The 57,671-nt window shown below is 73.1% G+C and carries 49 protein-coding genes and 3 rRNA genes (2 of these 52 running past the window's edge); 44 read left to right on the top strand and 8 right to left on the bottom strand.

Going from position 1 to position 57,671, the window contains the following annotated elements; all coding sequences use genetic code 11:
• Positions 1–661, bottom strand: the 5' portion of a protein-coding gene (locus BJ968_RS02765) for a glycosyltransferase family 4 protein (RefSeq protein WP_246314071.1). 647 nt of this gene lie to the left of the window's left edge; the window shows 661 of its 1,308 coding nt (coding positions 1–661); the start codon lies at positions 659–661; its stop codon lies beyond the left edge, outside the window.
• A gap of 234 nt (positions 662–895) precedes the next feature.
• On the bottom strand, positions 896–1,846 hold the full coding sequence (locus tag BJ968_RS02760; protein ID WP_343077774.1) for a polyprenol monophosphomannose synthase: 951 nt from the start codon (positions 1,844–1,846) through the stop codon (positions 896–898).
• Between the two features lie 471 nt (positions 1,847–2,317).
• Here BJ968_RS02760 and BJ968_RS02755 point away from each other — a divergent pair, with 471 nt between their 5' ends.
• Positions 2,318–3,793: a phospholipid carrier-dependent glycosyltransferase gene (locus BJ968_RS02755; RefSeq protein ID WP_179749004.1), complete on the top strand. Its 1,476-nt coding sequence runs from the start codon at positions 2,318–2,320 to the stop codon at positions 3,791–3,793.
• Between the two features lie 203 nt (positions 3,794–3,996).
• Complete coding sequence (locus tag BJ968_RS02750) at positions 3,997–5,511, top strand: MATE family efflux transporter (protein WP_179749002.1); 1,515 nt, start codon at positions 3,997–3,999, stop codon at positions 5,509–5,511.
• 39 nt (positions 5,512–5,550) lie between these two features.
• Here BJ968_RS02750 and BJ968_RS02745 read toward each other — a convergent pair whose 3' ends face one another.
• Both BJ968_RS02745 and BJ968_RS02740 read right to left on the bottom strand, forming a co-directional pair.
• Positions 5,551–6,678, bottom strand: coding sequence for a glycosyltransferase (locus BJ968_RS02745; RefSeq protein ID WP_179749000.1), 1,128 nt, complete (start codon positions 6,676–6,678; stop codon positions 5,551–5,553).
• Positions 6,679–6,872: 194 nt separating this feature from the next.
• On the bottom strand, positions 6,873–7,130 hold the full coding sequence (locus BJ968_RS02740; RefSeq protein ID WP_179748999.1) for a hypothetical protein: 258 nt from the start codon (positions 7,128–7,130) through the stop codon (positions 6,873–6,875).
• A gap of 480 nt (positions 7,131–7,610) precedes the next feature.
• On the opposite strand from BJ968_RS02740, the gene BJ968_RS02735 reads away from it, so the two are divergent.
• Positions 7,611–8,756, top strand: a complete 1,146-nt coding sequence (locus BJ968_RS02735) for a hypothetical protein (RefSeq protein WP_179748997.1) — start codon at positions 7,611–7,613, stop codon at positions 8,754–8,756.
• Positions 8,757–8,897: 141 nt separating this feature from the next.
• Positions 8,898–10,172 (top strand): hypothetical protein, encoded by a 1,275-nt coding sequence (locus tag BJ968_RS02730; RefSeq protein ID WP_179748995.1) that lies wholly within the window; start codon positions 8,898–8,900, stop codon positions 10,170–10,172.
• A 356-nt stretch (positions 10,173–10,528) separates the two neighbouring features.
• Here the strand turns inward: BJ968_RS02730 and sthA are convergent, their stop codons facing one another.
• Positions 10,529–11,941, bottom strand: coding sequence for a Si-specific NAD(P)(+) transhydrogenase (gene sthA, locus BJ968_RS02725; RefSeq protein ID WP_425491561.1), 1,413 nt, complete (start codon positions 11,939–11,941; stop codon positions 10,529–10,531).
• A 238-nt stretch (positions 11,942–12,179) separates the two neighbouring features.
• Between sthA and BJ968_RS26270 the strand changes: the two genes are divergently transcribed.
• The 7 genes from BJ968_RS26270 (at position 12,180) to BJ968_RS02690 (ending at position 18,985) form a co-directional block, all read left to right on the top strand.
• Entirely contained in the window at positions 12,180–13,175 is a 996-nt protein-coding gene (locus BJ968_RS26270; RefSeq protein ID WP_343077773.1) for a Gfo/Idh/MocA family protein, read from the top strand.
• Entirely contained in the window at positions 13,172–14,185 is a 1,014-nt protein-coding gene (locus BJ968_RS26265) for a Gfo/Idh/MocA family oxidoreductase (RefSeq protein ID WP_179748991.1), read from the top strand. The genes BJ968_RS26270 and BJ968_RS26265 overlap by 4 nt, the downstream gene beginning before the upstream one ends.
• A gap of 917 nt (positions 14,186–15,102) precedes the next feature.
• A complete protein-coding gene (locus BJ968_RS02710) occupies positions 15,103–16,209 on the top strand; it encodes a histidinol-phosphate transaminase (RefSeq protein ID WP_179748989.1) in 1,107 nt (368 codons plus the stop codon).
• The gene (hisB, locus tag BJ968_RS02705; RefSeq protein ID WP_179748987.1) at positions 16,206–16,805 is read left to right on the top strand and encodes an imidazoleglycerol-phosphate dehydratase HisB; all 600 of its coding nucleotides are present in this window, start codon (positions 16,206–16,208) and stop codon (positions 16,803–16,805) included. The genes BJ968_RS02710 and hisB overlap by 4 nt, the downstream gene beginning before the upstream one ends.
• Positions 16,802–17,440 (top strand): imidazole glycerol phosphate synthase subunit HisH, encoded by a 639-nt coding sequence (gene hisH / locus BJ968_RS02700; protein ID WP_179748985.1) that lies wholly within the window; start codon positions 16,802–16,804, stop codon positions 17,438–17,440. The genes hisB and hisH overlap by 4 nt, the downstream gene beginning before the upstream one ends.
• A gap of 43 nt (positions 17,441–17,483) precedes the next feature.
• Positions 17,484–18,236, top strand: a complete 753-nt coding sequence (gene priA / locus BJ968_RS02695; RefSeq protein WP_179748983.1) for a bifunctional 1-(5-phosphoribosyl)-5-((5-phosphoribosylamino)methylideneamino)imidazole-4-carboxamide isomerase/phosphoribosylanthranilate isomerase PriA — start codon at positions 17,484–17,486, stop codon at positions 18,234–18,236.
• Positions 18,233–18,985, top strand: coding sequence for an SseB family protein (locus tag BJ968_RS02690; RefSeq protein ID WP_179756102.1), 753 nt, complete (start codon positions 18,233–18,235; stop codon positions 18,983–18,985). Before priA ends, BJ968_RS02690 begins: the two co-directional genes overlap by 4 nt.
• Before the next feature lie 63 nt (positions 18,986–19,048).
• Here BJ968_RS02690 and BJ968_RS02685 read toward each other — a convergent pair whose 3' ends face one another.
• Positions 19,049–19,612, bottom strand: coding sequence for a DoxX family membrane protein (locus BJ968_RS02685; RefSeq protein WP_179748981.1), 564 nt, complete (start codon positions 19,610–19,612; stop codon positions 19,049–19,051).
• A 135-nt stretch (positions 19,613–19,747) separates the two neighbouring features.
• Between BJ968_RS02685 and BJ968_RS02680 the strand changes: the two genes are divergently transcribed.
• A complete protein-coding gene (locus tag BJ968_RS02680; RefSeq protein WP_179748979.1) occupies positions 19,748–20,977 on the top strand; it encodes an MFS transporter in 1,230 nt (409 codons plus the stop codon).
• Here BJ968_RS02680 and BJ968_RS02675 read toward each other — a convergent pair.
• The gene (locus BJ968_RS02675; protein WP_179748977.1) at positions 20,958–21,332 is read right to left on the bottom strand and encodes a DUF1844 domain-containing protein; all 375 of its coding nucleotides are present in this window, start codon (positions 21,330–21,332) and stop codon (positions 20,958–20,960) included. The two genes, BJ968_RS02680 and BJ968_RS02675, sit on opposite strands and share 20 nt — an antisense overlap.
• Positions 21,333–21,630: 298 nt before the next feature.
• On the opposite strand from BJ968_RS02675, the gene infC reads away from it, so the two are divergent.
• The 20 genes from infC to rrf all read left to right on the top strand — a co-directional run bounded on the left by infC (position 21,631) and on the right by rrf (position 45,027).
• Positions 21,631–22,263, top strand: a complete 633-nt coding sequence (gene infC, locus BJ968_RS02670) for a translation initiation factor IF-3 (RefSeq protein WP_179756100.1) — start codon at positions 21,631–21,633, stop codon at positions 22,261–22,263.
• Between the two features lie 95 nt (positions 22,264–22,358).
• On the top strand, positions 22,359–22,553 hold the full coding sequence (gene rpmI, locus BJ968_RS02665) for a 50S ribosomal protein L35 (protein WP_179748975.1): 195 nt from the start codon (positions 22,359–22,361) through the stop codon (positions 22,551–22,553).
• Between the two features lie 98 nt (positions 22,554–22,651).
• Complete coding sequence (gene rplT, locus BJ968_RS02660; protein ID WP_106208455.1) at positions 22,652–23,041, top strand: 50S ribosomal protein L20; 390 nt, start codon at positions 22,652–22,654, stop codon at positions 23,039–23,041.
• A 31-nt stretch (positions 23,042–23,072) separates the two neighbouring features.
• Complete coding sequence (locus BJ968_RS02655) at positions 23,073–23,912, top strand: TrmH family RNA methyltransferase (protein WP_179748973.1); 840 nt, start codon at positions 23,073–23,075, stop codon at positions 23,910–23,912.
• Positions 23,913–23,971: 59 nt separating this feature from the next.
• Positions 23,972–25,072 (top strand): ATP-binding protein, encoded by a 1,101-nt coding sequence (locus BJ968_RS02650; RefSeq protein ID WP_179748971.1) that lies wholly within the window; start codon positions 23,972–23,974, stop codon positions 25,070–25,072.
• Between the two features lie 71 nt (positions 25,073–25,143).
• Entirely contained in the window at positions 25,144–26,274 is a 1,131-nt protein-coding gene (pheS, locus tag BJ968_RS02645; protein WP_179748969.1) for a phenylalanine--tRNA ligase subunit alpha, read from the top strand.
• On the top strand, positions 26,274–28,847 hold the full coding sequence (gene pheT, locus BJ968_RS02640) for a phenylalanine--tRNA ligase subunit beta (RefSeq protein WP_179748967.1): 2,574 nt from the start codon (positions 26,274–26,276) through the stop codon (positions 28,845–28,847). Before pheS ends, pheT begins: the two co-directional genes overlap by 1 nt.
• A gap of 19 nt (positions 28,848–28,866) precedes the next feature.
• On the top strand, positions 28,867–29,658 hold the full coding sequence (locus BJ968_RS02635; protein ID WP_218884721.1) for an SDR family NAD(P)-dependent oxidoreductase: 792 nt from the start codon (positions 28,867–28,869) through the stop codon (positions 29,656–29,658).
• Between the two features lie 37 nt (positions 29,659–29,695).
• Positions 29,696–30,760, top strand: a complete 1,065-nt coding sequence (gene argC / locus BJ968_RS02630; protein ID WP_179748963.1) for an N-acetyl-gamma-glutamyl-phosphate reductase — start codon at positions 29,696–29,698, stop codon at positions 30,758–30,760.
• A complete protein-coding gene (argJ, locus tag BJ968_RS02625; RefSeq protein ID WP_179748961.1) occupies positions 30,757–31,908 on the top strand; it encodes a bifunctional glutamate N-acetyltransferase/amino-acid acetyltransferase ArgJ in 1,152 nt (383 codons plus the stop codon). Before argC ends, argJ begins: the two co-directional genes overlap by 4 nt.
• Positions 31,909–31,916: 8 nt before the next feature.
• Entirely contained in the window at positions 31,917–32,831 is a 915-nt protein-coding gene (gene argB, locus BJ968_RS02620) for an acetylglutamate kinase (protein WP_343077772.1), read from the top strand.
• A gap of 26 nt (positions 32,832–32,857) precedes the next feature.
• Positions 32,858–34,108 (top strand): acetylornithine transaminase, encoded by a 1,251-nt coding sequence (locus tag BJ968_RS02615; RefSeq protein WP_425491560.1) that lies wholly within the window; start codon positions 32,858–32,860, stop codon positions 34,106–34,108.
• Positions 34,105–35,025, top strand: a complete 921-nt coding sequence (gene argF, locus BJ968_RS02610; protein WP_179748957.1) for an ornithine carbamoyltransferase — start codon at positions 34,105–34,107, stop codon at positions 35,023–35,025. The genes BJ968_RS02615 and argF overlap by 4 nt, the downstream gene beginning before the upstream one ends.
• Positions 35,022–35,582, top strand: coding sequence for an arginine repressor (locus BJ968_RS02605; protein WP_179748955.1), 561 nt, complete (start codon positions 35,022–35,024; stop codon positions 35,580–35,582). Before argF ends, BJ968_RS02605 begins: the two co-directional genes overlap by 4 nt.
• Positions 35,582–37,024 (top strand): argininosuccinate lyase, encoded by a 1,443-nt coding sequence (gene argH / locus BJ968_RS02600; RefSeq protein ID WP_179748953.1) that lies wholly within the window; start codon positions 35,582–35,584, stop codon positions 37,022–37,024. Before BJ968_RS02605 ends, argH begins: the two co-directional genes overlap by 1 nt.
• Complete coding sequence (locus BJ968_RS02595) at positions 37,009–37,662, top strand: DNA-3-methyladenine glycosylase (protein ID WP_179748951.1); 654 nt, start codon at positions 37,009–37,011, stop codon at positions 37,660–37,662. The genes argH and BJ968_RS02595 overlap by 16 nt, the downstream gene beginning before the upstream one ends.
• Positions 37,659–38,927 carry a tyrosine--tRNA ligase gene (gene tyrS / locus BJ968_RS02590; RefSeq protein ID WP_179748949.1) on the top strand — a complete coding sequence of 423 codons (1,269 nt, stop codon included), beginning with the start codon at positions 37,659–37,661 and terminating at the stop codon, positions 38,925–38,927. The genes BJ968_RS02595 and tyrS overlap by 4 nt, the downstream gene beginning before the upstream one ends.
• A 477-nt stretch (positions 38,928–39,404) precedes the next feature.
• Positions 39,405–40,922 (top strand): 16S ribosomal RNA (locus tag BJ968_RS02585).
• Between the two features lie 595 nt (positions 40,923–41,517).
• A 23S ribosomal RNA gene (locus BJ968_RS02580) occupies positions 41,518–44,687 on the top strand.
• 223 nt (positions 44,688–44,910) lie between these two features.
• A 5S ribosomal RNA gene (gene rrf, locus BJ968_RS02575) occupies positions 44,911–45,027 on the top strand.
• The 16S, 23S and 5S rRNA genes sit together here, the layout of an rRNA operon.
• Before the next feature lie 121 nt (positions 45,028–45,148).
• Here the strand turns inward: rrf and BJ968_RS02570 are convergent.
• On the bottom strand, positions 45,149–46,348 hold the full coding sequence (locus BJ968_RS02570) for a DUF1015 family protein (protein WP_179748947.1): 1,200 nt from the start codon (positions 46,346–46,348) through the stop codon (positions 45,149–45,151).
• 81 nt (positions 46,349–46,429) lie between these two features.
• Between BJ968_RS02570 and BJ968_RS02565 the strand changes: the two genes are divergently transcribed.
• The 12 genes from BJ968_RS02565 to pyrG form a co-directional block, all read left to right on the top strand.
• On the top strand, positions 46,430–46,846 hold the full coding sequence (locus tag BJ968_RS02565; protein WP_179748945.1) for a tetratricopeptide repeat protein: 417 nt from the start codon (positions 46,430–46,432) through the stop codon (positions 46,844–46,846).
• Positions 46,843–47,913, top strand: coding sequence for an HAD-IIA family hydrolase (locus tag BJ968_RS02560; protein WP_218884716.1), 1,071 nt, complete (start codon positions 46,843–46,845; stop codon positions 47,911–47,913). Before BJ968_RS02565 ends, BJ968_RS02560 begins: the two co-directional genes overlap by 4 nt.
• 101 nt (positions 47,914–48,014) lie before the next feature.
• A complete protein-coding gene (locus BJ968_RS02555; RefSeq protein WP_179748943.1) occupies positions 48,015–48,212 on the top strand; it encodes a hypothetical protein in 198 nt (65 codons plus the stop codon).
• A gap of 16 nt (positions 48,213–48,228) precedes the next feature.
• The gene (locus tag BJ968_RS02550; RefSeq protein ID WP_179756094.1) at positions 48,229–49,026 is read left to right on the top strand and encodes a TlyA family RNA methyltransferase; all 798 of its coding nucleotides are present in this window, start codon (positions 48,229–48,231) and stop codon (positions 49,024–49,026) included.
• The gene (locus BJ968_RS02545; RefSeq protein ID WP_343077771.1) at positions 49,023–49,949 is read left to right on the top strand and encodes an NAD kinase; all 927 of its coding nucleotides are present in this window, start codon (positions 49,023–49,025) and stop codon (positions 49,947–49,949) included. The genes BJ968_RS02550 and BJ968_RS02545 overlap by 4 nt, the downstream gene beginning before the upstream one ends.
• A complete protein-coding gene (recN, locus tag BJ968_RS02540) occupies positions 49,946–51,775 on the top strand; it encodes a DNA repair protein RecN (RefSeq protein ID WP_179748941.1) in 1,830 nt (609 codons plus the stop codon). Before BJ968_RS02545 ends, recN begins: the two co-directional genes overlap by 4 nt.
• A gap of 13 nt (positions 51,776–51,788) precedes the next feature.
• On the top strand, positions 51,789–53,006 hold the full coding sequence (gene steA, locus BJ968_RS02535; RefSeq protein WP_179748939.1) for a putative cytokinetic ring protein SteA: 1,218 nt from the start codon (positions 51,789–51,791) through the stop codon (positions 53,004–53,006).
• A gap of 49 nt (positions 53,007–53,055) precedes the next feature.
• Positions 53,056–54,030 (top strand): copper transporter, encoded by a 975-nt coding sequence (locus BJ968_RS02530; protein ID WP_179748937.1) that lies wholly within the window; start codon positions 53,056–53,058, stop codon positions 54,028–54,030.
• Positions 54,027–54,878, top strand: a complete 852-nt coding sequence (locus BJ968_RS02525) for a hypothetical protein (protein ID WP_425491456.1) — start codon at positions 54,027–54,029, stop codon at positions 54,876–54,878. The genes BJ968_RS02530 and BJ968_RS02525 overlap by 4 nt, the downstream gene beginning before the upstream one ends.
• On the top strand, positions 54,875–56,488 hold the full coding sequence (locus BJ968_RS02520) for a lipid II flippase MurJ (protein WP_179748935.1): 1,614 nt from the start codon (positions 54,875–54,877) through the stop codon (positions 56,486–56,488). Before BJ968_RS02525 ends, BJ968_RS02520 begins: the two co-directional genes overlap by 4 nt.
• A 14-nt stretch (positions 56,489–56,502) precedes the next feature.
• On the top strand, positions 56,503–57,552 hold the full coding sequence (locus tag BJ968_RS02515) for a glycosyltransferase (RefSeq protein WP_218884714.1): 1,050 nt from the start codon (positions 56,503–56,505) through the stop codon (positions 57,550–57,552).
• A gap of 41 nt (positions 57,553–57,593) precedes the next feature.
• Positions 57,594–57,671, top strand: partial view of a CTP synthase gene (gene pyrG, locus BJ968_RS02510; RefSeq protein WP_343077770.1) — the 5' portion only. The gene runs 1,647 nt beyond the window's last position; 78 of the gene's 1,725 nt are visible here — the first part of the coding sequence; it begins with the start codon at positions 57,594–57,596; its stop codon lies off the right edge, out of view.

The raw sequence follows: 57,671 nt of genomic DNA, 5'->3' as shown, positions 1-57,671 counted from the left end.
CGTGCTTCTCCAGGTCCGGCCCTGCTCCCACCAGGGTCAGCTGCAGTTCGGCGCGTCCGATGACGGCGTCGAGGAGGACGTCCACCCCCTTGTAGGGACGCATCTGCCCGACGAAGAGGACTCTCAGCGGCTGACCGGGCTCGCGCGGAGACCGCTGCACGATGCCCGGCACGGGGTCCACTCCCCAGGGGATGACCGACACGTTGCGCGCTGACGGCGCGAAGAGGCTGTCTCGGTAGAACCGTGACGTCGTCACGGTCCGATCGGCGACGTGGCTCAACCACCGGTGCACGCCGTTGTAGACGTCGGTCGCCTTGAGCATCCCCTCGATCTCGATGGCCGAGTGGTGCGTGTACACCAGCGGAACTCTCGACGAAGGACGGGAGAACCGCGTCATGAGCAGGAAGACGTCGCTGAGCGTCGGCACCGGACCGTGCAGGTTGACCACGTCGTACCCCTGCATCTTCCGGCGGATGCCGGGCCAGTGGAGCGCGAAGGAACTGAGACGGACCTCCCCGAAGACGATCCGGGGGATCTCCGTGGAGGAGACGGTGTCCACCACGTGACCACGAGCTCGAAGGCCCTCGGCGAGGCGCCCCACCGTCCGGGAGATGCCTGAAACGGTGGGCGGGGCCTCGGATGTGACGATCAGCGCGCGCATCGGCGGTGTTTCCCCTCGAGCGAGACGAAAGTTCCATCACTGGCAACGTGCGTGACTCGTGGAACCGTGCCGCGTCGGAGCGCCACCCGAGACGGCCGCGTGGGGTCACGCCCGGTACCGCTGGCCTCGATGACCCCCGGACGTGGCTCTCTGTGAGCAAACGCTAGTGATGCTCACCCGATCGGCGCAAGCATCACTACGATCAGTAGCTTTGAGTGAACCTTAGGTAGCTACTCACACCTGTGGAGGCTTCACGCCGACACGTGCGGCCCCTCGGAGCGACTCGCCGGCACCGTCGGCAGGACCGCCCGCCCCCGCGAGTCGCGACACCTCCCCCTGCTGCTGGGGGAGGTTGACGACGAGGGACCCACCACGACGACGACGTCCTGGCTCCGGCCCCTCGATCGCCATGCGAGCCACCGCCACCATGGCCTCGCGGACGATCGTGCTGCTCATCTTCGATTCCCCGTACCGCCGTTCGGTGAAGTGGATGGGAACCTCGACGACGGTGGCCCCGTCGCGCTTCGCGGCGAGCGTGGTCTGGATCTGGAAGGCGTACCCCGCAGCGTCGAGGCGATCGACGGGGAGGGAACGCAGGAGCTCGGTGCGCCACATCTTGAACCCGCCGGTGAGGTCGCGAACGCCGAGGCGGAGCAGAGCGGAGGCGTAGAGGTTCCCGCCGCGGGACAGGACGCGTCGCTCGAGCGGCCAGTCGTCGTCGACCCCACCCCCGCGCACGTACCGTGAACCGAGGACGAGGTCGGCCCCGGACTCGATCGCGGCCAGCATGGGCGCCAGAGCGCTGACGGGGTGGGACCCGTCGGCGTCCATCTGCACCACGACGTCGTGCGGGCCGTCCACCGCACGGCGGAACCCCGCGCGGTAGGCCCCTCCCAGACCGTCCTTGACCGCTCGCGTCATCAGCTGCACGCGGCCGGGGTGCTGGGCCCCGATCTCCTCCACCAGCCGCCCCGTGCCGTCGGGGGAACTGTCGTCCACGACGAGGACGTCGGGTCGGACGCTCGCCGCCAGCACGAGACCGAGCGTGCGCTCGATGTTCTCGGCTTCCTGGTAGGTGGGCAACACCACAAGAACGCGCACCGCAGCCTCCTGTGCCGGGTTCATTGCTCCGTGATCGTTTCGCCGCGAACTCTCGCCCTCGCAGATGGCGGGGCAGACGTGCACCTGTCACCAGGGGGTGCACGGACACGCTGAAGCATCGCGACCGTAGCGCACCAGCAGGTCGCTGCCTAGGGCGCGTGACGACGGGGCCGTTCGGCGGCGCGCGACCTGGGTCCGGTTCGCCGACGGCGGCACCACCACCGTGCGCTCTCCGCGGGCGGTGCGACCGGCGACGAACGCCCCTTGCCGAGGGAGCGGCGACTGACCTACTGTCTGCCGTCCGAGGGACGAAGCCCGGCCCTCACGCCCCTGATGCCGCAGTGACGCACCTTCCACTGCGTGCCGACGCGAATCGCTGGAGTTCCCGCTTCGAAGGGTTAGCCGCGTGCACCTGTCGACCAGACCACCGAGCACGACTGCGTGATGAGCCACTCCCTCACGAGCAGCACCACGGATGCTGGTCGGCCTGCCGGACGTTCCCGTGCGACCGCGGCACCGCGCTTCTCGCGCGTCGACGCCGGCCTCCTCGCGATCGTGGTCGGCGCCACCCTCGCTGTCCGTCTCCCCGGCATCCGGACCGCCTACGACGTCTACGTCGACGAGTTCGTCTACCTCCTGCAGGGCCAGAGCGTCCGGGACGGCCACGTCCCCCCGGGGACACCGAGTCAGCCGTTCCTCATCCACCCACCGGGTTTCTTCGTCTACGAGTCCTTGTGGATGCGCCTGTTCGGGGTCGACGCCGACCGCTTCGGTGCCGTGTTCGCCATGCGCGAGGCGCAGCAGGTGCTCGTGGCGCTGACAGCAGTGGGACTCTTCCTCGTGGTGCGCGAGCTCACCGGCCGCACTCCTGCGCTGATCACAGGACTCGTCTTCGCCCTGGACCCCTTCATCGCACGCCAGAACGGTCGGATCCTCCTGGAGAGCTCGACCGTGGCGTGGGCCGTCCTGGGGCTCGCGGTCCTCGTCCCGCTGATGAACCGTCGCAACGCCGTGGTGCCGGCCCCGCGGCGGTCGGCGCGGCGAGAGGTCGCGGTGGCGGCGGCCGGTGGCCTGTTGTTCGGTTGCGCGATCGCCACCAAGGACATGGCTGCCTTCATCACGGCCTTCCCCCTGGCGCTGGGCCTGCTCACCGGGTGGTTCCTCCCCCGGAAGCTGAGCGCCGTCGCGCTGGCCGCCGCCTGCGTGCCCTACGCGGTCTTCGTCGGTTTCGTCGCCTCAGCCGGTCTGCTGCCGGAGTTGTGGCGGTCGAAGACCTGGGGGTTGTCCCGGCTCGCCGGCGCGACCATCACGACCGGCTACAACGCCGACGACGCCCCCTCCATCACCTCGGTGGCGGTGCAGCAGCTGCACGACTTCGGCACGAGCTACGCCGTGATGGCCGTCGGTGCAGCGGCTTCGCTGTGGTTGCTCGTGCGGGCGCGACGGCAGTCGGAGAAGTTCGTGGCGGTGGTGGCGGTCTCCGGTTGCGGCGTGGTCGGGTACGGCGTCCTCTTCGGCACCAGCGAGGAGCACCTGTTCTACTTCGTCGTCGTACCCGTCCTGGTACCGCTCGCCGTCGCGGCCACCGACCTGGTCCGGCGGGCACGGCGGGGGAACCCCAGGACGTCGATCGCCGTCGTCGGGGCGGTCCTCGCGGTGGCCCTGGTCTTCGACACGTTCTCGTGGGCACGGCTGCGTGCCACGCCTGACGACGGTCAGGTGCAGGCGTACGAGTGGCTGACGCACAACGCCCCGCCCGGGTCGAAGGTCGTGTGGATCGCGGGCCAGACGAAGTACGTGTTCCGCGGCACCGACTACTCGACGATCCCCCTGAGGGACCCCGCGCAGATGGCGGCACAGGCTCCCTTCTACCTCCTAATCCTGCAGAAGGAGGTCGAGCAGCGGTACTCCTACGCCTCGCCCCGGGACGTGCAGTGGTACGTCTCGCGCTCCGACCTCGTCTTCCAGCAGCGCGGCGCGACGTACGGCGACGTCTCGGTCTACCGAGTGCACGACCCCTCGACCTGGTGACGCACGAGAAGGAGGGGACGCGTCCAGCGGCGGTGGACGCCACCGCGGCGCGCCCGCCGCAGGACGGGAAGGGCCGTGAGCGCGGCGGCTGGGCGGCTCGACACCGGGCCACCGAGCTGCCGGCACCCCGCGGAGCACCCCTCCCCGGCCGAGGTCGCAGCGCGCCCGGCGTCGTGCTGGACGAGGGAGGGCCCGGTGCTCCGGTGACGGCCGCACGGGTCGACGTCGCCCCGACGACCGCAGCGGCCGCCCCCCGGGCCGGGGGGCTGTCGCTGCGCACCGGTCGACGGGCGCCGCGCAGCACCGGTGCGCACGCGTCCGGGCTGCTCACGGTCGCCAACGTGGCGATCGGCGTCCTGAACTACCTGTACTCGCTGTCGCTGACGCACCTCATGCCCGCCGCGCAGTACACCGTCTTCGCGGCGGTGCTCTCCGTCCTCATCATCCAGGGCACCATCGGCTCGGCGGGAGTCCCGTGGGTGCTCGCCCGGGATCTCGCCCTGCGCGGCGACGACCCCTCCGCCGCGCGCCGGAGCGTCACGTTCGCCTTTTGGCTGAACCTGTGGTCGGGAGCTCTGCTGGCCGGCCTCGTGGCCCTGGTCTGCGCCTCCTTCGCCTCCAGCGGCGCTGTCGTCGTCACGAGCCTCACGGCCTTCCTGCTCGCGGTGTCGTCGACCGGGGCGGGGTGGCTGCAGGGACACCGTCGAACGAACCTCATCGCCGTGCTCAAGCTGAGCGAGGTCGTCGTCAAGGTGGTGACCGGCATCCTCCTGGCTCGAGCGACGTCCGGTTCGGCCGCGATGGTCCTGCTCGCCTCCCTGCTCGGGTGCCTGGTCCTCTTCGCCTCCTTCCCGTCCTTCGCCCGCTCGATCGGCCGACCCACGTCGGTGGCGCACACCGCCGACCTGTGGGTGAGCGCAGCGCGGATCGGTGGGTTGCAGATCGGCGTCGCGGTGATCGGCGCGGCGGACAGCCTCGTGGTGACGATGGTCAGCGCGGCAGCCAGTGACACCGCCGCCTACCAGGCGGCCTCGACCCTGGGCAGGGTGCCTCTCTTCGTGAGCACCGCCGTCTCCACCGCCGTCTTCCCGCTGCTCGTGCGCGAGAACTCCGCGAAGGCCAGGAGCAGGGCCCTCATCAGCTACCTGCTGGTCTCGTGCTTCGGCTGGGTGGTCCTCGTCACCGTTCCACCGGCGGTGCTCGGAGCTCTCTTCCCGAGCGAGTTCTCGACGCTGCGGAACTGGCTGGCGTTCACGGCCCCCCTGGGTGTCCTCGCCGGCCTCCTGAACCTCGTCTCGACCTTCGAGCAGGCCCGCGTGGACAGCTGGCACCCCCACCTGGTCCTGGGTGGAGCCGCCCTCCTGTACGTCTCCGCCATCTCCCTCGCCGGCCACTTCGGGGGCCTCACCGCCTTCGCCGTGGCGACGCTCGCGGGGGCGGTCGTCGCGGTCGGAGCGGTCGTGCTCCTGCCCTCTCAACGTTCGGTGCCGGTCGAGCTGGTGGCGGCGCTGCACCCGTGGGTCTACGTCGTCGCGGCAGTCGTCGTCGGGGCTCTCGTGTTCGCGCCGGGACCGGTCTGGTGGCTCGTGGTGACGGCGCTGGCGGGGGCGACCGTCGCCTGCGTGGCCTTCCCCGAGTTCCAGGGTCTGCTCCCTCAGTGCTGGCAGGCGGTCCTCGCCCGAGTCGTCCGCGAGAAGAGGGGCCGGCACCGCCGCTGACCGAGCCGGTACGCGTTCACCCCGCCCGCTCGGTCGCCCTCAGCGGGCCGGCACCGACGGTCGACGCCGACCAGCGCGGCGAAGCTGCTGCAGGAGGTTCGACGCCGCCGTGTCCCAGCGGTACCCGGCAGCGTTGGACCGGCCGGCCGACACCAGCGAGCGGCGCAACTCGTCGTCGGCGTACGGACCGCTCAGCCGTCGGACCTGCTGCGCCCACGCCGCTGCATCACCCGGCGCGGCGAACAGCGCTGCCTCCGCGCCCACCTCGCGGAAGACGGGGATGTCGCTGGCGACGACAGGGGTGCCGGCGGCCATCGCCTCCAGCATCGGCAGACCGAAACCCTCCACCAACGACGGGTACACCAGGGCGTCGGCCGTCGCGTACAGGCCGGGCAGGTGCTCCTCGGGGACGAAGGGCACGTGGTGCACTCGTCCAGCCACACCCAGGCGGTCGATCACACCCGGTACCTCGTCCGGCAGTCGTGCGTCCACGTTGCCCACCATGACCAGGTGGACGTCAGGAGGCAGCATCGGCAGGGCGCGCACCACCGTGGCCACGTCCTTGTGGGGTCGACGCGCGCCGACGGTGAGCACGAACCGCTCGGGAAGCCCGAGGTCGGCCCGGGCGGTGGCGTCCAGGGGACGAGCCCGGGCGAACTCCTCGGCGACGCCGTTGTGGACGACGCGGTCCAGGGAGACCGGCACGCGGTAGGTCGACCGCAGGGCTTCCGCGGAGGCGCGACTGACCGTGAACACCTCGCTGGTCCTGACCACCGCGGCCGTCAGCGCCATGTAGGGCAGCCGCACACCTGCCGGCGCGAACCGGCGGTCCGCTTCGAGGATGCAGTCGTGCACCAGCACGGCGCGACGCCCGCGCCCCACGAGAGGGGCACCCACGTGGTACGGGTGGAAGACCAGGTCGACACCGGCTGCCCGGGCGGCCCGCCACCACGCCGGAGTCTGCCGCGGCGAGTCCATGCTGAGGTCGAACCGCCGGAGTTCGACGGACGGGAAGGCGGCGAAGCGCTCGACGTCGAAACGCTGCGAACGCTCACCCGAGTGGAACAGCACGAGTTCCAGGTCCGGTTCACGGACCAGTCGCTGGAGGAGCTGGTCGAGGACTCTGCCGATGCCGTGGTACTTGTCAGTCAGGACGCGAGCGTCCACGCCCACTCGCAGGAGCGAACTCGAGGCCGACGTCTGCACCACCGCATCGTAACCGGGGGGTGGAGGCGCCGGAAGAGTGAACTCTCCCGTCGAACCGGGGTGAGGTGCGCAGCCACTCACCGCCGCGACCGAGGAACAGGGAACCTCTCGCGGGTTCGACACCGCCCGAGGTGGACACCCCCGACCGCCCCCACTCACGACGCGTCGGAGTTCGCCCTGACCTCGCCCCCGACCCGGTCGGCCCGGCGTCCGCCGGTGGCGGCCGTGGTTCCTCCCGGACCCCGCGAGCGGCGACGGTCCGGGACGTCCTCCTGCAGCAGGCCGGGGAAGGGTTCCGTCGTGGCGTCGTCCGCGCAGGTCCCGGCTCGACCCGTCGGCCCGCCCCGGCGGGCGACGCCCGGCCCGCGACCCGTGGGGCCCTCCGAGACGCCCTCGGCGGCCAGATCCCGCACGAGCGGTGATCGTCTCGTCCCGAGCTGCCGGGCACGTCCGCTCGGAGCAGGTGGACCGTCGCGCGGCGGTCTGCTCCGGGATCACGCCCGCGTCGCGGGCGACACCCCGACGTCGTCCCGGTGCTCGCGGGACGTGGGTTCGAGCACGGCACCGCCCGCCCGGAGGCGAACCGGCAGGCCCTGAGCCGGCGGGGGACCGTCACGGACGAGGCTCCAGCGGACGCCCACGGAGAAGATGCCTGTCAAGGAGCTGCTCCGAGCCGCCGATGACACGGGAAGTTGACCCCCCCAACTTGGAGTCCCCCCGTGAATCATCGTCGAACTCTCGCTCAGCGTTACACCGCCTCCCTCCGTGGGACGACCCGGCACCTCAAGCGCGCACGCAGTGTGATGGCCGTCTCAGCGCTCACGGCACTCACCGTCCTCGTCGGCGTACCGTCCGCTCAGGCGGACAGCACGCCGCCGGCCTTCGGGACGATCATGACGTCGCCCGACCGGGCCGCGCAGGAGTTCGCCGGTGGGATGCGCACTGCGATGGTCGAGTTGTCCTGGAGGAGCTACGAGCCTCGTCCGGGAGAGTTCAACACCAACTACATCTCCTACAAGAAGGGTGAAGTGCGCAAGCTGCGCGAGGCGGGCCTGAAGGTCAGCCTGGGGCTGGGTACGCACTACGCCCCGGACTGGGTGAAGGCCATGCCCAACAGCGCCCTGGTCGATCAGTACGGGACCAAGTCGTCGTCCGTCAACCTCGTCTTCAACCGCAAGCTGCGCGATGCCGCGAACGTCTACATGAACCGGGTGGACGCTGACCTGGGCTTCGAGAACTTCTACGGTCTGCGGGTCACCTCGGGTGGCAAGTCCGAACTCGTGTACCCGGGCACCGGCAGCTACTACGCCTTCGACGTCAACGCGCAGGGCGGCGCCGACCTGCCGGCGACCATGGCGCGCAACCCGCTGCCCGGCTGGAAGCCCGGCACGACCGGCACCGACCCCGCCCAGGTCCTCAAGTGGAAGAACTGGTACATCGGTGGGCTCGTCGACGTCGCTCGCTGGCAGATGAACCGAGCCGCCTCCCTCGGGTTCCGGGGGCACTACCAGCTGCTCATGCCGGGTTATGGCGCGCGCCCGTCCGCTGTGACCGGGGCGGTCAGCAAGGCGCTGCCCGACGGGATCGTCGGTGTCGGTGCGGCGTGGACCGAGATCGCCGCAGCGTTCAAGGGACGTGGTGACGTGACCCTGTACGCCACCGGGGTGGCGGACAACTCCGGGGGCAACGGGATCTGCCAGTCGACCGACGCGTCCGTGGCGCTCGCCGCCCAGGAAACCGCCTACTGGTCGTCCGCGCGCTGGCTCACCCGCATCGCGCGGGAGAACGGGTTGAAGGTGTCCGGCGAGAACCCCGGGTACAACATGCCCGAGAAGCTGAACGCCCAGTACGTCAACACGTCGTCGACGGGGATGATGAGCGTGGCCGTCTCCATGGCGAAGTCGTGCGACTTCGAAACCTTCTACTGGGCGCACGACAGCCGGCTCTTCGACGGGACCGTGTCGTTCAGCACCTACTCGTCCCGGGTCAAGGCTGTCGGGGGCCAGAACGCCACCTTGGCGTGGCCGTCGGTGCCCTGACGCATCGGCGCTGCTCCGGGACGCCGCGGTGGACGACAGCGGCGTCGACGGAGTGATCGGCGGTGCCCCTGGCGGTCGCGCACCACGGCGACCGCCAGCGGGCCCGCACCTCCCGGGGAGGTGAACACCTACCCTGGGACGGTGTCGACGCAACAGCCCGCTCGTGCGGGCCTGCACGCTGTCGTGCGGCGGTTCGCCCCGGTGGCCGTGCTGGCGATGCTCGTGGGCTGCACCTCCGCGGAGGAGCCGAACCCACCGGGGGAACCCCTCGTCTTCGGGACGCTCCTGTCCATGCCCGAGCGCTTCAGCGAGGAGGCGCGCGCCGGCATCCGCGGCGCCATGCTGGAGCTCTCCTGGCGCGAGGCCGAACCGGCGGACGGTGAGTACGACGAGCAGTACCTGGACGACTTCGCCCAGACGGTCGTCGACGCCCGCGCCGCCGGCCGCACCGTGACGCTGGGCCTGGGACTGCACTACACGCCGGACTGGGTGGGCGACCTGCAGGGGGCGCGCTTCGTCAACGCCGCCGGTGAGCGCTCGGAAGGCACCAACTTCGTCTTCAGCGCGGCGGTCCGGCAGGCCGCCGAAGGGTACGTCCGGCGCGTCGCGAGCGCCGTGGAACTGTCCTCCATCGCGGCCGTGCGCCTGACGTCGGGAGGTGAGCCCGAGGTCCTCTACCCCGGCGGCGGCAGCTACTGGGCCTTCGACGGCAACGCGCTCGGCGGCAGCGGTCTCCCCGAGTCCCTGCGACCCAACCCCTTCCCGTGGTGGAGGCCCGGGACGGGCAGTCGCCTGACGTCCGAGCAGGCCCGCACCTGGGTCGACTGGTACGTCGGTGGACTCGTCGACGTGGTGCGCTGGCAGCGCCGGCTGCTCACCGAGCTGCGCTTCACCGGTGACGTCCAGATCCTGACGCCGGGGTCCGGGGTGCGTCCGAGCCGGCTCGAGGAGGCGTTCCGGTCGAACCTCGCCGACGACCTGCTCGGGACCGGGGCCGTGTGGCAACTCCTGTACGCCGGAGTCCTCGCCGACGAGCACACCGTGGCCTTCATCACGTCGGTGGCGGACTCCTCCGGGAGGAACGACGAGTGCGCGCCGGGGGACGTGGCCGTGCCGCTCACGGACGCGCGCACCGACGGTTGGTCGTCGACCCGGTGGATCACCCGTGTGGCCGCCGAGCACCACCTGCGCGTCAGCGGGGAGAACCCCGGGTACGGGCTGCCGAGGAGGCTGGAGCGTTCCTACCGCGACGGGGAGATGATGAGCGCCGCCTTCCGGCAGGTGACGTCGTGCGGTCTGGAGGGTTTGCACTGGGCCCACGACGCGCAGTTGTGGAACGGCACCGCTGACTGGGAGCAGTACGTCGCCCTGGTGCGCGAAGCTCAGCGGAAGCACCTGAGCGGCGATCGCGGCTGACGCTCCGGGGCGGCGGCCACCGCACCGTCCGCTGGGCGCGTCGGGGAGCACGTCGACGTGCAGCCCGACGTGGACCTCGCAGGTCGGGTCACGGAGTTCGGGGACGTCCCCGCGCCGGACCCGGCCGACCCCCACCCCGACGGGTCGGGGCCTCACCGCCACCCGGTGCGTGGCCTGCGCCCGTGGTCACCGGTGACCCGGTCGTGCAGCAGCAGCCGGGGCCCCGCGGGCGGCGAGCGCAGGCAGGTGCCCTCGTCCGGGGGTGACCGGGACGAGCTGGCCGGCGCCTGGCCGAGGAGGACACCTCCACCGGCCAGGCGAGGACCGTCCGTGGTCGTCAGCCGGGTGGCACCTGGTCAGACGTCGAACCGCGACGCGGCCCGGATCTTGTTCGTGACGTCGAGCGCGGCGACCTTGTAGGCCTCGCTGAGCGTCGGGTAGTTGAAGACGGTGTCGACGAGGTGGTCGACGGTGCCGCCGCACGTCATGACGGCCTGCCCGACGTGGACGAGCTCGGTCGCCGAGGTCCCCACGACGTGCACGCCGAGCAGCTTGCGGTCCTCGGTGGACACGAGCAGCTTCAGCTTGCCGTGGGAGTCGCCGACGATGGCGCCGCGGGCCAGCTCGCGGTAGCGGGCGACCCCGACCTCGTAGGGGACGGCGGCGCGGGTCAGCTCGTCCTCGGTGTGGCCGCAGTAGCTGATCTCGGGCACGGAGTAGATCCCGATGGGCTGCAGCTCGATGAGGGAGTTCACCTGCTCGCCGAAGGCGTGGTAGGCCGCCAGGCGGCCCTGCTCCATCGACGTGGAGGCCAGCGCGGGGAAGCCGATGACGTCGCCGACGGCGTAGATGTGCTCGACCTCGGTGCGGAACTGCTTGTCGACGACGAGGCGGCCGCGCTTGTCGGCCTCCAGCCCGGCCGCGGCCAGGTCGAGGGTATCGGTCGCGCCCTGGCGACCGGCGGAGTACAGCACGGTGTCGGCGGGGATGCGCTTGCCGGAGGCGAGGGTGGTCATGGTGCCCTGCTCGTCGGCCTGGACCTTGACGACGGACTCCCCGAGGCGGAACGCGACGCGCAGGTCGCGCAGCTCGGCCTTGAGCGCCTCGACGATCTCGGAGTCGCAGAAGTCGAGGAAGGCGGGCCGCGACTCCACGACGGTGACCCGGGTCCCGAGGGCGGCGAACATCGAGGCGTACTCGATGCCGATGACCCCGGCGCCCACGACGACGAGGGTCTGCGGGATCTCGGTGAGCTGCAGGACGCCGTCGGAGTCGACGACGCGGTCGCTGCCGAAGTCGACGTCGGCCGGGCGGGCGGGGCGCGTGCCGACGGCGATGACGAACTTGTCGGCGGTCAGGTGCCGCGCGGGCAGGCCGGGGGCCTCGACGACGACGCTGTGCGGGCCGGTGAAGCGGGCCATGCCGTCGTGCAGGTCGACGCGGTTGCGCGAGAGCTGGTCGCGCACGACCTCGGCCTCGCGGCGCATCACGTGGGTGGTGCGGGCCGACAGGTCGGCCATGGTGATGTCGTCCTTGACGCGGAAGTTGGCGCCGTAGACGTCGCGCACGCCCATGCCGGTCAGGTGGACGACGGCTTCGCGCAGCGTCTTGGACGGGATCGTCCCCGTGTTGACGCAGACACCGCCCATCATCGACCCGCCGTCGACGAGGGCGGCCTTCTTGCCGAGCTTGGCCGCGGCGATGGCCGCCTTCTGGCCGCCGGGACCGGAGCCGAGGACCAGGAGGTCGTAGTGGTCGCGCATACCCACCACTATCGGCACGCGGGGCCCCGAACTCCACCGATGTCACGAGAACGAAACACGGCGGGTCCCCGTCGGGCCGGTGACCGGGCCGGGGGCCGGGGTCCCTCAGCGGCCCCGCCCGACCCGCCACCCCGGCTGCGAACGTTCCCAGAAAGGTGCCCCCCGGACCTTCCCCCGGTCGCCCGCCGTGGCCTAGCGTTGCCCCCGGCAAGCGACCCGATGAAGCGTCCGGAGGAACCGCCCCGTGCCTGCTGCGACCCCACCCCTCAACGTGGCCGTGCTCGGCTGCTGGCACGTCCACGCCAAGGACTACGCCCGCTCCGCCGCGGCCCACCCCGGCACCACCCTCGTCGCCGTCTGGGACCGCGACCCCGAGCTGGGCCGCCCCCTGGCGCAGGAGTTCGGGGTCGAGCACACCGACGACCTCGACGCCCTGCTCGCCCGCGACGACGTCCACGCCGTCACCGTCACGACCGAGACCACCGCGCACACCGAGGTCATCTCCGCCGCGCTCGCGGCCGGCAAGCACGTGTTCACCGAGAAGCTCCTCGCGCCGACCGTCGAGGAGTGCGAGCGCCTGATCGCCCTGGCCGCCGACGCCGGGCTGGCGCTGGTCGTCTCGCTGCCGAGGCTCTACCACGGGTACGCGCTGGCGGTCCACGAGGTCCTCGAGTCCGGCAGCCTGGGCCCGCTGACCTACGCCCGCGTCCGGCTGTCCCACGACGGCGCCGTCCACGGCCGCGACCACGGCGAGGGCGGCTGGCTGCCCGACCGGTTCTTCGACCCCGTCCCCAGCGTCGGCGGCGCCCTCACCGACCTCGGCTGCCACCCCGTCTACCTGACCCAGTGGTTCCTCGGCGCCGACCCGCGGACGGTCCGCGCGGTCTACGCCTCGCTCACCCCCCGCGCCGTCGAGGACCACGCCGTCGTCACCGTCGGGTACGACGACGGCCGGATCGGCGTCATCGAGGCGGGTTTCGTCAGCAACGACGCCTTCACGATCGACGTCCACGGCACCGAGGGGTCGATCCACTACACCGACCAGGACGCCCGGCTGTGGCGCCGCTGGCCCGACGGGAAGGTCGAGGACCTCGAGGTGCCGGCCGACGCCCCCGACGCGTTCGGGCAGTGGGTCGGGCACGCCGTGGACGGCACCCGCGCGATCGACAACCTCGAACGCGCCGTCGAACTCACCCGCCTCGTCGTGCGGGCCAACACCGCTGCAGGAGGATCGAAGTGACCAGGACCGTCAACGGCACCGTCAGGGTCGGGCTCATCGGCGGCGGCGGGATCACCCGCGCGCACGTCCGGGGTTACCTCGCCCACGCCGAGAAGATCGCGGTGGCCGCCGTCGCGGACGTCGTGGAGGAGGCCGCGAACACCCGCGCCGCCGAGCTCGGCGCGAAACCCTTCACCGACTACCGCGAGATGCTGGCGAGCGCCGACGTCGACGCCGTCGACATCTGCCTGCCGCACCACCTGCACGCCGACGCGATCGTCGCCGCCGCCGAGGCCGGCAAGCACGTGCTGTGCGAGAAACCCCTGTGCCTGACGGCCGAGGAGGCCCGCCGCGTCGCCGAGGCGGTCCGCGCGAACGACGTGACCCTCATGTGCGCGCACAACCAGTTGTTCTTCCCCTCGGTGGCCAAGGCCAGGGAACTGCTGGACGCCGGGCTGCTCGGCACGGTCTACGAGGTCCGCACGACCGACAGCTTCCACAACGACTTCGACCCCGAGAACATGGGGTGGCGGGCCAGTGCCAAGACCAGCGGCGGCGGTGAGCTCATCGACACCGGCTACCACCCGACGTACCTGCTGCTGCACCTGGCGGACGCGCAGCCCACGGAGGCGACGGCCTTCCTGTCCACGCACCGGCTGAAGTTCATGGAGGGCGAGGACTCCGCGCAGGTCCTCGTCCGCTTCGCCAACGGCGTCGTCGGGCAGATGGTCACGAGCTGGGCGTACGACCCGGCGCCGGGCACCGAGAAGTTCTCCGTCGTCGGGGAGCTGGGCTCCCTGACGGGCACGGCGGACTCGGTGACCTACCAGCTGCGCAGCGGTGAGGAGGAGACGTTCACCTTCCCCGCCACCGACGCGTTCGTCGACGAGATCGGCGCGTTCGCGGACTGCCTGCGCGAGGGCACCCGGCCGCTGCACACCGAGGTCGAGGGCATCGCCGTCCTCGGCGTCCTGCTCGCGGCCTACGAGGGGGCGCGCACCGGCACGGTGGCGAAGGTGCTCTCGATCTGATCCCGGTCCCACCGGCCCCGTCGGGGTCGGTGGTCCCCCGTGGTGGACGAACGGTTGCCTGCGAGGGCCCACGAGATGCTCCCCGGGGCCCTGCCCGTCGTGGACGGCCGGCTGAGGCCCTCGGAGGCCCGGGGGAGGGGTGTGATGGGCCGCTCCCCGGACACGGCGCCCAGCAGCGCCCCAGGCGCGGGACCGGTCGCCGAGCAGCTGGGGCAGGACCAGGGCGCTGCCGCGCTCGGCCAGGCGGTCGGTGGAGCCGCGCGCCCGGTCGGCCGCGGCCGCCGACCCCGAGGCCGTGACGTGCGCCGGCCGGGTCCGGCCCAGGTCCAGCAGGTGGTCGGCGACCAGGCGTCCCGCGCCGGCGCCGTCGGTGGAGGACCAGGGGTCGGCGGGGTCGGCGGACAGGGCGTGGGCGTGCACGGCCGGGACCTGCAGCCCGGCGGTCAGGGGCTGCGGGGGCTGCTCGGGGCCGTCGCCGACGACGGGCAGACCCTCGGTGCGCCGCGAGCGCAGCCGGCGGGTGGTCTCCGGCAGCGCCTCGGGGTGGCCCTCGGCGTCGTGGTGCAGCACGGCGGTGCCGGCGGCCGGCTGGGTGAGGACCCCCACGGTGCGGCTGACGCCCTGCTCGGGGAGCCGGCCCGGGCGTCGGGGACGAGGTCCGGCTCCTGGGCCGCGGCGAGGACGCGGGCACGGGTGTCCGACGGGACCCGGCCACCACCCCGACTCGCCGACCAGCCCCGCCGCCCGGCCCCCGTCGCCCGGTGGCTCGTCCTCCGCGGCGACCGCGCTCGCCCGCACCCGGGGGCGGGGCGGCGCGCGGACTCCCGGCCGCGGCCCTCACCCCCGGCGCTGAGCGCCGACCCCCGGACCCGGGTGGGCGGGTCGGCGGGGCCCGTCCGGTCTGGGAGAATCCTCCCGTGACCGAGCCGACGACCCTGGCCGACCTCCCGCTGCGCGAGGACCTGCGCGACGAGCACCCCTACGGCGCGCCCCAGCTCGACGTCCCCGTCGTCCTCAACGTCAACGAGAACCCCTACCCGGTCGCCCCGCAGATCGTCGCCGACATCGCCGCGGCGGTCGCGCAGGCCGCCGCCGGGCTGAACCGGTACCCCGACCGCGAGTTCCTCGACCTGCGCGCCGACCTCGCGGCCTTCCTGCGCACCGAGTCCGGCGCCGACCTGGCCCCCGAGCAGGTCTGGGCGGCCAACGGGTCCAACGAGGTGATGCTGCACGTGCTGCAGGCCTTCGGCGGCCCGGGCCGCACCGCGCTGAGCTTCGCCCCGACGTACTCGATGTACCCCGAGTACGCACGCGACACCCTCACGACGTGGGTCACCGGCCACCGGGAGACCGACTTCACGATCGACCTCGACCACGCCCGCGAGCAGATCCGCCTGCACCGGCCGTCGGTGGTCCTGCTGACCAGCCCGAACAACCCGACGGGGACCGCGCTGCCGCTCGCGACGGTCGAAGCCGTCCTGGAGGCCGCGGGGAACGCGGTGGTGGTCGTCGACGAGGCGTACGGGGAGTTCCGCCGCACGGGCACCCCCAGCGCCCTGGAGCTGCTGCCCCGGTACGGCAACCTCGCCGTCAGCCGCACCATGAGCAAGGCGTTCTCCCTCGCCGGCGCGCGCGTGGGGTACCTCGCGGCGTCGACGGCCTTCGTCGACGCGCTGCGCATCGTGCGGCTGCCCTACCACCTCTCGGCCGTCACCCAGGCCACCGCCCGGGCTGCGCTGAAGCACTCCGCGACGCTGCTCTCGACGGTCGACGAACTGCGCACCCGCCGCGACGAGACCGTCGTGTGGCTGCGCGGCAACGGGTTCGAGGTGGCCGAGTCGGACGCGAACTTCGTCCTGTTCGGGCGCTTCGAGGACCGGCACGCCGTCTGGCAGGGTCTGCTGGACCGCGGGGTCCTCATCCGCGAGACCGGCCCGGCCGGCTGGTTGCGGGTCACGGTCGGCACGGCCGACGAGATGCAGCAGTTCCGTACCGCACTCCAGGAAGTGGTGGGTCAGCAGTGAGCCGTACCGCGCGGATCGAGCGCAGCACCAGCGAGTCCAGCGTCCTCGTCGAACTCGACCTCGACGGGTCCGGGACGACGCGGATCGACACGAGCGTGCCGTTCTACGACCACATGCTCACGGCGCTGGGCAAGCACTCCCTCATGGACCTCACCGTCCGCGCCAGCGGCGACACCCACATCGACGTCCACCACACCGTCGAGGACACCGCGATCGTCCTGGGCCAGGCGTTCCGGCAGGCGCTGGGCGACAAGTCCGGCATCCGCCGCTTCGCCGACGCGACCGTACCCCTGGACGAGGCGCTGGCCCACGTCGTCGTCGACGTCTCCGGCCGCCCCTACTGCGTGCACGAGGGCGAACCGGCCGGCCAGGAGTTCCACCTCATCGGCGGCCACTTCACGGGGTCGCTGACCCGGCACGTGCTGGAGAGCTTCGCCTTCCACGCCCAGATCTGCCTGCACGTGCGCGTGCTCGCCGGCCGCGACCCGCACCACGTCGTCGAGGCCCAGTTCAAGGCCCTGGCCCGCGCCCTGCGCTACGCCGTCGAGCCCGACCCCCGCGTGCAGGGGATCCCCTCCACCAAGGGTGCGCTGTGACGCGCGTCGTCGTCCTGGACTACGGGTTCGGCAACGTCCGCTCGGCCGTGCGCGCCCTCGAGCGCGTCGGCGCCGACGTCGAGCTGACCTCCGACCGCAGGACGGCCCTGGAGGCCGACGGCCTCCTGGTGCCGGGGGTCGGGGCGTTCGCGGCCGTCAACGCCGGGCTGAAGGCCGTCGGCGGGGACACCATCGTCGACCGGCGCCTGGCCGGCGGCCGTCCCGTGCTGGGGATCTGCGTGGGCCTGCAGGTGATGTTCGAGACCTCCACCGAACCGGGCGAGGGCCTGCCCGACGGGCTGGGCCAGTGGCCCGGGACCGTCGAGCGCCTGCCCGCCGAGGTGGTCCCGCACACGGGCTGGTCGAAGGTCCAGCCCCCGGCCGGTTCGCAGCTGTTCGCCGGCGTCGAGGACGAACGGTTCTACTTCGTGCACTCCTACGCGGTGCAGCGCTTCGAGATGGTCGACACCACCGACGGCCGGGTCCCGCTGCCGCAGGTCACCTGGGCCCACCACGGCACCCGCTTCGTCGCGGCCGTCGAGAACGGGGCGCTGACGGCCACCCAGTTCCACCCGGAGAAGTCCGGGGACGCCGGGGCCCAGCTGCTGCGGAACTGGGTCGACACCCTGGGCTGAGCCCGGTCGGGGGGCGGGGCGGACCCTCGTAGACTCGCCCCCCGTGACCAGCGAGAACACCACCCCCACCCGGCGGCTCGAGCTCCTGCCCGCCGTCGACGTCGCCGACGGCCAGGCCGTCCGCCTCGTCCAGGGCGAGGCCGGCAGCGAGACCTTCTACGGCGCACCGCTCGAGGCGGCCCTCGCCTGGCAGGAGGCCGGCGCCGAGTGGGTGCACCTCGTCGACCTCGACGCCGCCTTCGGGCGCGGCTCGAACCGCGAGCTGCTCGCCGAGGTCGTCGGTCGCCTCGACGTCGCCGTGGAGCTGTCGGGGGGCATCCGGGACGACGCCTCCCTCGAGGCGGCGCTGGCGACCGGCTGCCGCCGGGTGAACCTGGGCACGGCCGCGCTGGAGGACCCGGACTGGACGCGCGCGGCCATCGCCCGGCACGGCGACCGCATCGCCGTGGGCCTGGACGTGCGCGGCACGACGCTGGCCGCGCGCGGCTGGACCCGCGAGGGCGGTGACCTGTGGGAGGTCCTGGCCCGCCTCGACGCCGACGGCTGCTCGCGGTACGTCGTCACCGACGTCACCAAGGACGGCACGCTGCGCGGCCCCAACGTCGAGCTGCTGCGCGAGGTCACCTCCCGCACGCAGGCGCCCGTGGTGGCCTCCGGCGGCATCTCCAGCCTGGAGGACCTGCGGGTGCTGCGCGAGCTGGTCGACGCCGGCGTCGAGGGCGCCATCGTGGGCAAGGCGCTGTACGCGGGGGCCTTCACGCTGCCGCAGGCGCTCGACGTGGCCGGCCGGCCCTGACCGCCGACCCCCGGCGCACGGACTCCGCCGGCGTCCCGTGGGCCGGCCGCACGCTGGAGCCCAACGCCTTCGCCCACGACGACGGGTCCCGCCCGGCGGCGCTGGAGCAGGCACTGCGCGCGTGGGCCGCGACGGGGGAGGACCTGCTGGCCCGGGTCCACGCCGAGCGCGCCGTCGTCGCGGCGCTGGCGGGGGGCCGGGTGTTCGCCCCCGTCGTGGCCGAGCTCGGTGAGCTCGACGCGCACGGCGGCGACAAGAGCGCCGACATGGCGCTGGCGCTGCTGACCCAGCCCGACGGCCGGCGCGGCCTGCCGCTGTTCACCGACCTGGCGGCCCTGACGGCGTGGCGCGCCGACGCCCGCCCGGTGCCGGTCCCGGCCGAGCAGGCCGCGCTGTCGGGTGTGCAGGAGGAGTGCGACGTGCTCGTCCTGGACCCGGCCGGCCCGGTGCGCTTCGTGGTGCGCCGCAGCGCCTTCTGGGCCCTGGCGCGCGGTCTGGCGTGGATCCCCGCGGCCCTGGACGCGACGGTCGCCGCGGCCGTCGCGGACGCGGTGGCCGACCTGCCGGTCGTGCGGGGCACCCGCTGCGAACCCGGCCGCGGTGCCGAGCTGCGGGTCGTCCTGGGGGTCGTCCCCGGCCTGGACCGGGCCGGGCTGGACGACCTGCTGCGGGTCGTGGGGGAGCGGCTGGCCGGCGGCCTCGTCGCCGAGCGCGCCGAGTCCCTGGAGTTCCAGGTCCTGCCGGCCTGAGCGGTCCCCCCGCGCACCGGTGCGCGGGGGGACCGCTGCCCCCGGGTGGGCCCGGGGGCGGGTTCAGGAGGCGACGGGCGTGTCCGGGCCGTCGGCCGGGGCGTCCGCGGCCTCCTGCGCGCTCGCGTCGGCGGCGACGGTCTGCTCGCGCGCCTTGATCGTCGTGTAGGCGCCGAACCCGGCGGCGGCCAGGGCCAGCACGGTCGTCCAGCGCTTGTTCAGGACGTGGCCGGTGGCCTCGTCGAGGCTGATCCGCCCCGGCCCGCCGACGGCCAGCGCCGCCGAGGACAGCCCCAGGACCGCGGGCAGCTCCAGCCCGCCGTCCGTCGCGAAGAACCCGTTCGGCTTGTGCACGAACGAGGCCGCCGTCATGGCGGCCGCGGCCAGCGCACCGCCGACCGGGGTGGCCAGCCCGAGCGCGAGCAGCGCGCCGCCACCGGCCTCGGAGGCGCCGGCCAGGACGGCGTTGCGCTTGCCGGGGCGGAAGCCCATGGCGTGCATGGCACCGGCGGTGCCTTCGAGGCCGCCGCCGCCGAAGGCGCCGAACAGCTTCTGCGCGCCGTGCGCCATGAGCGTGCCGCCGATGCCGAGGCGCAGGGCCAGCAGGCCGAGGTCGTTGTTCGCCACGAGGGTCCTCCAGTGCGTGCGGGTGCTTGCGAGTTCAAAGGTGCGGGGTCATTCGACCACCCCGGGCCCCTGCCCGGTGCGGCGGGGCGCGAAACCCGCGGGCGGGGCGGGTGCGGCGGCTGCCAGAGTGCTGGGGTGTCCTCCGCTCCACCCCGCCCCGCTCCGCCCCGCGCCCCCCGCCTCGCCCGCGCCGTCGGCCCCTACCGCGACGTCCTGGCCGTGCGCGGCGTCGTCGTCCTCGAGCTCGTCGGCTCCCTGGGGCGGGTGCCGGCCTTCATGGCCGGGATCGTCTGCGTCCTGCACGTCGTGCAGCACCTGGACCGGGGGTACGGCGCGGCCGGCCTGGTCGGGGCGGTCGCCACCGTCGGCACGGCCGTCAGCTCCCCGTGGCGCGGGTGGGTCGTGGACCGCTACGGGCTGCGCCGGGCCCTGGTGCCCTCGATCGCCGCGCAGGCCGTCTGCTGGTCGGTCGCGCCCTTCGTGCCCTACGCGGGCCTGCTCGTGACGGCCTTCGTGGCGGGGACGCTGGGGCCGCCCGTCTTCACCGTCGTGCGCCAGTCGCTGGCCGTCGTGGTCCCGGCCGAGCGCCGGCGCACCGCCTTCTCGCTGGACGCCGTCCTCGTGGAGTTCTCGTACATGGTCGGCCCGGCCGCCGGGACGGCGGTGGCGCTGGCCTGGTCGACGACGGCCGCGATGCTCGTCGTGGGCGCCGCGCAGTGCCTGGCGGCGATCGCGATGTTCGTGCTCGACCCGCCGTTGCGCAGCGAGCCGGTGGCCCCCGGGGAGGCCGGGCCGCCGGTGCGGCACGGCGTGTGGACGACGGCCCTGCTGCTGGCCATGGCCTGCGCCTTCGCCGCCGACCTGGTGCTGTCGGCGACCGACCTGGCCGTGGTCGCCCAGCTGCGCGAGGAGGGTCAGGTCCGCTGGACCGGGCTCGTGCTGGCGGTCTGGGCGGCCGGCTCGGTCGTGGGCGGCCTCGTGCACGGCGTGCTGCCGCGGCCGGTCCCGCCGTGGCTGCTCGTGGTCCTCCTGGGCGCGGCCACGACGCCCCTGGCGCTGCTGCACGGGCCCCTGGCGCTGGCCCTGGGGACGTTCGTGGCGGGCCTGTTCTGCGCCCCCGTCATCAGCGCCACCGTCGACCTCGTCGCCCACGGCGTGCACGAGTCGGTGCGGGGGCGGGCGATGGGCTGGCACGCCGCGGCCACCACGGTCGGCGCGGCCCTGGGCGCCCCGCTGGCCGGGGCGGTCAGCGACGCCGCCGGGACGGGCACGCCGTTCCTCGTGGTGGGGGTGGCCGGGGTCGTGGCCGGGGCGGCGACCGCCGTGGTCGCCGCCCGGGTCCACCTCAGACCACGCTTCCCGTGAGCCGCTCCCCGGGGCCCTTGCCCGGTTCGTCGGGCACGTCGGAGGCCTCGCGGAAGGCCAGCTGCAGCGAGCGCAGGCCGTCGCGCAGCGAGCGCGCGTGCTGACCGCCGATGTCGGGGGCGGAGGTCACGACGAGCCCGGCCAGGGCCGTGATGAGGATGCGGGCCTCGGCCAGGTCCAGGTGCTCGCGGGCGTCGGGCCCCTCGGCCAGCCCGCACTTCACGGCGGCCGCGCTCATGAGGTGCACGGCGGTCGTCGTGATGAGCTCGGCGGCGGGGACGTCGGCGATGTCGCGGGCGGCGAGGGCGCCGGGGTCGGCGGGCGCGCCGTCGCCGGGGGTGGTCTGTGACTGCATGCTGGTACTCTTGCAGGCGACCGACCGGCACGCGTCACCCGATCCCCCCGCGGGACCGGGCGTCCGCGGGGCCGGCACGCCAAGCGGAGGCCTCCTCCCACCCCGGTGCCCACAGCGCCGCGGGTCCCGGTCCGCGCTCCTCCCCGGAGGAGCGCTGCGGCGCCCGTCGTCGTCGTGCTCCCCGTGAGCGCGCCGTGGACGTCAGGTGCCGTCGGATCCGGCCAGGCCTCCGTCGCGCGTCCGCGCACGGGGGCCTTCCTCGTGTCCGGCGGCCTCGACGACGACGAAGGAGCAGCACATCAGCGAGCCCCGCATCAACGACCGCATCCGTGTTCCCGAGGTGCGGCTCGTGGGCCCCAACGGCGAACAGGTCGGCATCGTGCGCGTCGAGGACGCGCTGCGGCTGGCGGACGAAGCAGGCCTCGACCTGGTCGAGGTCGCTCCGACGGCGCGGCCGCCGGTCTGCAAGCTCATGGACTTCGGCAAGTTCAAGTACGAGTCCGACATGAAGGCCCGCGAAGCCCGCAAGAACCAGACGAACACGATCCTCAAGGAGATCCGGTTCCGTCTGAAGATCGACCCGCACGACTACGGCACCAAGAAGGGCCACGTCGAGCGGTTCCTCAAGGCCGGCGACAAGGTCAAGGTCATGATCATGTTCCGTGGCCGCGAGCAGTCCCGCCCGGAGATGGGTTTCCGGCTGCTGCAGCGCCTGGCCGAGGACGTCGCCGACCTCGGCAGCGTCGAGAGCTCGCCGCGCCAGGACGGCCGCAACATGGTCATGGTCATCGGGCCGCACAAGAAGAAGGCCGAGGCCAAGGCCGAGGAACGCCGCCGCAAGGACGCCGAGGCCGCGCAGCCGGCCCAGGCCCCCGCGGAGGGCGGACCGGCCGACGCCGCGCCGGACGAGACGGCCGCCACGGCGTCCTGAACGCACCACTGACACGGCCCGCGGGAGGCACGCTCCCGCGGGTCGATCGCCAGACCAGGCCGGGGGACACCCCCGGCACGAACCCAGGAGAAGACGTGCCCAAGAACAAGACCCACTCCGGCGCCAAGAAGCGTTTCCGCACCACCGGCACCGGCAAGGTCATGCGCGAGCGCGCCAACAAGCGCCACCTGCTCGAGGTGAAGCCGAGCAAGCGCACCCGTCGCCTCTCGGTCGACGCGGTCGTGTCGCCCGCGGACGCCAAGAAGATCAAGAAGCTCCTCGGCATCTGATCCGCGGCCGGTCCACCGGACCGGTTCCCCCGACCACCCGGCGGGCGCGCGGCCACCAGGCCCCGCAGCGCCCGCACCCGATTGACTAGGAGCACCCCGTGGCACGCGTCAAGCGCGCAGTGAACGCCCAGAAGAAGCGTCGTACCGTCCTCGAGCAGGCCAGCGGCTACCGCGGCCAGCGCTCGCGCCTGTACCGCAAGGCGAAGGAGCAGGTCACCCACTCCCTCGTCTACGCCTACCGCGACCGCAAGGCCCGCAAGGGCGACTTCCGCCGCCTGTGGATCCAGCGCATCAACGCCGCGGCGCGCGCCGAGGGCATGACGTACAACCGCTTCATCCAGGGCCTGAAGGCCGCGGAGATCGAGGTCGACCGTCGCATGCTGGCCGAGCTGGCCGTGTCCGACCCGGCCGCCTTCTCGGCGCTGGTCAAGACCGCCAAGGCCGCCGTCCCGGCCGCTCCCGCGGCCGCCGAGGGTTCCGCGGCCTGATCCGCTGACCCCCGACGCAGAACGCCCGGCAGTGCCCCACGACGCCCTCCCCGTCCTCTCGAACCCTCGAGCGGAGCGGGTGCGGGCCGTCCGGGCGCTGACCGGGCGTTCCGCGCGTCAGCGCCACGGCCGGTTCCTCGCCGAGGGTCCGCAGGCCGTGCGCGAGGCCGTGGCCGCCGGCGCCGCCCTCGAGCTGTACGCCACCGCCGAGGCGGCCGCGCGCCACCCCGGCATCGTCGCCGGGGCCCCGAAGGCGTGGACCGTCACCGACGAGGTCCTGGCCGCCATGACCGACACCGTCACCCCGCAGGGGCTGGTCGCGGTGTGCCCCACCACGACGGCCGGCCTCGAGGAGGTCCTGGCGGTGCAGCCGCGGCTGGTCGCGGTCCTGGACAGGGTCCGCGACCCCGGCAACGCGGGCACCGTCCTGCGCGCGGCCGACGCCGCCGGGGCCGACGCCGTGGTGCTTACCTCCAGCAGCGTCGACGTCTTCAACCCCAAGTGCGTCCGCTCCACCGCCGGCAGCCTCTTCCACCTGCCCGTCGTCGTGGGCGTCCCGCTGGAGGACGCCGTGACGGCGCTGCAGCGCAGCGGGTGCACCGTCCTGGCCGCCGACGGGGAGGGCGAGCTCGACCTCGACGACCTCGCCGACGAGGCCGCCCGCGGCACGGCCGGGCGGATCGACCTGCGCCGCCGCACCGCGTGGGTCTTCGGCAACGAGGCCGCGGGCCTGGACGAGCGGGGCCGGTCGCTGGCCGACGCCGTCGTCCGCGTTCCCCTGCACGGGCGGGCCGAGAGCCTGAACCTGGCCACGGCCGCCGTCGTGTGCCTGTACGCCAGCGCCCGCGCGCACCGCGCCGGCCCCGGCTGACCGGCTCCCCGGCGCCCGCTCCGGGTGGTGCGCGGGGCCCGATGCCCTAATGTCGCACCGTGCCCGAGGCGAGGGGGAGCGCCGAGGCCGCGTCGTCGGCCGTCCCCGTCGTGCTGCCCGCCCTGGTGCTCGACGACCTGCCCGACGGCGTGCTGGTCATCGCCGGCGACGGTTCCATCACCGACCTGAACCCGGCCGCCGAGCGCCTCCTGGGCCGCCCGCGCACCGAGCTCGTCGGGATCCCGCTGCGGCGGGCCCTGCCCCTGCAGGACACCTCCGGCCGCCGCTGGTGGGACGTGCTGCGCGAGGCGGGCCGCTGGCCCGCCGGGGTCGACGCCGACGGTCACCCCGAACGGCTGCTGCTGCTGCCCGGCGGCGCCGAGCTGCTCGTGACGGCGAGGTTCCGCCGCGACGGGAGCGGGGCCCTGCAGCGCGCCGTCCTCGCCCTGCGCACCCCCGACGAGCGCCGGCGCGCCGAGACCGACACCACGAGCCTGATCGCCACCGTCGCCCACGAGCTGCGCTCGCCCCTGACGTCGGTCAAGCAGTTCACCGCGAGCCTGCTGCGCCGGTGGGACCGCTTCACCGACGAGCAGAAGCGCCTCATGCTCTCGACCGTCCAGGCCGACGCCGAGCGCGTCAGCCGGCTGGTCGGGGACCTGCTCGACGTGGCCCGGGTCGACGCCGGGCGGCTGACCGTCCACCGCCGCCCCATGGACCTCGCGGGCCTGGTCCGCGAGCACGTCGACCGCCTGCGGACGGCCGGGTACGACGACGAGCGGTTCGTCCTCACGGTGGCCGGGGACCTGCCCGAGCTGTGGGCCGACCCCGACCGGATGGCCCAGGTCGTCACCAACCTCGTCGACAACGCCGTCCGGCACGGGGCCGGGACGGTCGCGGTGGACGTCAGCGCCCAGGACGGTTCCCTCGTCCTGACGGTCGACGACAGCGGCGAGGGCGTGCCCGCCGAGAACCGCCCCTACGTCTTCTCCAAGTTCTGGCACGGCGGGGCGCGCAGCGGGACGGGCCTGGGCCTGTACGTCACCCGCGGCCTCGTCGAGGCGCACGGCGGGGACATCGACGTCGACTCCGCCCCCTCCGGCGGGGCCCGGTTCACGGTCCGCCTGCCGGGCGGGGAACCGGCGGCACCGGGGGACTGAGCCCCCGCGCGGCGTCTGGGAGGATCGGGGTGGACCAGACCCACCTGCTTCGCCGAGGAGTGCCCACCCCGATGTCCGACCTGCCCGACGCCCCCGACGGCGCCGTCGACGAGGCCAGCGTCCAGGCGGCTCTCGACGCCGCCCTGGCGGCCGTGGCCGCCGCCTCCGACCTGGAGGAGCTGAAGAGCGCCCGCCTGGCGCACGCGGGGGACCGCAGCGCCCTGGCCCTGGCCAACCGGGCCATCGGCACCCTGCCCGGTCCGGAGAAGGCGGCCGCGGGCAAGCGCGTCGGGCAGGCCCGCGGGCGGCTCAATGCCGCCATCGCCGCCCGCACGGAGGTCCTGGAGGCCGAGCACGTCGAACGCGTCCTGCGCGAGGAGGTCGTCGACGTCACGCTGCCGGTGGCCCGCCCCGACCGCGGCGCGCGCCACCCGCTGCCGCTGCTCATGGAGCGCGTGGCCGACGTGTTCACCGCGATGGGCTGGGAGGTCGCCGAGGGCCCCGAGGTCGAGGCGGAGTGGTTCAACTTCGACGCGCTGAACTTCGACGTCGACCACCCGGCGCGGCAGATGCAGGACACCTTCTTCGTCGCCGACGCCGAGGGCGGTGCCGGGTCCGGGCTGGTGCTGCGCACCCACACCTCCCCGGTGCAGGCGCGCTCGCTGCTCACGCGCGGGGTCCCCCTGTACGTGGTCTGCCCCGGCAAGGTCTTCCGCACCGACGAGCTGGACGCCACTCACACCCCGGTCTTCCACCAGCTGGAGGGCATCGCGATCGACGAGGGCCTGACGATGGCCCACCTCAAGGGCACCCTGGACCACTTCGCGCGCGCCATGTTCGGCGACGCCGTCGAGACCCGCTGGCGCCCGGCGTTCTTCCCGTTCACCGAGCCCAGCGCCGAGCTGGACCTGCGCTTCTCGCTGGGCCGCGACGCCGAGCGCGGCTGGATCGAGTGGGGCGGCTGCGGCATGGTCAACCCGAACGTGCTGCGCGCCTGCGGGATCGACCCGGACCGCTACCAGGGGTTCGCGTTCGGGATGGGGATCGAGCGGACGCTGATGTTCCGCAACGGGGTGACGGACATGCGCGACATGGTGGAGGGTGACGTGCGGTTCAGCCGGGCGTTCGGCGTGGAGGACCTGTCGGCCTCCGGGGTGGCGACCGTCGCCCCGGCCGTCGCGGCGGGGGAGGGGGACCTCTGATGCGCGTCCCGCTGAGCTGGCTGGCCGAGCACGTCGACCTCGAACCCGGGGCGCGGGGCGCCGACGTCGCCGCCTCCCTCGTGCGCGTCGGCCTGGAGGAGGAGGGGATCCACACCGCGGGGATCACCGGCCCCCTCGTCGTGGGCCGCGTCCTGGACCTCGTGAAGGAACCCCAGAAGAACGGCAAGACCATCAACTGGACCCACGTCGACGTGGGCCCGGAGCACAACGACGGCGAGGGGTCCCGCGGGATCGTCTGCGGTGCGCACAACTTCGTCGAGGGCGACCTCGTCGTCGTCGCCCTGCCCGGCGCGGAACTGCCCGGCGGGTTCGGCATCGCCGCCCGCAAGACCTACGGCCACGTCTCCGACGGCATGATCTGCTCGGCGCGCGAACTGGGTCTGGGCGACGACCACGACGGGATCGTCGTCCTGACGCGGTTGCTGCCCGGCGCCGAGCTGACGCCGGGGCAGGACGCCCTGGAACTCCTGGGCCTGGCCGAGGAGACCGTCGAGGTCAACGTCACCCCCGACCGCGGGTACTGCTTCAGCGTCCGCGGCATCGCCCGCGAGTACGCGCACGGCACGCGCCGGCCGGTGGCGCAGGTCTTCCGCGACCCCGTCGCGGTCGAGGTCCCGGAGCCCACCGGTCCCGGCTACCCGGTGCGGCTGACCGACGACGCGCCGATCCACGGCGCCGCCGGCTGCGACCGCTTCGTGGCCCGCACGGTCCGCGGGATCGACCCGGCCGCGCCGACCCCGCGCTTCATCGCCGACCGCGTGCGCCAGGCCGGGATGCGCTCGATCTCGCTGGCCGTGGACGTGACGAACTACCTCATGCTCGAGACGGGGCAGCCGCTGCACGCCTACGACCTCGGTGCGCTGCAGGGAGAGCTCGTCGTCCGCCGCGCCCGCGCGGGGGAGCGCCTGACCACCCTCGACGGCGTCGAGCGCGCCCTGCACCCGCAGGACCTGCTCATCACCGATGAGGTCCCCGGTGAGCCGGGGACCTCGCGGGTGCTCTCGCTGGCCGGGGTCATGGGCGGGCAGAGCACCGAGGTGTCCGCGAGCACCACCGACGTCCTCGTCGAGGCGGCCCACTTCACCCCCGTGACGGTCGCGCGCACCGCGCGCCGCCACAAGCTGCCCACCGAGGGCGCCAAGCGCTGGGAGCGCGGCGTCGACCCGGCGATGACCGCGCAGGTGGCCGAGCTGGCGGTGCGACTGCTCGTCGAGCACGGCGGTGGCACCGCCGACACCACGGCCACCGACGTCCTCCTCGGCGACGGCCCGGCCCCCTCGCCGACCATCGCGCTGGACGCCGGCTTCCCCGCCCGCCTGACGGGCACGGACGTCGGCGAGGCGGAGGTCGTCGCCGCGCTCACCGAGATCGGCTGCGCGGTGGGTGGCGGGGACGGCCGGCTCGAGGTCGTCCCGCCCTCGTGGCGCCCGGACCTGCGTCAGGCCGTCGACCTCGTCGAGGAGGTCGCCCGGCTGCGCGGCTACGACGCGATCCCCTCGGTGCTGCCGGCCGCGCCCGCCGGGCGCGGGCTCACCCCGGGCCAGCGCGCGCGCCGCTCGATCGCGCGCGCCCTCGCCGACGACGGCTTCGTGGAGGTGCTCAGCTACCCGTTCGTGGCGGCGGCCGTGCACGACGCGCAGGGGCTGGCGGCCGACGACCCGCGCCGCACGGCGCTGCGGCTGGCCAACCCGCTCTCCGAGCAGCAGCCGCTGATGCGCACCAGCCTGCTGGACTCGCTGGTGGAGGTGGTGCGCCGCAACGTCTCCCGCAGCCTGCGCGACCTGGCGCTGGTGGAGCTGGGCACGGTGGTGCACCCGACGCCGGGCGCGCCGGCTGCGCAGGTCCTCAGCGCGGCGAGCCGGCCGGGCGAGGAGGAGCTGGCGGCCCTGCTGGCCGCGGTGCCCGCCCAGCCGCTGCACGTGGCGGGCGTGCTGACCGGTCTGCGGCGCCCGGCCGGGGTGGGCGGGGACGGCTCCCTGCACGCCGGTGAGACGGCGACGTGGGCGGACGCGGTCGACGCGGCCCGCACGGTGGCGGCGGCCGCGGGTGTGCCGGTCGTCGTCGAGGCCGCGCAGCGGGCGCCGTGGCACCCGGGGCGCTGCGCGCGCATCACCACGACCGCCGGGCACGTCGTCGGGTACGCCGGGGAGCTGCACCCGGCTGCGGTCGCGGCCCTGGAGCTGCCCGCGCGGGCCGCCGCCTTCGAGCTGGACCTCGACGTCCTGCTCGCCCAGGTGGGCGCGAGCGTGCAGGTGCAGGAGCTGTCCGGCTACCCGGCGGCCACCCAGGACGTGGCGCTCGTCGTCGACGCCGACGTGCCCGCGGGTGCGGTCGAGGCCGCGCTGCGGGCCGGGGCGGGGCCGCTGCTGGAGGACCTGCACCTGTTCGACGTCTACACCGGCGCCCAGGTCGGGCCGGGCCGCAAGTCGCTGGCCTTCGCGCTGCGGTTCCGCGCCCCGGACCGGACGCTGACGGCCGAGGAGGCCAGCGCGGCCCGCGACGCGGCCGTGGCGGTGGCGACCGAGCGGACGGGGGCCACGCAGCGTGTCTGACCTCCCGCAGGTGCAGCCGGTGCGCGCGCTCGTGACCGGTGCCAGCCAGGGCATCGGCCGTGCGGTGGCGCTGGGGCTGGCGCGCGCCGGGTTCACCGTGGCCGTGGTGGCCCGCGGCGCCCGGCTGCTGGACGACCTCGTCGACGAGATCACCGGCGAGGGCGGTCGTGCCGTGGCGACGGCCTTCGACGTCACCGACTACGCCGCGGTGGCGGCCGGGGTGCACGCCCTGGAGCTGGAGCTGGGCGGTCTGGACCTGCTGGTGCAGGCCGCCGGGCGGATCGAGGACCGGGAGGTCCCGCCGTGGGAGGCGGACCCGGCGCAGGTCAAGGCGGTCCTGGACACCAACGTCCTGGGCGCCTTCCACGTCGCCCGGGCCGTGCTGCCGGGGATGGTGGCGCGCGGGTCCGGCCGGGTCGTGGACCTCAGCTCGGGGTCGGCGTCGAAGGACAGCGGCCGGTACGCGGCGTACGGCGCGAGCAAGGCGGCGCTTTTCCGGCTGGGCGGGGCGATCGCGGCGGCCGGGGCCGAGCACGGGCTGAGCGCCTTCGAGCTGTCCCCGGGCGTGGTGCGCACGGCCATGTCGACGAGCATGAGCCAGCACGCCGACCGCACGGAGTGGACGGACCCGGAGGCGGTCGTGGAGATGGTCCTGGCCATCGCCTCGGGCCGCCTGGACGCCTGGTCGGGCCGGTTCCTGCGGGTCGGGGTGGACACGCCGGAGGCGCTGCTGGCGGTGCAGGACCGGCTGGACCCGGCGGCGCGGCGGCTCGTGGTGGCGCCCTACGGGCCGGAGGACCCGCTCGGCTGACCCCTCGATGCATGACTAGGCGAGCCGGTGTATGGTCATGCACATGGAACCCGGGAAGCGGCTGTCGGTCGCCGTCGCAGGGGCCAGCGGCTACGCCGGTGGCGAGGTCCTGCGCGTGCTGCTGAACCACCCGCACGTCGAGATCGGCGCCCTGACCGGCGCCTCCAACGCCGGCAGCCGCCTCGGCGAGCTGCAGCCGCACCTGCTGCCGCTGGCCGACCGCGTCCTGCAGCCCACCACCCCCGAGGTGCTCGCCGGCCACGACGTCGTCTTCCTGGGCCTGCCGCACGGCACCTCCGGGGCGCTGGCCGCCCAGCTCGGCGACGACGTCCTCGTCGTCGACCTCGGCGCCGACCACCGGCTCACCGACCCCGCGGTCTGGGAGCGGTTCTACGGCGGCGAGCACGCCGGCACCTGGCCCTACGGGTTGCCCGAGCTGCCGCTCGCCGGCGGGGGCCGCCAGCGCCAGAACCTCGTGGGCGCCCGGCGCATCGCCGTCCCCGGCTGCTACCCGACGGCGGTGAGCCTGGCGCTGGCCCCCGGTTTCGCCGCGGGCCTGCTGCGGCCCACCGACGTCGTCGTGGTCGCCGCCTCGGGCACCTCCGGGGCGGGCAAGGCGCTCAAGCCCCACCTGCTGGGCTCGGAGGTCATGGGCTCGATGAGCCCCTACGGCGTCGGCGGCGGCCACCGGCACACCCCCGAGATCGAGCAGAACCTCACCCTCGCCGGGGGCCGGGACGTCACGGTGTCGTTCACCCCGACGCTCGCCCCCATGTCGCGCGGCATCCTCGCCACGTGCACCGCGGCGCTCGCGGAGGGCGTCGCGGCCGCCGACGTGCGCACCGCGTGGCAGGAGGCCTACGCCGACGAGGCGTTCGTCCACCTGCTGCCCCCCGGGCAGTGGCCCACGACCGCCCAGGTGCACGGCGCGAACTCCTGCGTCCTGCAGCTGGCCGTGGACGAGCACACCGGCCGGGTCGTGGTCGTCGCCGCCATCGACAACCTCGTCAAGGGGACGGCCGGCGGTGCCGTGCAGTCCGTCAACACCGCCCTCGGCCTGCCCGAGGCCGCCGGCCTGACCTCCGTGGGAGTGGCTCCGTGAGCGTGACCGCAGCCCAGGGCTTCCGGGCCGCCGGGGTGACCGCCGGCCTCAAGGCCTCCGGCCGGCCCGACCTGGCCCTCGTCGTCAACGACGGCCCGCTCGACGCGGCCGCGGCCGTCTACACCTCCAACCGGTGCAAGGCGCACCCGGTGCTGTGGAGCGAGCGCGCCAGCGCCGACGGCCACCTGAGGGCCGTCGTCCTGAACTCCGGCGGGGCCAACTGCTTCACCGGCCCGGCCGGTTTCCAGACCACGCACGCCACGGCCGAGCTGGTCGGCGAGCTCGCCGGCTGCGGCGCCGGCGACGTCGTCGTCTGCTCCACGGGCCTGATCGGCGTGGAGCTGCCCCGGCAGCGGGTGCTCGACGGCGTCCGCGCCGCGTTCGCGGGGCTGGCCCTGGAGGGCGGTACGGCCGCCGCCACGGCCATCATGACGACCGACACGGTCTCCAAGCAGGCCATCGCCAGCGGCGACGGCTTCGTCGTGGGCGGCATGGCCAAGGGGGCGGGCATGCTCGCCCCCGGCCTGGCCACCATGCTCGTCGTCCTCACCACCGACGCCGCGGTCGAGGCCGCCGACCTCGACCGGGCGCTGCGGGCCGCGACCCGCACGACCTTCGACCGCGTCGACTCCGACGGCTGCATGTCCACCAACGACACCGTCGTGCTCCTGGCCTCCGGCGCCGCCGGGGTGACCCCGGAGCCCGCGGCGTTCGACGAGGCGGTCCGACAGGTCTGCGCGGACCTGGCCCGGATGCTCGTGGCCGACGCCGAGGGCGCCGACCACGACATCGCCATCGAGGTCGTCGGCGCCGCCAGCGAGGCCGACGCCGTCGAGGTGGCCCGCTCGGTCGCCCGCAACAACCTCTTCAAGGCCGCCGTGTTCGGCAAGGACCCCAACTGGGGCCGCGTCATGGCCGCGGTCGGCACGACGTCGGCGCGCTTCGACCCGCAGACCCTCGACGTGAGCCTGAACGGCGTCGCGGTCTGCGTCGACGGCACCCCGCACGCCGACCCCTCCAGGGTCGACCTGGGCCCCCGCGAGGTGCGCGTGCGCATCGACCTCAAGGCCGGTCCCGAGACCGCCACGGTGTGGACCAACGACCTGACCCACGCCTACGTCCACGAGAACAGCGCGTACTCCTCGTGAGCGGCCCGGTGAGCGACCCCGTGAGCGAGTTCCCCGAGCTGTCCGCCCAGGACAAGGCCAGCGTCCTCGTCGAGGCCCTGCCGTGGCTGCAGAAGTGGCACGGCGCCCTCGTCGTCCTGAAGTACGGCGGCAACGCCATGGTCGACGACGAGCTCAAGCGGGCGTTCGCGCAGGACGTCGTGTTCCTGCGCACGGCCGGCCTGCGGCCCGTCGTCGTCCACGGCGGTGGCCCGCAGATCTCGACCATGCTGAAGAAGCTGGACATCCCCAGCGAGTTCCGCGGCGGGCTGCGCGTCACGACCCCCGAGACGATGGACGTCGTCCGGATGGTCCTCACCGGCCAGGTGGGGCGTGAGCTCGTCGGCCTCCTCAACGCCCACGGCCCGCTGGCCGTCGGCCTGTCGGGGGAGGACGCGGGCCTGCTGCGCGCCACGCGCCGCGCCGCGGTCGTCGACGGCGAACCCGTCGACGTCGGCCTCGTGGGCGACGTCGTGGGCGTCGACCCGCGCGCCGTCGTCGACCTGCTCGACGCCGGCCGCATCCCGGTCATCTCCACCGTCGCGCCCGAGGTCGACGACGAGGGGAACCCCGTCCACGGCCGGGTCCTCAACGTGAACGCCGACACCGCCGCCTCGGCCATCGCCGTCGCGCTGGGCGCGCAGAAGTTCGTCGTCATGACCGACGTCGCCGGGCTGTACCGGGACTGGCCGAACACCGACTCCCTCGTGCGCGAGATCGGTGCGGACGACCTGGCCGACCTCCTGCCCTCGCTGGAGTCGGGCATGGTCCCCAAGATGGAGGCCTGCCTGCGCGCGGTGCGCGGCGGGGTCCCCCGCGCCACCGTCATCGACGGCCGGCAGGCGCACTCGGTCCTGCTGGAGGTCTTCACGACCTCCGGCAACGGCACGATGGTCGTGCCGTGATCCCCCAGGGAGCAGATGTGGAACTCGTGAGGCCGGAAGGCGGGACCGCCGAGGCGCTGCCCGTGACCGACGGATCGTCGCAGGCGTGGCTCGACCGCTACGCGCGCTCGGTCATGCAGACCTTCGGCACCCCCCAGCGCGTCCTGGTCCGCGGCGAGGGCCCCTACGTGTGGGACGCCGACGGGAACAGGTACCTCGACCTGCTCGGCGGGATCGCGACCAACTCCCTGGGCCACGCCCACCCCCTGCTCGTGGCGGCCGTGACGGCGCAGCTGACGACGCTGGGGCACGTCTCGAACTTCTTCGCCTCCGCGCCGCAGGTCGCCCTGGCCGAACGGCTGCTGCAGGTGGCCGGCGCCCCGCAGGGTTCGGCGGTGTTCTTCGCCAACTCCGGCGCCGAGGCCAACGAGGCCGCGTTCAAGATGACCCGCCGCACCGGCCGCACGAAGGTCGTCTCGACGCTCGGCGCGTTCCACGGCCGCACCATGGGTGCGCTGGCGCTCACGGCGAAGGAGGCCTACCGGGCCCCGTTCGAGCCGCTGCCCGGCGGCGTCGAGTTCGTGCCCTACGGCGACCTGGGCGCGCTCGGCCGCGCCGTCGACGGGGCCACGGCCGCGGTGTTCCTCGAACCGCTGCAGGGCGAGAACGGCGTCGTCCCCGCCCCCGACGGCTACCTCGCCGGGGCGCGGCGGATCACCGCCGAGCACGGTGCCCTCCTCGTCCTCGACGAGGTGCAGACCGGCATCGGCCGCACCGGGGAGTGGTTCGCGTTCCAGAACCCCCGCCACGAGGGGGTCGTCCCCGACGTCGTGACCGTCGCCAAGGGCCTGGGCGGCGGCGTCCCCGTCGGCGGCGTCATCGCCTTCGGCCCGGCCAACGCCACCCTGCTGGGGGCCGGCCAGCACGGCACGACCTTCGGCGGGAACCCCGTCGCGGCCGCCGCCGGCCTGGCCGTGCTGCACGCGGTGGAGCGCGACGGGCTGCTGGAGAACGTCCGGACCGTGGGCGCGCACCTGCGCACCGCCGTGCAGTCGCTGGGGCACCCCCTCGTCGAGGGCGTGCGCGGGGAGGGCCTGCTGCTCGGCGTGGCGCTGACGGCGCCCGTCGCGCCGAAGGTCGCGGAGGCGGCCCTGGCCCGCGGTTTCATCGTCAACGCCGCCCGCCCCGACACGGTCCGCCTGGCGCCCCCGCTGGTGCTGACCACCGCGCAGGCCGACACCTTCGTCGCCGCCCTGCCCGAGATCCTGGACACCGTGGGAGAAGGGGTGAGCTCGTGAGCGTCCGGCACTTCCTCGCCGACGACGACCTGACGCCGGCCGAGCAGGCCGAGGTCCTGGCCCTGGCCGCCCGCCTGAAGGCCGACCGGTTCGCCGAGCGGCCCCTGGAGGGCCCGCGGACGGTGGCCCTGCTGTTCGACAAGCCCTCCACGCGGACCCGAGTCTCCTTCAGCGTCGGCGTCGCCGAGCTGGGCGGGGCCCCGCTGGTCATCGACGCCGCCGGTTCCCAGCTGGGCCGTGGGGAACCCGTCGCCGACACCGCGCGCGTCCTGGAGCGCCAGGTCGCGGCCATCGTGTGGCGGACGTTCTCGCAGGCGGGTCTGGAGGAGATGGCCGCCCACTCCCGGGTCCCCGTCGTGAACTCCCTCACCGACGACTACCACCCGTGCCAGATCCTCGCCGACCTGCAGACGGTCGCCGAGCACAAGGGGGAGCTGGCGGGCCTCACGCTGGCCTACGTCGGTGACGGCGCGAACAACATGGCCCACTCCTACGCGCTCGGCGGCGCGACCGCCGGTCTGCACGTGCGGATCGGCACCCCCGCCTCCGACCTGCCCGACCCCGCGATCATCGCCCGCGCCCAGGCGGTCGCGGCGAGGACCGGCGGTTCGGTGACGGTCACCTCCGACGCCGTCGAGGCCGTGGCCGGTGCCGACGTGGTGGCCACCGACACGTGGATCTCGATGGGCCAGGAGGGGCAGGAGTTCGAGCGGTTCCGCCCGTTCTCCCTGACCTCCCGCCTCCTGAGCGCCGCGAAGCCCGACGCGATCGTCCTGCACTGCCTGCCGGCCTACCGCGGCAAGGAGATCGACGCCGAGGTCCTCGACGGACCCCGCTCGGTCGTGTGGGACGAGGCCGAGAACCGACTGCACGCCCAGAAGGCGCTGCTCGTCTGGCTGCTCGAGAAGTCGCGGTGAGCCTGACACCGGGTGCGGGAGCGGGCACCAAGGCGTTCCGGCACGACCGGATCGCCACGGTGCTCGCCCGCTTCCCGGTGCGCTCGCAGACCGAGCTGGCCACCCACCTCGCCGAGGAGGGCGTCGCGGTCACGCAGGCGACGCTGTCCCGCGACCTCGTCGAGCTCGGCGCGGTGAAGGTGCGCGACGGCGACCGCGGTCTGGTGTACGCCCTCCCGGCCGAGGGCGGGGACCGCACCCCGCGCAGCGGTGTCCGCCAGGAGGTCCTGGACGCCCGCCTGGCCCGCTGGTGCGAGGAGCTGCTCGTCAGCGCCGAGGCCTCGGCCAACCTCGTCGTCCTGCGCACCCCGCCGGGTGCGGCGCAGTTCCTGGCCAGCGCCATCGACCACTCGGTGATGCCGGCGCTGCTGGGCACGATCGCCGGCGACGACACGGTCCTCGTGATCACCCGCGACCCCCTCGGCGGCGACGCGGTCGCCGCCCGCTTCCTCGCCCTGGCCCGGCGCACCACCCCCGACGACCTGCCGACCGACCCCGAGAACGAAGTGGACGTGTGATGTCTGAGAACACCCAGCAGGGCGAGAAGGGGCTGTGGGGCGCCCGCTTCGCCACCGGCCCCGCGCAGGCCATGGCGGCGCTGTCGAAGTCGACGCACTTCGACTTCCGCCTCGCCCGCCACGATCTGGCCGGGTCCCGCGCCCACGCGCGCGTCCTGCGCACGGCCGGGTTGCTCGACGAGGCGACGCTGCAGGCGCTGCTGGCGGGGATCGACGCGCTGGAGGCCGACGTCGTGTCCGGGGCGTTCGTCCCCGCGCCCGACGACGAGGACGTCCACTCCGCCCTCGAGCGGGCCCTCGTCGAACGGGTCGGCGCCGACGTCGGCGGCCGGTTGCGGGCGGGGCGCTCGCGCAACGACCAGATCGCCACGCTGCTGCGGATGTTCCTGCGCGAGCACGCCCGCGTCGTCGCCGGACTGGTGCTGGACGTCGTGGAGGCCCTCCTGACGCAGGCCGCGGCCCACCCGGCGGCGGCGATGCCGGGCCGCACGCACCTGCAGCACGCCCAGCCGGTCCTGCTGGGGCACCACCTCATGGCCCACGCCTGGCCGCTGCTGCGCGACGTCGAGCGCCTGCGCGACTGGGACGCCCGGGCGGCGGTGTCCCCGTACGGCTCGGGGGCGCTGGCCGGCTCCTCCCTGGGGCTGGACCCGGTCGCCGTGGCGCACGAGCTGGGGTTCACGCGCAGCGTGGAGAACTCGATCGACGGGACGGCCTCGCGCGACGTCGCGGCGGAGTTCGCCTTCGTCGCCGCGATGATCGGGGTCGACCTCTCGCGCATCTCCGAGGAGGTCGTCGTCTGGGCCACCAAGGAGTTCTCCTTCGTGACGCTCGACGACGCCTGGTCGACGGGGTCGAGCATCATGCCGCAGAAGAAGAACCCCGACGTCGCCGAGCTCGCGCGGGGCAAGGCCGGCCGGCTCATCGGCGACCTCACGGGGCTGCTGGCGACGCTCAAGGGCCTGCCGCTGGCCTACAACCGGGACCTGCAGGAGGACAAGGAGCCCGTCTTCGACGCGGTCGACACCCTGGAGGTCCTGCTGCCGGCCGTTGCGGGGATGGTCGCCACGCTGCACTTCCACACCGATCGGATGGCCTCCCTGGCCCCGCAGGGCTTCGCGCTGGCCACCGACGTGGCCGAGTGGCTGGTGCGCCAGGGCGTCCCCTTCCGGGACGCCCACCAGATCTCCGGCGCCTGCGTGCGCCGGTGCGAGCAGCGGTCGGCCGAGGAGGGCCGCAGCGTCGAGCTGTGGGACCTCACGGTGGAGGAGCTGCGCGAGGTGTCCCCGCACCTGACCCCCGAGGTCAAGGACGTGCTCTCGACCGCGGGGTCGCTGTCCTCGCGCGACGGCATCGGCGGGACGGCCCCGGTGCGCGTGGCCGAGCAGCTCGAGGCCGCGCAGGACGCGCTCGCGAGGCACCTGGCGTGGGCGCGCCCTTGACCCTGGCGCGGTCGTTCTACGACCGCGACGTGCTGGAGGTGGCGCGCGACCTGCTCGGCCGCGTCGTGCGCCACACCACGCCCGAGGGGGTCGTCGGCGTCCGGTTGTCCGAGGTCGAGGCGTACGCGGGGGAGTCCGACCCCGGCTCGCACGCCTTCCGCGGCCCGACCCCGCGCACGCGGGTGATGTTCGGCGAGGCCGGCCACGCCTACGTCTACTTCTCCTACGGCATGCACTGGTGCGTGAACCTCGTCTGCGGGCCGGTGGGCACCGCCTCGGCGGTCCTGCTGCGGGCCGGGGAGGTCGTCGAGGGGCTGGAGCTGGCGCGGTCCCGGCGCGTCGCGGCCCGCAAGGACGTGGACCTGGCCCGCGGGCCGGCCCGGCTGACGCAGGCCCTCGGCGTGGACCGGGCCCAGGACGGCGTGGACGTCTGCGGCGGCTCGTCGCTGGAGGTCCTGCCCGGGCGGCCGGTCCCGGACGAGCAGGTGGTGTGGGGGCCGCGGGTGGGGGTCGCGGGAGCGGGTGCTGCCACGCCTTGGCGCGCTTCCCTCGTGAACGACCCCACCGTCTCCGCGTACCGTGTCGGCGGGCGACGGTCGCCCGGAGCACGAGCAACCCGAGGAGCGGACGAGTCGTGAGCGACGTCTGGGACGAACTGCAGTGGCGGGGCCTGGTGGCGCAGTCCACCGACGAGGCCGCGCTGCGGGAGGCTCTGGCGACGGGTCCGCTCACCTACTACGTCGGCTTCGACCCGACGGCGGCGAGCCTGCACGTCGGCCACCTCGTGCAGGTCCTGACGGCCCGGCGGCTGCAGCAGGCGGGGCACCGCCCGCTGATCCTCGTGGGCGGGGCCACGGGCCTGGTGGGGGACCCGCGCCCGTCGGCGGAGCGGACGATGAACGACCCGTCGGTCGTGGCCGACTGGGTGACGGGCCTGCAGGCCCAGATCGTGCCGTTCCTGGACTTCGACGGTCCCGCCGCCGCGACCATGGTCAACAACCTCGACTGGACGCAGTCGATGTCCACCATCGAGTTCCTGCGGGACGTGGGCAAGCACTTCAGCGTCAACCGCATGCTCGACCGCGAGGCCGTGGCCAAGCGCCTGGCTACGACGGGCATCTCCTTCACCGAGTTCGCCTACGTCCTCCTGCAGAGCAACGACTACCTCCAGCTGCACCGGCTGCACGGCTGCACGCTGCAGCTGGGTGGGTCCGACCAGTGGGGGAACATCACCGCCGGGTGCGAGCTGGTGCGCCGCGTCGACCAGCGGACGGTCCACGCCCTGGCGACGCCGCTGCTGACGAAGGCCGACGGGACGAAGTTCGGCAAGACCGAGGCCGGTGCCGTGTGGCTGGACCCGGAGCTGACCTCGCCCTACGCCTTCTACCAGTTCTGGCTCAACGCCGAGGACGCGAAGGTCCTCGACTACCTCAAGGCCTTCAGCTTCCGCACCCCCGCCGAGATCGAGGAGCTGGGCCGCGCGGTGCAGGAGAACCCCCGCGCCCGGGCGGCGCAGCGCGCCCTGGCCCACGAGGTGACCGCCCTGGTCCACGGCGAGGCGGCCGCCGTGGCGGTCGAGCAGGCCTCGTCGGCCCTGTTCGGGGGGGGCGAGCTCGACGGCATCGACGAGCGCACTCTGCGGGGGGCGCTGGAGGAGCTGCCGACCACCGCGCCGGCCGACCGGGGCGTCCGCCTGGCCCAGCTCTTCGCGGACACCGGCCTGGCTCCGAGCCTCAGCGGCGCCCGCCGGACCATCGGGGAGGGCGGGGCGTACGTCAACAACGTCAAGCTCACCGACCCCGAGGCGACCCTGGCCGACGTGGCGCTCCTGCACGACCGCTACGCCGTGCTGCGGCGGGGCAAGAAGTCCCTCGCCGCGGTGGCACTTCCGTTGCCGCAGTAGGCGATCCGCCGCCGGGGCATGATCGATTTGCCTCGTGCCCCGGCGGCCACGTACTGTTCTTCATGTCGCCCCGGCGGGGCGGAAAACCTGAAGCTCACGAGCTGGGGTGGACCGCGTCTGGTGGGGTGGCGCCGGAAGCCTCGATCGGGGCTGGGTTGCAGTTTGGCCTGGTGTCTGGTTAAGGTGGGAAAGTTGCCCCTCTTCCGCTGGCCCTCGTGTGGGGGTCGGTTCGGGGTGGGTGCGTCCGGTTCTTGAGAACTCAACAGTGTGCCATAAATGTTGATGCCAATGCATTAACCCCCAATGGTTCTCGCTCCTGTGTGGGTGGGGATCGGGGATTCCTTTGGGATTGACCTCCGCCTCTTTCACGCCAGTGGGGGGTGGAGTTTCGAGTCCAAGGGTCGACTATGAAGTGAAATGATCTACGTGGCTGCTTGGCTGGTCTTCGGGCCGGTTTGGGTGGTTGCGGATGGTTTTTCGACGGAGAGTTTGATCCTGGCTCAGGACGAACGCTGGCGGCGTGCTTAACACATGCAAGTCGAACGGTGAACCCCTTCGGGGGGGATCAGTGGCGAACGGGTGAGTAACACGTGAGCAACCTGCCCCTGGCTCTGGGACAACCACTGGAAACGGTGGCTAATACCGGATACGACCTGCCTCGGCATCGAGTGCGGGTGGAAAGTTTTTCGGCTGGGGATGGGCTCGCGGCCTATCAGCTTGTTGGTGGGGTAATGGCCTACCAAGGCGACGACGGGTAGCCGGCCTGAGAGGGCGACCGGCCACACTGGGACTGAGACACGGCCCAGACTCCTACGGGAGGCAGCAGTGGGGAATATTGCACAATGGGCGAAAGCCTGATGCAGCGACGCCGCGTGAGGGATGACGGCCTTCGGGTTGTAAACCTCTTTCAGCTCCGAAGAAGCGCAAGTGACGGTAGGAGCAGAAGAAGCACCGGCTAACTACGTGCCAGCAGCCGCGGTAATACGTAGGGTGCAAGCGTTGTCCGGAATTATTGGGCGTAAAGAGCTCGTAGGCGGTGTGTCGCGTCTGCTGTGAAAACTCAGGGCTCAACTCTGAGCTTGCAGTGGGTACGGGCACACTTGAGTGCTGTAGGGGAGACTGGAATTCCTGGTGTAGCGGTGAAATGCGCAGATATCAGGAGGAACACCGGTGGCGAAGGCGGGTCTCTGGGCAGTTACTGACGCTGAGGAGCGAAAGCATGGGGAGCGAACAGGATTAGATACCCTGGTAGTCCATGCCGTAAACGTTGGGCGCTAGGTGTGGGGTCCATTCCACGGATTCCGTGCCGCAGCTAACGCATTAAGCGCCCCGCCTGGGGAGTACGGCCGCAAGGCTAAAACTCAAAGGAATTGACGGGGGCCCGCACAAGCGGCGGAGCATGCGGATTAATTCGATGCAACGCGAAGAACCTTACCAAGGCTTGACATGCGCGGTGGAATCCCAGAGATGGGGTGTCATTTAGTTGGTCGCGTACAGGTGGTGCATGGTTGTCGTCAGCTCGTGTCGTGAGATGTTGGGTTAAGTCCCGCAACGAGCGCAACCCTCGTTCCATGTTGCCAGCACTTCGGGTGGGGACTCATGGGAGACTGCCGGGGTCAACTCGGAGGAAGGTGGGGATGACGTCAAATCATCATGCCCCTTATGTCTTGGGCTTCACGCATGCTACAATGGCCAGTACAGAGGGCTGCGATACCGTGAGGTGGAGCGAATCCCAAAAAGCTGGTCTCAGTTCGGATCGGGGTCTGCAACTCGACCCCGTGAAGTCGGAGTCGCTAGTAATCGCAGATCAGCAACGCTGCGGTGAATACGTTCCCGGGCCTTGTACACACCGCCCGTCACGTCATGAAAGTCGGTAACACCCGAAGCCGGTGGCCCAACCCGTCAGGGGGGGAGCTGTCGAAGGTGGGACTGGCGATTGGGACGAAGTCGTAACAAGGTAGCCGTACCGGAAGGTGCGGCTGGATCACCTCCTTTCTAAGGAGCATCAACCACACTCGCAGTACTTCACGCCGGCGTCGTCCGGGGTGGGGGCGGGTGTGGGTGGACCAGTTTCAGCCGGCATGTGTTCGGCGGCTGGTGCTCGAGGGTGGAACATCAACACGGTGCTCATCGACGCTTTCTCGTCTCAGTACTCCTCCTCATCGCTTGCGGTGGGTGGATGGAACAGACGGTGGGGGTTGAGGTGGGCACCTGGCGCACTGTTGGGTCCTGAGGGACCGGCCGGAAGGTCGTGAACTCTAGGTCTGGGCCTGTCCTGGCTTTGCACATCGGCTGTGGGTTCTCTTCGGGGGATGCGCGGTGTCTGGTGCGGGTCGTGTAGGGGTGGGTGTCGGGTTGTCTGTTGAGAACTGCACAGTGGACGCGAACATCTTTTGTAGTGGTGTTCGTCGAGTAGATCCTCTGATCTCAAACCTTTGCTCTGGGGTGACTCGGGGTGGGTTTGAGTGTCTTTGTGGTTTTTATGATTGTTTGCCTCTTGATCTGCGCATCGTTCGTCGCCGTTGGGACTTCGGTTCTGTCATCAGTGCCTTCGTGGTGTTGGTGGGTGTGGTGGTGGGTGGTGTGTGGTGGTCAAGTGTGTAAGGGCGCATGGTGGATGCCTTGGCATCAGGAGCCGATGAAGGACGTGGGAGCCTGCGTTAAGCCTCGGGGAGTTGGCAACCGAACGGTGATCCGAGGATGTCCGAATGGGGGAACCCGGCCGTCGTCATGGGCGGTCACCCGCACCTGAATGTATAGGGTGTGTGGAGGGAACGTGGGGAAGTGAAACATCTCAGTACCCACAGGAAGAGAAAACAACAGTGATTCCGTGAGTAGTGGCGAGCGAAAGCGGATGAGGCTAAACCGTTTCCGTGTGAGACCTGGTAGGGGTTGCGGTGGCGGGGTTGTGGGAGTGTTTCGGAGCCGGCTACCACCGGTTCGGGGAGTGAGAAAGTCGTGGTGTAGCCGAAGGGCCTGGGATGGTCCGGCGTAGTGGGTGAGACCCCCGTAGGTGAAACATCGCGGCCTCCCTGGGAGCGCCTCCCGAGTAGCACGGGGCTCGTGGAATCTCGTGTGAATCTGCCAGGACCACCTGGTAAGCCTAAATACTTCCTGATGACCGATAGCGGACAAGTACCGTGAGGGAATGGTGAAAAGCACCCCGGGAGGGGAGTGAAATAGTACCTGAAACCGTGTGCCTACAATCCGTCGGAGCAGGCTTGTACCTGTGACGGCGTGCCTTTTGAAGAATGAGCCTGCGAGTTAGTGGTGCGTGGCGAGGTTAACCCGGGTGGGGTAGCCGTAGCGAAAGCGAGTCCGAAGAGGGCGTTCTTAGTCGCGTGCTCTAGACCCGAAGCGGAGTGATCTACCCATGGCCAGGTTGAAGCGCGGGTAAGACCGCGTGGAGGACCGAACCCACCAGGGTTGAAAACCTGGGGGATGAGCTGTGGGTAGGGGTGAAAGGCCAATCAAACTCCGTGATAGCTGGTTCTCCCCGAAATGCATTTAGGTGCAGCGTCGCGTGTTTCTTGCCGGAGGTAGAGCTACTGGATGGCCGATGGGCCCCACCGGGTTACTGACGTCAGCCAAACTCCGAATGCCGGTAAGTGAGAGCGTGGCAGTGAGACTGCGGGGGATAAGCTTCGTAGTCGAGAGGGAAACAGCCCAGATCATCAGCTAAGGCCCCTAAGCGTGTGCTAAGTGGGAAAGGATGTGGAGTTGCGCAGACAACCAGGAGGTTGGCTTAGAAGCAGCCACCCTTGAAAGAGTGCGTAATAGCTCACTGGTCAAGTGATTCCGCGCCGACAATGTAGCGGGGCTCAAGTACACCGCCGAAGCTGTGGCACTCACATGTGAACCCCTCCAGTACGGATGACGGCATGTCTTCGGATGTGTGGTCTGGCCGGCTGGGGCAGGTGTGTGGGTGGGTAGGGGAGCGTCGTGTGTGGGGTGAAGCAGGGGGGTGACCCGTTGTGGACTGCACGCGAGTGAGAATGCAGGCATGAGTAGCGAATGACGGGTGAGAACCCCGTCCGCCGATTGACCAAGGGTTCCAGGGCCAGGTTCATCCGCCCTGGGTAAGTCGGGACCTAAGGCGAGGCCGACAGGCGTAGTCGATGGACAACGGGTTGATATTCCCGTACCGGTGTAGAACCGTCCATGGCGAGGCCGGGGATGCTAAGCACCCAAAGCCCCTCGTTGCCTTCGGGCGCGGGTGGGTGGAGCGTGTGGCCCGATCCGGTAGTAGTCAAGCGTATTAACAGGGGTGACGCAGGAGGGTAGCTTCCGCGTGGCGATGGTTGTCCACGTCCAAGGGTGTAGGGCGAGGTGTTGGCAAATCCGCACCTCTGACTTTGATGTCGGGCCTGAGACCTGATGGTGACCCCGTAGGGGGGAAGTAGGGTGATCCCATGCTGTCTAGAAAAGCCTCGGCGCGAGGTTCGAGCCGCCCGTACCCTAAACCGACTCAGGTGGTCAGGTAGAGAATACCGAGGCGTGCGAGTGAATCGTGGTTAAGGAACTCGGCAAAATGCCCCCGTAACTTCGGGAGAAGGGGGGCCTGAGGCGTGAAGTGACTTGCTCACTAGCGTTTGAGGGCCGCAGAGACCAGGGGGAAGCGACTGTTTACTAAAAACACAGGTCCGTGCGAAGTCGTAAGACGATGTATACGGACTGACGCCTGCCCGGTGCTGGAACGTTAAGGGGACCGGTTACCCACTCACGTGGGGACGCTGAGAACTTAAGCGCCAGTAAACGGCGGTGGTAACTATAACCATCCTAAGGTAGCGAAATTCCTTGTCGGGTAAGTTCCGACCTGCACGAATGGCGTAACGACTTCCCTGCTGTCTCAACCGCGAACTCGGCGAAATTGCACTACGAGTAAAGATGCTCGTTACGCGCAGCAGGACGGAAAGACCCCGGGACCTTCACTATAGCTTGGTATTGGTGTTCGGGACGGCTTGTGTAGGATAGGTGGGAGACTGTGAAGCGCTCACGCTAGTGGGTGTGGAGTCATCGTTGAAATACCACTCTGGTCGTTCTGGATGTCTAACTTCGGTCCGTGATCCGGATCAGGGACAGTGCCTGGTGGGTAGTTTAACTGGGGCGGTTGCCTCCTAAAGAGTAACGGAGGCGCCCAAAGGTTCCCTCAGCCTGGTTGGCAATCAGGTGTTGAGTGTAAGTGCACAAGGGAGCTTGACTGTGAGACAGACATGTCGAGCAGGGACGAAAGTCGGGACTAGTGATCCGGCCGTGGAGTGTGGAATCGCGGTCGCTCAACGGATAAAAGGTACCCCGGGGATAACAGGCTGATCTTGCCCAAGAGTCCATATCGACGGCATGGTTTGGCACCTCGATGTCGGCTCGTCGCATCCTGGGGCTGGAGTAGGTCCCAAGGGTTGGGCTGTTCGCCCATTAAAGCGGTACGCGAGCTGGGTTTAGAACGTCGTGAGACAGTTCGGTCCCTATCCGCTGCGCGCGTTGGAAACTTGAGAAGGGCTGTCCCTAGTACGAGAGGACCGGGACGGACGAACCTCTGGTGTGCCAGTTGTCCTGCCAAGGGCATGGCTGGTTGGCTACGTTCGGAAGGGATAACCGCTGAAGGCATCTAAGCGGGAAGCCTGCTTCGAGATGAGGTTTCCGTGCCCCTTGTGGGGTGGGAGGCTCCCTGGAGATGACGGGGTTGATAGGCCGGGTGTGGAAGCAACGACTAGCGAGTTGTGGAGCTGACCGGTACTAATAAGCCGATCACTTGTCTACCACGCACCAGCCACCATCAGGGCCAGTCGTAAGGATTGGTGTGGTGGGTGATGGTGTGGGTGGAGAGTGCAAACAATCTTGATGCTTTGATGAGCAGTTGCTGCTTGAGTGTTCGCGTCCATTGTGTGGTTCTCGGGAGAGAACCCGCCCACCGCCACTCGTGGTGCATGCGCAGGCGTGCTCGTGTGTGGTGGTGGGGTGGTTTGGATCCTGGCCTGTGTGGTCCGGTGGTCATAGCGGTGGGGAAACGCCCGGTCTCATTCCGAACCCGGAAGCTAAGCCCACCAGCGCCGATGGTACTGCTCGGGAGACTGGGTGGGAGAGTAGGTCACCGCCGGCCACTCACTCTTCGCAGTGAGATGGAGAGGGGAAGTTCCTCTGTACGCGTCAAGCGTGCGGACGGGGCTTCCCCTCTTCTGCGTCCACCTGGCACCGGTCGTGCGCCTTGTAGGCGCTGGTCGTCAGCGCAGACGCAGGACGGCCCCGGCCAGCGGCTTGGGGCGGAAGGACGTCGTCTTCCTCCCCAGGAGGCGGCCCTCACGCACGAGGACCTGCAGAGCAGCGAGGTCCGTGCGGGGCAGCAGGATGGCCGCCCGATCGCCCACCGCGGCCCGTACCTCAGAGAGCTCCCGCAGGTACCGCACGTCCTCGGCGGCGGTGCCCCCGGCGCGCACCGCGTCGTCCACCCACGCTCCGCTCCCCACCGCTGGACCGGTGGTGGGCGCTCCTTCCACGACCACCGCACGGTCGGGGAGCAGGACGAGGGCTTGGTCAGGAGGCAGACCGCCGGCGACCCGCGCGATGTCCTCGACGGTGGTCAGAAGCACCGGCCGACGGTGGTGCGCCCGCTCCACGACGCGTTCGGCGGCCTCCCGGGGCAGGACCCGGTGCAGCGGTTGCAGGTCCACTGGCTCGGTGGTGTCGTCGGCCACCGCGACCAGCAGTCGTTCAGCGCGGCCGCGACGCACCGCTGACCGCTGCACGGCGGCGTGACGGTGGTGACCGTCGGCGATGAGGAAGCGGTGCTTCGCCGACGCCCGGGCCAGGGCGCGCACGACGTCGGGATCGCGCAGCTGCCACACCTCGAGCAGAGGGTTCCCGTCCTGGTCGAACGCGCTGGAGAGCAGCTGCCCCACGTGCTCCGGGTGTCTCCACTCCAGCGGCCACGGATCGCTGTCGACCAGCAGGACGGGCTCGGAGTCGACTCCCGTCCGCTCGAGCCGCTCCAGGCGCGCGTCCACCGCCTGCTCGAACACGCCCTCGTGCGGGCGCACGCGCGGGTCGTGGGGCAGCACCTCGAGGGCACCCACCAGGAAGTGACGGGTCCCCGTCGTCCCGTGCTGGCGGACGACGTACAGGCCCGGGGCGTCTTGCTCGAGGGCGCCGGCCTCCAACCACCGGTTCACCTCCCGCTGCCGGGTGTCGTGTCCGTACTCCGGGCGCTCCAGGTGCGTGACGACGTACGGCGACGAGGCGAGGAGGTCGGCCCGGCGGGCCTTGTCGATCTCGGTATGGGGCGGAGCGAGCAGTCGCCACAGCGGGCCGGTGACCCGCTGCGCGTAACGCAGCCCGCCGAAGGGGTGCAGCAGGGGTCCGCTCGGGGAGGACGTCCCCACCGGCGAGCCGGGCACGGCGCGCGTCCCCGTGCGTAGGTCCTCCACCCGTCGCATCCTACGGTCGACGACAGCGACGACGGCCGACCGAGCCGTCGGCACCCACCCGCAGCGAGAGGCGGCAGCCCCGTGTCAGGAGCAGGCGAGAGCCGGCGGCCCGCCGGCAGCACCTACGAGTGGCTCCAGCGCGGCCTGGCCCTGCTCGCCGCCGGTGAGGCCGCGGCCGCCGCGGTCCTGCTGTCCCGGGCCTGGCAGGAGGAGCCGGGGTCGACGGTCGTGCTGGAGGCCCTCGCCCGGGCGCAGTACGACTCGGGGGACGTCGCCGGAGCAGCGGAGTCGTTCCGGCGCCTGGCCGACGCCCGACCGGCCGACGACTACGCTCACTTCGGTCTGGGGCTCAGCCTCAGCCGGCTGGGACGGTTCGGCCTCGCGGCCGAACACCTGGCGATGGCGCACGCCATGCGCCCCGACCGTCCCGAGTACGCCGACCGACTGCGACAGGTCCGCGCCACCCTGCGTGCGCGGCAGAGCCCGGGGAGTTCGTGAGCAACACGATCGAGATCAGCCTCCGCCCGACGGACGGGACGTTGCTGGACCAGCACGACGTCCTCCTGCTGGACCTGGACGGTGTCGTCTACGTCGGCCCGGACGCCGTCCCGCACGCGGCCGAGGCCCTGCGCGGTGCCGTGCGGGCCGGTCGCCGTCTCGGCTTCATCACCAACAACGCCTCCCGCCCGCCGGAGACCGTCGCCGCGCACCTGCGTGAGCTCGACGTCCCGGCGGCCGACGAGGACGTCGTCAACTCCGCGCAGGCCGCCGCCGACCACCTCGCCGGGCGCTTGCCCGCGGGGTCGCCGGTCCTGCTCGTGGGGACCACGGGGCTGCGGGTCGCCCTCGAGGACGTGGGGTTGCGCCCCACGCACGAGCGGCACGAGGCGGTGGCCGTCGTGCAGGGCTTCTCACCCGACCTGGGCTGGCGCGACCTGGCCGAGGCCACGCACGCCGTCCGCGCCGGTCTGCCGTGGATCGCGACGAACCTGGACGCCACCGTGCCGACCCCCGGCGGCCCGGCCCCCGGCAACGGCCTGCTCGTCGACCTCGTCGCCCGGGCCGCGGGCCGCGGGCCGGATGTCGTGTGCGGCAAGCCGGAGCGGGCGTTGTTCGACGCCGCCGTGCAACGGCTCGGGGCGCAGCGCGCCCTCGTCGTCGGGGACCGGCTCGACACCGACCTGCAGGGCGCCCGCACGGCCGGGCTCGCAGGACTGCTGGTCCTGACCGGTGTCACGGGCGTGCGCGAACTCCTCGCGGCCGCCCCGCACGAGCGACCCACCCACGTCGGACACGACCTGCGGTCGCTCGCCGACGTCCACCCCGGCGTCGCGGTGGTCCGGGAGCAGGACACGGTGTCGGCGAGCTGCCGCGGCGCCGAGGTCACCGTCGACCCCCACGGGCTGCGGGTGCCGGGGGGCGAGGCGGGCCCGGACGGGCTGGACGTCCTGCGGGCCGCCGCCGTCGCGGTGTGGGCGGCCGCCGACGACGGCCACGCCCTCACCGGCGACGACCTGACGGCTGGCGTCCGCACCGTGACGGACAGTCTCCGTCGCCCGGGCTGAGGTCCGCGGTGGGCACGTGACGGGGACTCGATGGGCACGTCGACCGCGCGGCGGTGGACGGTGCGCGGGCGCTGTCCGCGAGGGCTTGTAGCGTGACGCCCGTGACGAACGACGTCGGCCAGCCCGCACCGGGCGGTCCCCCCTCCAGCGGGCAGCACGACCCCGGCCCGGACGGTGCGCTCGCCGCTGCCCTGGCCCGGCTCGACGGCCTGGACGCCGTCGGCGTCCACGAGCACGTCGAGGTCTACGCCGCGGTCGACCGGGCACTGCGTGAGCGCCTGGCCGGCGCGGAGGGCTGACGTGGCCGCACGCAGGATGCGCCTGGACGCCGAACTGGTCCGCCGGGGACTTGCGCGCTCGCGGGAGCACGCCTCCGAGCTGGTGGCCGCCGGGCGCGTCCGGATCGCCGGCTCGGCCGCCACCAAACCCGCGACCCAGGTCGACCTCGCCGCGGCCATCGTCGTCGACGACGCCGGTGGGCAGGACGAGTACGTCTCGCGCGGCGCCCACAAGCTCATCGGCGCGCTCGACGCTTTCGGCGTCGACGTCACCGGCCGACGCTGCCTGGACGCCGGTGCCAGCACCGGCGGCTTCACGGACGTCCTGCTGCGCCGGGGAGCGGGGCACGTCGTGGCGGTCGACGTCGGCTACGGGCAGATGGCCTGGTCGCTGCGCACCGACGAGCGGGTGACGGTGCTGGAGCGCACCAACGTGCGCACCCTGGAGCCGGACCAGGTCGCACCGGCGCCCACCCTCGTCGTGGCGGACCTGTCGTTCATCTCCCTGACCCTGGTGCTGCCGGCGTTCGTGCGGTGCGCGGCCACCGACGCCGAGCACGTCCTCATGGTCAAACCGCAGTTCGAGGTCGGCCGGGAGGCCCTCGGCGCCGGTGGCGTCGTGCGCAGCGCCGACCTGCGCGCCGGGGCCGTGCGGACCGTCGCCGACGCCGCGTCCGCGGCGGGGCTCGGGGTCCTCGGGGTCGCCGCGAGCCCCCTGCCCGGGCCCAGCGGGAACGTGGAGTACTTCCTGCACCTGACCGCCGGTGCCCCCGCGCTGTCCGAGGACGACCTCGGCCGGGCCATCGCCGAGGGACCGCAGGCGGGGCTGTCGTGAGCGCCGACGCGCCACGCAGCGTGCTGGTCCTGGCTCACACCGGCCGCCCCCAGGCGCTGCAGGCCCTCACCAAGGTCGTGCACCGCTTCCACGAGGCCGGCGTGCGGACGATCATGACACCCGAGGAGGCGGCGGCCCTGAGCGTCGCCGACCGCGCCCTCGTCGTCGAGTGCGACCTCGAGGGCGCCGTCGACGACGCCGAGCTGGTCATCGTCCTCGGGGGGGACGGCACGATCCTGCGCGCCGCCGAGCTCGTGCGCGGTAGCGACACCCCGCTGCTCGGGGTGAACCTGGGGCACGTCGGCTTCCTCGCCGAGGCCGAGCGCGAGGAGATCGTCGGCACGGTCGCCCGCGTCGTGGCGGGGGACTACCGCGTCGAGGAACGCATGACGCTCGACGTGCAGGTCGTCGTCGACGGGCAGGTCGTCGCCTCGTCGTGGGCCGTCAACGAGGTCTCCGTCGAGAAGGCGAACCGCGAGCGGATGCTCGAGCTGGTCGTCGACGTCGACGGACGGCCGCTGAGCTCGTTCGGCGGGGACGGCGTCATCGCCGCGACGCCGACGGGGTCGACGGCCTACGCCTTCTCCGCCGGTGGCCCGGTCGTCTGGCCCGAGGTCGAGGCGCTGCTCGTGGTGCCGATCAGCGCGCACGCCCTGTTCGCGCGGCCGCTGGTCATCGCGCCCACGTCGGTCGTGGGCGTCGAGGTCCTGTCCGGCCTGGGGGACGGCGGGGTGCTGTGGTGCGACGGCCGGCGCACCTTCACCGCCCCGGCGGGGGCCCGGGTCGAAGTGCGGCGCTCGGACCAGACCGTCCGGCTGGCCCGGCTGAGCACGGGGATCTTCACCGACCGGCTGGTCGCCAAGTTCGGCCTGCCGGTCGCCGGCTGGCGCGGCCCGCGCTCGACGGACGGGGGGCTCGTGTGATCGAGGAGATCCACATCCGTTCCCTCGGCGTCATCCGCGACGCCCGGCTCCCGCTGGGCCCGGGCCTGACGGTCATCACGGGCGAGACCGGGGCCGGCAAGACGATGGTCGTCACGGGGTTGAACCTGCTCATGGGCGAGCGCGCCGACGCCGGCGCCGTGCGGGCCGGGGACGACACCGCGGTCGTCGAGGGCCGCGTGCAGGTCCCCGACGACGGCCCGGTCGCGGCCCGCGCCCGCGAGGCCGGCGGCGACCTCGACGAGGGATCCCTGCTGCTGGCCCGCACCCTGTCGGCCGGCGGTCGCAGCCGGGCCCACGTCGGCGGGCGCGGCGCCCCCGTGGGCGTGCTGGCCGAGCTGTCCGAGCACCTCATCGCCGTCCACGGGCAGACCGACCAGCTCCGGCTGCGCTCGGCGGCCCAGCAGCTGAGGGTCCTCGACGCCTTCGCCGGGTCCGTCGTCACCGACGACCTGACGACCTACCGGGGTCTGCACGCGCGCTGGCGGGCGGTCAGCGACGAGCACGACCACGTCGCCGGGCACACCGCCGAGCGGGCCCGGGAGGCCGAGCTCCTGCGGCTGGGTCTCGCCGAGATCGAGCGCGTCGACCCCCAGCCCGACGAGGACACCGCCCTGCGCGAGGAGGCGTCGCGGCTGGCGCACGTCGAGGTGCTGCGCACGGCCGCCGCGACGGCGCACGAGGCGCTCACCGGCGCTGGTGAGGACGGGATCGGGGACGACGGGGCCGACACCCGCGTCGACGCCGCCCGCCGCGCGCTGACGCAGGCCGGCGAGCACGACGCGACGCTGGCCGGGCTCGCCGCGCGCGCCGAGGAGGTCTCCTACCTGCTCGCGGACCTGTCCACCGAGATCGCGGCCTACGCGCAGTCCCTGGAGGCCGACCCCCTCCGGCTGCAGGTCGTCGAGGAACGACGCGCCCAGCTGAACACCCTGGTCCGCCGCCACGCCGAGGACCTCTCCGAGGGCGTGGCGGGGGTGCTGCGCTGGGCGCAGGAGGCGGCCGAGCGCCTGCTGGACCTCGACGACGACGGCCGGCTGGACGCCCTGGCGAAGGAGCGCGACGAGCTCGAGCGCGACCTGCGCTCCCTCGCGGGCCGGATGACGGCGGCGCGGACGGCCAGCGCGGTCGCGCTGGAGGAGCGGGTGGCCGCCGAGCTGGCGGCGCTGGCCATGCCCAGCGCCCGCGTGGAGGTCGCCGTCCGCACGGGGCACGACCTGGGCCCGGCCGGCTGCGACGGCGTGGAGCTGCTGCTGGCCGCCCACTCCGGCGCGGCACCGCGGCCGCTGGCGCGCGGGGCCTCCGGCGGTGAGCTGTCGCGCGTCATGCTGGCCCTGGAGGTCGTCCTGGCCGGGGCCGACCCGGTGCCCACCATGGTCTTCGACGAGGTCGACGCGGGGGTCGGCGGTCGCGCCGCGGTCGAGATCGGCCGCCGGCTGGCCCGGCTGGCCCGCACCACCCAGGTCGTCGTGGTCACCCACCTCGCCCAGGTCGCCGCCTTCGCCGACACCCACCTGACGGTCGTCAAGACCGACGACGGCAGCGTCACCGAGTCCGGCGTCGTGGCGCTGGACGACGAGGGCCGGGTGAGCGAGCTGGCGCGCATGCTGTCCGGACGGGGGTCGGGCACCGAGCGGGCCCACGCCGAGGAGCTCCTGAGGTCCTCGCGTGCAGAAGCGGTGCAGGACGAGCCGCCCGCGCGGGCCCCGAAGGCGCGGACGGCGCGTGCGGCGCGGAGCGCCACCGCGCCCGTGGGACGATCGGCTCCGGCCTCGGGCAGGAGCGGGAGGCGACGGACGCAGGGGTGAGGGAGTTCCAACGGTGATCAGGCGTCGGTGGGGACGCGGCGACGCCGGGACGGGCGCGACGTCGCGGGCCGCCGAGCCCGGCGCGGTGACCGGCACCCTGCGGGTCGACCGCCGGACCAAGCGGCTGACCAAGCGCCTGCGACCCGGCGACATCGCCGTCATCGACCACCTCGACCTCGACCGCGTCTCGGCCGAGGCCCTCGTGGCCTGCGCACCGGCCGCCGTCGTCAACGCCTCGCGCAGCACGTCCGGCCGCTACCCGAACCTGGGGCCGGGCATCCTCGTCGAGGCCGGCATCCCCGTCCTCGACGACGTCGGGCAGGACGTCATGACCCAGCTGGCCGAGGGCGCCACCGGGGTCCTGGACGACGAGGTCCTCACCAGCGGCGGGAACGTCGTCGGCCGGGGTCGCCGGCTGAACGCCGAGCTGGTCGCGGCCGACATGGAGACCGCGCGCGCGGGCCTGTCGCTGCAGCTGGAGGCCTTCGCGGCCAACACCATGGAGTACCTGCGGCGCGAGCGCGAGCTGCTCCTGGACGGTGTCGGCGTCCCCGACATCCGCACCGACCTCGACGGCCGGCACGCGCTCATCGTGGTCCGCGGCTACCACTACAAGGAGGACCTCGTCACCCTCCGGTCGTACGTGCGGGAGTACAAGCCCGTGCTCATCGGCGTCGACGGCGGGGCGGACGCGATCCTGGAGGCCGGCTGGCGACCCGACCTCATCGTCGGCGACATGGACTCGGTCTCCGACGCCGCGCTGCGCAGCGGCGCCGAGGTCGTGGTCCACGCCTACCGCGACGGCCGCGCGCCGGGCCTGGACCGCGTCCGGTCCCTGGGCATCGACGCCGTCGTCTTCCCCGCGACGGGCACCAGCGAGGACGTCGCCATGCTGCTCGCCGACGACAAGGGCGCCACGCTCATCGCCGCCGTCGGCACCCACGTGACCCTCGTGGAGTTCCTCGACAAGGGCCGCTCCGGCATGGCCAGCACCTTCCTGACGCGGCTGCGGGTGGGCGGCAAGCTCGTCGACGCCAAGGGCGTCTCCCGGCTGTACCGGTCGCGGGTGTCCGACGCGCAGGTCCTCGTCCTCGTCCTGGCCGGGGTCCTGGCCCTCGTGGCGGCGCTGCTGGTGACCCCCACCGGGCAGGCCATCCTGGCCGTCACGGGGGCCCGGCTGGAGGACCTGTGGGCCGGTCTCCTGGGGTTGCTGCCGGGGGAGGGGCCCTGAGCGCGGCCCGCCCCCACCCCCGCACCGTCCCCGACCGACAGGAACTGCAGTGATCGACTTCCGGTACCACGTGGTCTCGCTGGTGTCGGTGTTCCTCGCCCTCGCCGTCGGCATCGTGCTGGGCGCCGGACCCCTCAACGAGGGCATCTCCACGGGCATCACCGACCAGGTCAGGCAGCTCACGACCGAGAAGAACCAGCTGCGGACCGAGCGCGACCAGGCCCTGACGACGGTCGACCAGCAGGACGCCTGGGCCGAGGCCGTCGCCCCGGCCCTGGTGGCCCGCCAGCTCGGCGGCCGCGGCGTCGCCGTCGTCGAGCTGCCCGGGGCCGACTCCAGCCAGGTCGACGCGACGGTCAGCGCCCTGGAGGCCGCCGGGGCCCAGGTTTCGGCCCAGGTCACCGTCCAGGAGCGCTGGATCGACACGTCCGCCGCGGCGACCGCCGAGCGGCAGGAGGCCGCGAGCTCGCTCGCGGCGCAGCTGCCGACGACCCCGGCCGCCGACGCCACCCCCGAGGACCTGCTGGCCGCGGAGCTGGCGCGGGCGCTGGTGACCACCGAGCTCGCGCAGTCCACCGAGCTCGACCAGGGGGCGCAGACCGTCCTGACGACCCTGTCCGACGCCGGGCTCGTCGAGGTCCAGGGCGACGGAGGCCCGGCGGTCGCGCGCGGCACCCTGGCCCTCGTGGTCGGCGGGGCTCCCGACACCGACACCACCGACGCCCAGCAGGAGGCGACGACCACCACCTGGAACGCCGTCGCCGCGGCCCTGGACGCCGCCAGCGCCGGCGCGGTCGTGGCGGGACCCGCGGAGTCCACCGCCGACGGCGGGGTCGTCGCCGCGCTGCGCGCCGACGACGACGTGACGCGGGACGTCAGCAGCGTCGACGACCTCGACTCCCCGATCGGGCGCGTCAACGTGGTCCTGGCGCTGCGCCAGCAGCTGTCCGGCGGCGTCGGGCAGTACGGCACCGCCGACTCGGCCACGGCCGTCAGCCCGCCGCTGCCCGCGGTCGCCCCGTGAGCCCCGTGGGCCCTCCGCTGCGGACCGCGCTGGCGCTGGCCGCCGCCCGGTCGGCGGGCCGGCGCGGCGCGGACCTGCTGCGCGCCGCCCCGCCGGGCGGACCGCGGCGCTGGGAACGCACCAACCACGCGGGCCGGTCGGTCACGCTGCTCGAAGGGCCCGCGGCCGCGCTCGCGGTGAGCGCCGGCGTGCTCGCCGCCGCGCCGCCGTGGCGCGCCGCCGGAGCCGTCGCCGCCGTGGGCGCGGCGGCCTTCGGCGCCCTGGACGACCTGACCGAGCGCACGGGGGAGCGGGACGCCGGGGCCCGCGGGCTGCGGGGGCACCTCGCGGCGGCCCGTCGGGGACGGCTGACGACGGGCGGCTGGAAGGTGCTGGGCATCGGCGCGACCGGGCTGGCCGCGGCGGCCCTCGTCGAGCGGCCCCGCGACCGGGTGGCGGTCCTGGACGCGGTGGTCGCCGGGGCGCTCGTGGCGGGATCGGCGAACCTGCTCAACCTCTTCGACCTGCGCCCGGGGCGGGCCGCGAAGGTGGCCGCCGTCGCCGCCGCCTCCCTCGCCGCCGGGCCCGGCGCGGCGGCGGCCCGGCCGCTGGCGGGCGCCGTCGCCGGGGCCTGCGCCGCCGTCCTGCCCGACGACCTCGCCGGGCGCAGCATGCTCGGCGACACCGGCGCGAACGCGCTGGGGGCGGTGCTGGGGGTGGCCGCCCTGGCCCGCTGGCACCGGCGCGGCCGGGTGGGCGCGCTGGCCGCCGTCGTGGCGCTCACCCTGGCGTCCGAGAAGGTCAGCTTCAGCCGCGTCATCGAGGCGCAGCCGCTCCTGCGCGAGCTCGACCGCCTCGGCCGGCCGTGACCCCACGTGCGCGGTCGGTGGCCGCCGCCGCGGCGTCCGTGGCGCTGCTGACGGTCCTCGCCCGGCTCGCGGGCTTCGGCCGGGTCCTGGCCTTCAGCCAGACCGTGGGCGACACCTGCCTCGGCACGGCCTACACCACGGCCAACCAGGTCCCCAACGTGCTGTTCGAGGTCGTCGCCGGTGGCGCCCTGGCCGGTGTCCTCGTCCCGCTGCTGTCGTCCCGGTTCGCCTCCGGGGACGCCGCGGACCGGGCGGCGGCTTCCCGCACGGCGTCGGCCGCGCTGACGTGGAGCGTGCTAGCCCTGCTCGCCGTCGGCGCCCTCACCGCCGTCCTGGCCCGGCCGGTGATGGGTCTGCTGCTGCGCGAGGGGGCCGTGCGCCAGTGCGGGGACTCCCTGCTGCACACCGGCACCGTGATGCTCTGGGTCTTCCTGCCGCAGGTGCCGCTGTACGCGGTGGCCGTCGTGTTCGCCGGGGTCCTGCAGGCCCAGCAGCGCTTCACCGCCCCCGCCGCCGCGCCCCTGGTGTCCAGCCTCGTCGTCGGCGGGAGCTACCTGCTCGTCGGCGTGCTCGTGCCGGCCCGCGTCGTCCGGGGCGAGCCCGGCGACGTGCCCGCCGCCGCGGTCGCCGTCCTCGCCGGCGGGACGACCCTGGGGGTCGTCGCCCTCGCGCTGACGCACGTCCCGGCCCTGCGGGGACCGGTGCGCTGGCGCCCGGCGTTGCGTCCCGCGCCCGGTGACGGCGCCCGCCTGCGGTCGCTGGCCCTGTCCGGGCTGGCGGTGCTGCTGGCCCAGCAGGTCGTCACCGTCGCGATCACGGTGGCCTCCAACGGCGTCCCGGGGGCGGTCAACCGCTGGAGCTACGCCTGGGCGCTGTTCCTGCTGCCGTACGCCGTGCTCGCCGTCCCCGTCGCCACGGCCGTCTTCCCGCGCCTGGCGCGCGCCGCCGACACCGGCCGGGCCGAGCTGGCCGCCCTGCTCGCCCCCGCGGTGCGCACGGTGCTGCTCGTCAGCTCCCTGGGCGCGGCGGTCCTGGCCGCGGTCGCGGCCCCCGTCGCCGTCGTCTTCGTCGCCGGCCGCGCCGGGTCCGGCCAGACGGGCGACCTGTCCCTGGCCCTGGTGCTGTTCGCCCCCGCCCTGCTGGGATACGGCATGGTCGCCCTGCTGACCCGCGCGCTCTACACCGTCGGCGCCGGGCGGCAGGCCGCGACCGGGACCGTCGCGGGGTGGGCCGTGGTCCTGGCCGGGGTCGTGGTCCTGCCGCTGCTGCTGCCGGCCGACCGGGTCGTGGCGGCGCTCGCGGTCGCGCACACCCTCGGGCTGAGCGTCTCGGGCGCTCTGCTGCTCCGGTCGGCGCACCGGGCGGTGCCCGGCGCGGCGACCGGAGCCGGCCGTGTCCTGGCCGCGGCCGTGCTGGCGGGTGCGGCGGCCGGCGGCGCGGGGAGCGCGGTGACCACCTGGTGGCGCGCCGACCACGTCGCGCCGGCCGTGGGGCAGGGCGTCCTCGTCGCCGCCGGTGCGACCCTCGTGTGGCTCGCCGTGGCGCGGCTGAGCGCACCCGCCGACCTGGCGGCGCTGGCCGGCAGTGCCCGGCGGGCCGTCCGCCGATGAGTCCGGGAGGAACCGTGGGACCTGTCGTGTTCGTGCTGGGCAGCAGCGCCGGGGGGGTGGGCCGGCACGTCGCCGAGCTGTGCGCGCGGCTGCGCGCCGACGGCACCGACGTCCGGGTCGCGGCCCCCGCGCAGACCCTGCGGCGCTTCGCCTTCGGCGTCCCGGCGACGGCCGTGGAGATCGGCCCGAGCATCGACCCGGCCCGGGACCTGCGGGCCGCGCGGGCCCTGCGCCGGGCGGTGGCGGCCGTGCCGGGGGCGCTGGTGCACGCCCACGGCGTGCGCGCCGGGTTCGTGGCGACCCTCGCCGTCCCGCGCCGCACGCCCCTGGTCGTGACGCTGCACAACGCCGTCCTGGGCCGCGGGCCGCGGGCCGGGCTGGGGCTGGCCGTGCTCGGGGTGGTGTGCCGGCGGGCCGACGTCGTGCTGGGCGTCTCGGGTGACCTGGTCGCCCTGGCCCACCGCCTCGGCGCCGGGGTGGCCGACCGCGCCCTCGTGCCGGCACCCCCGCTGCCGCCCGGTGACGCCGCCCGCGGCCGCGCCGTCCTGGGCACGGGGCCGGTGGCGCTGGCCGTGGCCCGGCTGGCCCCGCAGAAGGACCTGGGGACGCTGCTGGAGGCCGCGGGGCGCTCGGGGGTCCGCGTCGCCGTCGCCGGTGACGGGCCGCTGCTCGACGACCTCGCCGCCCGGGTCCGCGCCGAGGACCTGCCCGTCGAGCTGCTCGGTCGCCGCGAGGACGTCGCGGACCTGCTCGCCGCGGCCGACGTCGCCGTCAGCACCAGCGTCTGGGAGGGGCAGCCGGTCTTCGTGCAGGAGGCGCTGCGGGCCGGGGTCCCCCTCGTGGCGACCGACGCCGGGGGCACGCGGGAGGTGACCGGCGACGCCGCGCTGCTGGTGCCGGTGGGGGACGCCGGCGCGGTCGCCCAGGCCCTGGCCCGGCTCGCCGGGGACGCCACCGAGCGGGCCGTGCGCTCCGAGCGGGCCCGGCAGCGGGCGGCGCAGCTGCCGACGGGGGACGACGCCGCCGAGCAGGTCCGCCGGGTCCACGCCGCCGCGCGCGGCTGACCGGCCGCACCGGGCGCCGGTGTCGGGTACGATCGAACTCCGTGGCGAACCGCAGCACTCCCGAGTCCATCACCCAGCACGTCTTCGTGACCGGGGGTGTGGCCAGCTCCCTCGGGAAG

Source organism: Kineococcus aurantiacus (assembly GCF_013409345.1).
GTDB lineage: Bacteria > Actinomycetota > Actinomycetes > Actinomycetales > Kineococcaceae > Kineococcus > Kineococcus aurantiacus.
The sequence above is the reverse complement of the archived record's forward strand: the minus strand, read 5'-3'. Positions and strand labels throughout refer to the sequence as shown.

What these genes read in the sequence shown, in the direction of transcription:
- BJ968_RS02675 (WP_179748977.1), bottom strand. Translation starts at nt 21,332, where the DNA reads ATGCAGTCACAGACCACCCCCGGCGACGGCGCGCCCGCCGACCCCGGC.
- argH (WP_179748953.1), top strand. Translation starts at nt 35,582, where the DNA reads ATGTCTGAGAACACCCAGCAGGGCGAGAAGGGGCTGTGGGGCGCCCGC.
- pheT (WP_179748967.1), top strand. Translation starts at nt 26,274, where the DNA reads ATGCGCGTCCCGCTGAGCTGGCTGGCCGAGCACGTCGACCTCGAACCC.
- BJ968_RS02550 (WP_179756094.1), top strand. Translation starts at nt 48,229, where the DNA reads ATGCGCCTGGACGCCGAACTGGTCCGCCGGGGACTTGCGCGCTCGCGG.
- argC (WP_179748963.1), top strand. Translation starts at nt 29,696, where the DNA reads ATGCACATGGAACCCGGGAAGCGGCTGTCGGTCGCCGTCGCAGGGGCC.
- BJ968_RS02735 (WP_179748997.1), top strand. Translation starts at nt 7,611, where the DNA reads ATGACGTCGCCCGACCGGGCCGCGCAGGAGTTCGCCGGTGGGATGCGC.
- pheS (WP_179748969.1), top strand. Translation starts at nt 25,144, where the DNA reads ATGTCCGACCTGCCCGACGCCCCCGACGGCGCCGTCGACGAGGCCAGC.